General features: G+C 69.8%; 52 protein-coding genes and 8 tRNA genes (2 of these 60 running past the window's edge). 31 read left to right on the top strand and 29 right to left on the bottom strand.

What is annotated here, in order from left to right; genetic code table 11:
- The 4 genes from purD to OG595_RS19755 form a co-directional block, all read left to right on the top strand.
- Window positions 1-1,151, top strand: the 3' portion of a protein-coding gene (purD, locus tag OG595_RS19770) for a phosphoribosylamine--glycine ligase (protein WP_329273757.1). 103 nt of this gene lie to the left of the window's left edge; 1,151 of the gene's 1,254 nt are visible here — the last part of the coding sequence; the start codon falls outside the window, past its left edge; its stop codon occupies window positions 1,149-1,151.
- A gap of 412 nt (window positions 1,152-1,563) precedes the next feature.
- A complete protein-coding gene (locus tag OG595_RS19765) occupies window positions 1,564-3,438 on the top strand; it encodes a hypothetical protein (protein WP_329273756.1) in 1,875 nt (624 codons plus the stop codon).
- A gap of 209 nt (window positions 3,439-3,647) precedes the next feature.
- A complete protein-coding gene (locus tag OG595_RS19760; RefSeq protein ID WP_329273754.1) occupies window positions 3,648-5,186 on the top strand; it encodes a N,N-dimethylformamidase beta subunit family domain-containing protein in 1,539 nt (512 codons plus the stop codon).
- A gap of 97 nt (window positions 5,187-5,283) precedes the next feature.
- Window positions 5,284-6,195 carry a phosphoribosylaminoimidazolesuccinocarboxamide synthase gene (locus tag OG595_RS19755; RefSeq protein ID WP_329273752.1) on the top strand — a complete coding sequence of 304 codons (912 nt, stop codon included), beginning with the start codon at window positions 5,284-5,286 and terminating at the stop codon, window positions 6,193-6,195.
- 67 nt (window positions 6,196-6,262) lie between these two features.
- Here the strand turns inward: OG595_RS19755 and OG595_RS19750 are convergent.
- The 8 genes from OG595_RS19750 to OG595_RS19715 all read right to left on the bottom strand — a co-directional run bounded on the left by OG595_RS19750 (window position 6,263) and on the right by OG595_RS19715 (window position 10,971).
- Window positions 6,263-6,338 (bottom strand) — tRNA-Gly (locus tag OG595_RS19750).
- 53 nt (window positions 6,339-6,391) lie between these two features.
- Window positions 6,392-7,003: a response regulator transcription factor gene (locus OG595_RS19745; protein ID WP_329273751.1), complete on the bottom strand. Its 612-nt coding sequence runs from the start codon at window positions 7,001-7,003 to the stop codon at window positions 6,392-6,394.
- Window positions 7,000-8,289, bottom strand: a complete 1,290-nt coding sequence (locus tag OG595_RS19740; protein ID WP_329273750.1) for a sensor histidine kinase — start codon at window positions 8,287-8,289, stop codon at window positions 7,000-7,002. The genes OG595_RS19745 and OG595_RS19740 overlap by 4 nt, the downstream gene beginning before the upstream one ends.
- Before the next feature lie 18 nt (window positions 8,290-8,307).
- On the bottom strand, window positions 8,308-9,051 hold the full coding sequence (locus tag OG595_RS19735; RefSeq protein WP_329283043.1) for an ABC transporter permease: 744 nt from the start codon (window positions 9,049-9,051) through the stop codon (window positions 8,308-8,310).
- Window positions 9,052-9,101: 50 nt separating this feature from the next.
- Entirely contained in the window at window positions 9,102-10,091 is a 990-nt protein-coding gene (locus tag OG595_RS19730; RefSeq protein ID WP_329273748.1) for an ABC transporter ATP-binding protein, read from the bottom strand.
- A gap of 170 nt (window positions 10,092-10,261) precedes the next feature.
- Window positions 10,262-10,337: transfer RNA gene (locus tag OG595_RS19725), tRNA-Gly, on the bottom strand.
- Between the two features lie 80 nt (window positions 10,338-10,417).
- Window positions 10,418-10,489 (bottom strand) — tRNA-Gly (locus tag OG595_RS19720).
- A 164-nt stretch (window positions 10,490-10,653) separates the two neighbouring features.
- Window positions 10,654-10,971, bottom strand: a complete 318-nt coding sequence (locus OG595_RS19715) for a histone-like nucleoid-structuring protein Lsr2 (RefSeq protein WP_189150852.1) — start codon at window positions 10,969-10,971, stop codon at window positions 10,654-10,656.
- 407 nt (window positions 10,972-11,378) lie between these two features.
- On the opposite strand from OG595_RS19715, the gene purS reads away from it, so the two are divergent.
- Genes purS through purL form a run of 3 tightly spaced genes read left to right on the top strand, consistent with a single transcriptional unit; the run spans window position 11,379 to window position 14,574 of the window.
- Window positions 11,379-11,642, top strand: a complete 264-nt coding sequence (gene purS, locus OG595_RS19710; RefSeq protein WP_329273745.1) for a phosphoribosylformylglycinamidine synthase subunit PurS — start codon at window positions 11,379-11,381, stop codon at window positions 11,640-11,642.
- The gene (gene purQ / locus OG595_RS19705) at window positions 11,639-12,319 is read left to right on the top strand and encodes a phosphoribosylformylglycinamidine synthase subunit PurQ (protein ID WP_329273744.1); all 681 of its coding nucleotides are present in this window, start codon (window positions 11,639-11,641) and stop codon (window positions 12,317-12,319) included. Before purS ends, purQ begins: the two co-directional genes overlap by 4 nt.
- A complete protein-coding gene (gene purL, locus OG595_RS19700) occupies window positions 12,316-14,574 on the top strand; it encodes a phosphoribosylformylglycinamidine synthase subunit PurL (RefSeq protein ID WP_329273742.1) in 2,259 nt (752 codons plus the stop codon). Before purQ ends, purL begins: the two co-directional genes overlap by 4 nt.
- A gap of 74 nt (window positions 14,575-14,648) precedes the next feature.
- On the opposite strand, the gene OG595_RS19695 is transcribed toward purL, so the two are convergent.
- The 3 genes from OG595_RS19695 to OG595_RS19685 all read right to left on the bottom strand — a co-directional run bounded on the left by OG595_RS19695 (window position 14,649) and on the right by OG595_RS19685 (window position 15,810).
- Entirely contained in the window at window positions 14,649-15,233 is a 585-nt protein-coding gene (locus OG595_RS19695) for a Uma2 family endonuclease (RefSeq protein ID WP_329283041.1), read from the bottom strand.
- Between the two features lie 77 nt (window positions 15,234-15,310).
- Complete coding sequence (locus OG595_RS19690; RefSeq protein WP_329273740.1) at window positions 15,311-15,580, bottom strand: hypothetical protein; 270 nt, start codon at window positions 15,578-15,580, stop codon at window positions 15,311-15,313.
- Window positions 15,577-15,810, bottom strand: a complete 234-nt coding sequence (locus OG595_RS19685) for a hypothetical protein (protein ID WP_329273739.1) — start codon at window positions 15,808-15,810, stop codon at window positions 15,577-15,579. Before OG595_RS19685 ends, OG595_RS19690 begins: the two co-directional genes overlap by 4 nt.
- 212 nt (window positions 15,811-16,022) lie before the next feature.
- On the opposite strand from OG595_RS19685, the gene OG595_RS19680 reads away from it, so the two are divergent.
- From OG595_RS19680 to purM, 6 genes are all read left to right on the top strand, one after another.
- Window positions 16,023-16,919 carry a helix-turn-helix domain-containing protein gene (locus tag OG595_RS19680; protein ID WP_329273738.1) on the top strand — a complete coding sequence of 299 codons (897 nt, stop codon included), beginning with the start codon at window positions 16,023-16,025 and terminating at the stop codon, window positions 16,917-16,919.
- On the top strand, window positions 16,916-17,131 hold the full coding sequence (locus OG595_RS19675) for a DUF397 domain-containing protein (RefSeq protein WP_329273737.1): 216 nt from the start codon (window positions 16,916-16,918) through the stop codon (window positions 17,129-17,131). The genes OG595_RS19680 and OG595_RS19675 overlap by 4 nt, the downstream gene beginning before the upstream one ends.
- Before the next feature lie 7 nt (window positions 17,132-17,138).
- On the top strand, window positions 17,139-17,948 hold the full coding sequence (locus OG595_RS19670; protein WP_329273736.1) for a maleylpyruvate isomerase family mycothiol-dependent enzyme: 810 nt from the start codon (window positions 17,139-17,141) through the stop codon (window positions 17,946-17,948).
- A gap of 170 nt (window positions 17,949-18,118) precedes the next feature.
- Window positions 18,119-18,949 (top strand): META domain-containing protein, encoded by an 831-nt coding sequence (locus OG595_RS19665; RefSeq protein WP_329283039.1) that lies wholly within the window; start codon window positions 18,119-18,121, stop codon window positions 18,947-18,949.
- A gap of 94 nt (window positions 18,950-19,043) precedes the next feature.
- Window positions 19,044-20,573, top strand: a complete 1,530-nt coding sequence (purF, locus tag OG595_RS19660) for an amidophosphoribosyltransferase (protein ID WP_329273734.1) — start codon at window positions 19,044-19,046, stop codon at window positions 20,571-20,573.
- A gap of 55 nt (window positions 20,574-20,628) precedes the next feature.
- Entirely contained in the window at window positions 20,629-21,708 is a 1,080-nt protein-coding gene (purM, locus tag OG595_RS19655) for a phosphoribosylformylglycinamidine cyclo-ligase (RefSeq protein WP_329273732.1), read from the top strand.
- Between the two features lie 253 nt (window positions 21,709-21,961).
- On the opposite strand, the gene OG595_RS19650 is transcribed toward purM, so the two are convergent.
- Both OG595_RS19650 and OG595_RS19645 read right to left on the bottom strand, forming a co-directional pair.
- Window positions 21,962-22,228, bottom strand: coding sequence for a DUF3073 domain-containing protein (locus OG595_RS19650; protein WP_329273730.1), 267 nt, complete (start codon window positions 22,226-22,228; stop codon window positions 21,962-21,964).
- Window positions 22,229-22,527: 299 nt separating this feature from the next.
- Entirely contained in the window at window positions 22,528-23,637 is a 1,110-nt protein-coding gene (locus tag OG595_RS19645) for a Leu/Phe/Val dehydrogenase (RefSeq protein WP_329273728.1), read from the bottom strand.
- A gap of 242 nt (window positions 23,638-23,879) precedes the next feature.
- Between OG595_RS19645 and OG595_RS19640 the strand changes: the two genes are divergently transcribed.
- Both OG595_RS19640 and bldC read left to right on the top strand, forming a co-directional pair.
- Complete coding sequence (locus tag OG595_RS19640; protein WP_329273727.1) at window positions 23,880-24,731, top strand: hypothetical protein; 852 nt, start codon at window positions 23,880-23,882, stop codon at window positions 24,729-24,731.
- 512 nt (window positions 24,732-25,243) lie between these two features.
- The gene (gene bldC, locus OG595_RS19635; protein ID WP_033321412.1) at window positions 25,244-25,450 is read left to right on the top strand and encodes a developmental transcriptional regulator BldC; all 207 of its coding nucleotides are present in this window, start codon (window positions 25,244-25,246) and stop codon (window positions 25,448-25,450) included.
- 37 nt (window positions 25,451-25,487) lie between these two features.
- Here the strand turns inward: bldC and OG595_RS19630 are convergent, their stop codons facing one another.
- The 7 genes from OG595_RS19630 to OG595_RS19600 form a co-directional block, all read right to left on the bottom strand.
- A complete protein-coding gene (locus OG595_RS19630; RefSeq protein WP_329273726.1) occupies window positions 25,488-25,625 on the bottom strand; it encodes a hypothetical protein in 138 nt (45 codons plus the stop codon).
- A 277-nt stretch (window positions 25,626-25,902) separates the two neighbouring features.
- Window positions 25,903-26,124: a DUF6274 family protein gene (locus OG595_RS19625; RefSeq protein ID WP_329273725.1), complete on the bottom strand. Its 222-nt coding sequence runs from the start codon at window positions 26,122-26,124 to the stop codon at window positions 25,903-25,905.
- Window positions 26,125-26,257: 133 nt separating this feature from the next.
- Window positions 26,258-26,332, bottom strand: a tRNA-Asp gene (locus OG595_RS19620).
- A gap of 114 nt (window positions 26,333-26,446) precedes the next feature.
- Entirely contained in the window at window positions 26,447-30,466 is a 4,020-nt protein-coding gene (gene hrpA, locus OG595_RS19615; protein ID WP_329273724.1) for an ATP-dependent RNA helicase HrpA, read from the bottom strand.
- A 126-nt stretch (window positions 30,467-30,592) separates the two neighbouring features.
- The gene (locus OG595_RS19610; RefSeq protein WP_329273723.1) at window positions 30,593-30,928 is read right to left on the bottom strand and encodes a hypothetical protein; all 336 of its coding nucleotides are present in this window, start codon (window positions 30,926-30,928) and stop codon (window positions 30,593-30,595) included.
- Window positions 30,929-31,072: 144 nt separating this feature from the next.
- Window positions 31,073-31,146 (bottom strand) — tRNA-Phe (locus OG595_RS19605).
- Window positions 31,147-31,177: 31 nt separating this feature from the next.
- Window positions 31,178-31,252, bottom strand: a tRNA-Asp gene (locus tag OG595_RS19600).
- 267 nt (window positions 31,253-31,519) lie between these two features.
- Here OG595_RS19600 and OG595_RS19595 point away from each other — a divergent pair.
- The gene (locus OG595_RS19595) at window positions 31,520-32,527 is read left to right on the top strand and encodes a Ppx/GppA phosphatase family protein (protein ID WP_329273722.1); all 1,008 of its coding nucleotides are present in this window, start codon (window positions 31,520-31,522) and stop codon (window positions 32,525-32,527) included.
- Between the two features lie 95 nt (window positions 32,528-32,622).
- The gene (locus OG595_RS19590) at window positions 32,623-32,793 is read left to right on the top strand and encodes a CsbD family protein (protein WP_329273721.1); all 171 of its coding nucleotides are present in this window, start codon (window positions 32,623-32,625) and stop codon (window positions 32,791-32,793) included.
- On the opposite strand, the gene OG595_RS19585 is transcribed toward OG595_RS19590, so the two are convergent.
- Window positions 32,779-33,609 (bottom strand): ANTAR domain-containing protein, encoded by an 831-nt coding sequence (locus tag OG595_RS19585; RefSeq protein ID WP_329273720.1) that lies wholly within the window; start codon window positions 33,607-33,609, stop codon window positions 32,779-32,781. The two genes, OG595_RS19590 and OG595_RS19585, sit on opposite strands and share 15 nt — an antisense overlap.
- A gap of 133 nt (window positions 33,610-33,742) precedes the next feature.
- On the opposite strand from OG595_RS19585, the gene OG595_RS19580 reads away from it, so the two are divergent.
- Together OG595_RS19580 and OG595_RS19575 are read left to right on the top strand one after the other, a co-directional pair.
- On the top strand, window positions 33,743-34,132 hold the full coding sequence (locus tag OG595_RS19580) for a helix-turn-helix transcriptional regulator (protein ID WP_329273719.1): 390 nt from the start codon (window positions 33,743-33,745) through the stop codon (window positions 34,130-34,132).
- A 245-nt stretch (window positions 34,133-34,377) separates the two neighbouring features.
- Window positions 34,378-34,671: a hypothetical protein gene (locus tag OG595_RS19575; protein WP_329273718.1), complete on the top strand. Its 294-nt coding sequence runs from the start codon at window positions 34,378-34,380 to the stop codon at window positions 34,669-34,671.
- A gap of 135 nt (window positions 34,672-34,806) precedes the next feature.
- Here OG595_RS19575 and OG595_RS19570 read toward each other — a convergent pair.
- Both OG595_RS19570 and OG595_RS19565 read right to left on the bottom strand, forming a co-directional pair.
- Window positions 34,807-34,879: transfer RNA gene (locus OG595_RS19570), tRNA-Glu, on the bottom strand.
- Window positions 34,880-34,927: 48 nt separating this feature from the next.
- Window positions 34,928-36,598: a metallophosphoesterase family protein gene (locus OG595_RS19565; RefSeq protein ID WP_329273717.1), complete on the bottom strand. Its 1,671-nt coding sequence runs from the start codon at window positions 36,596-36,598 to the stop codon at window positions 34,928-34,930.
- 113 nt (window positions 36,599-36,711) lie between these two features.
- Here OG595_RS19565 and OG595_RS19560 point away from each other — a divergent pair, with 113 nt between their 5' ends.
- From OG595_RS19560 to OG595_RS19530, 7 genes are all read left to right on the top strand, one after another.
- On the top strand, window positions 36,712-37,062 hold the full coding sequence (locus OG595_RS19560) for a metallopeptidase family protein (protein WP_329283034.1): 351 nt from the start codon (window positions 36,712-36,714) through the stop codon (window positions 37,060-37,062).
- A 126-nt stretch (window positions 37,063-37,188) separates the two neighbouring features.
- Entirely contained in the window at window positions 37,189-37,749 is a 561-nt protein-coding gene (locus tag OG595_RS19555) for a hypothetical protein (protein WP_329273715.1), read from the top strand.
- A gap of 243 nt (window positions 37,750-37,992) precedes the next feature.
- On the top strand, window positions 37,993-40,311 hold the full coding sequence (locus tag OG595_RS19550) for a DEAD/DEAH box helicase (protein ID WP_329273714.1): 2,319 nt from the start codon (window positions 37,993-37,995) through the stop codon (window positions 40,309-40,311).
- A 213-nt stretch (window positions 40,312-40,524) separates the two neighbouring features.
- Window positions 40,525-42,651, top strand: coding sequence for a LamG domain-containing protein (locus OG595_RS19545; RefSeq protein ID WP_329273712.1), 2,127 nt, complete (start codon window positions 40,525-40,527; stop codon window positions 42,649-42,651).
- Between the two features lie 86 nt (window positions 42,652-42,737).
- The gene (locus OG595_RS19540) at window positions 42,738-44,273 is read left to right on the top strand and encodes an amino acid permease (RefSeq protein WP_329273710.1); all 1,536 of its coding nucleotides are present in this window, start codon (window positions 42,738-42,740) and stop codon (window positions 44,271-44,273) included.
- Window positions 44,274-44,393: 120 nt separating this feature from the next.
- A tRNA-Lys gene (locus OG595_RS19535) sits at window positions 44,394-44,466 on the top strand.
- A 290-nt stretch (window positions 44,467-44,756) separates the two neighbouring features.
- Complete coding sequence (locus OG595_RS19530; RefSeq protein ID WP_329273709.1) at window positions 44,757-46,907, top strand: hypothetical protein; 2,151 nt, start codon at window positions 44,757-44,759, stop codon at window positions 46,905-46,907.
- 141 nt (window positions 46,908-47,048) lie between these two features.
- On the opposite strand, the gene OG595_RS19525 is transcribed toward OG595_RS19530, so the two are convergent.
- Together OG595_RS19525 and OG595_RS19520 are read right to left on the bottom strand one after the other, a co-directional pair.
- Complete coding sequence (locus tag OG595_RS19525) at window positions 47,049-48,590, bottom strand: site-specific integrase (RefSeq protein WP_329273707.1); 1,542 nt, start codon at window positions 48,588-48,590, stop codon at window positions 47,049-47,051.
- Complete coding sequence (locus tag OG595_RS19520; protein ID WP_329273705.1) at window positions 48,587-49,267, bottom strand: helix-turn-helix transcriptional regulator; 681 nt, start codon at window positions 49,265-49,267, stop codon at window positions 48,587-48,589. The genes OG595_RS19525 and OG595_RS19520 overlap by 4 nt, the downstream gene beginning before the upstream one ends.
- Before the next feature lie 96 nt (window positions 49,268-49,363).
- On the opposite strand from OG595_RS19520, the gene OG595_RS19515 reads away from it, so the two are divergent.
- The 5 genes from OG595_RS19515 (at window position 49,364) to OG595_RS19495 (ending at window position 54,912) form a co-directional block, all read left to right on the top strand.
- The gene (locus tag OG595_RS19515; protein WP_329273703.1) at window positions 49,364-49,603 is read left to right on the top strand and encodes a hypothetical protein; all 240 of its coding nucleotides are present in this window, start codon (window positions 49,364-49,366) and stop codon (window positions 49,601-49,603) included.
- A gap of 371 nt (window positions 49,604-49,974) precedes the next feature.
- Window positions 49,975-51,126: a DUF3631 domain-containing protein gene (locus OG595_RS19510; protein ID WP_443073351.1), complete on the top strand. Its 1,152-nt coding sequence runs from the start codon at window positions 49,975-49,977 to the stop codon at window positions 51,124-51,126.
- Between the two features lie 371 nt (window positions 51,127-51,497).
- On the top strand, window positions 51,498-52,292 hold the full coding sequence (locus tag OG595_RS19505; RefSeq protein WP_329273701.1) for a DUF2637 domain-containing protein: 795 nt from the start codon (window positions 51,498-51,500) through the stop codon (window positions 52,290-52,292).
- Between the two features lie 347 nt (window positions 52,293-52,639).
- Complete coding sequence (locus tag OG595_RS19500; protein ID WP_319289551.1) at window positions 52,640-53,191, top strand: MobC family plasmid mobilization relaxosome protein; 552 nt, start codon at window positions 52,640-52,642, stop codon at window positions 53,189-53,191.
- A 5-nt stretch (window positions 53,192-53,196) separates the two neighbouring features.
- Window positions 53,197-54,912 (top strand): relaxase/mobilization nuclease domain-containing protein, encoded by a 1,716-nt coding sequence (locus tag OG595_RS19495; RefSeq protein WP_329273700.1) that lies wholly within the window; start codon window positions 53,197-53,199, stop codon window positions 54,910-54,912.
- 103 nt (window positions 54,913-55,015) lie between these two features.
- Here the strand turns inward: OG595_RS19495 and OG595_RS19490 are convergent, their stop codons facing one another.
- The 4 genes from OG595_RS19490 to OG595_RS19475 all read right to left on the bottom strand — a co-directional run.
- Window positions 55,016-55,594, bottom strand: coding sequence for an HAD domain-containing protein (locus tag OG595_RS19490; protein ID WP_319289553.1), 579 nt, complete (start codon window positions 55,592-55,594; stop codon window positions 55,016-55,018).
- Window positions 55,595-55,625: 31 nt separating this feature from the next.
- The gene (locus OG595_RS19485; protein WP_319289554.1) at window positions 55,626-56,324 is read right to left on the bottom strand and encodes a class I SAM-dependent methyltransferase; all 699 of its coding nucleotides are present in this window, start codon (window positions 56,322-56,324) and stop codon (window positions 55,626-55,628) included.
- The gene (locus tag OG595_RS19480) at window positions 56,325-57,236 is read right to left on the bottom strand and encodes an aminoglycoside phosphotransferase family protein (RefSeq protein WP_329273699.1); all 912 of its coding nucleotides are present in this window, start codon (window positions 57,234-57,236) and stop codon (window positions 56,325-56,327) included.
- A gap of 76 nt (window positions 57,237-57,312) precedes the next feature.
- Window positions 57,313-57,443 carry the end of a hypothetical protein gene (locus OG595_RS19475; RefSeq protein ID WP_329273698.1) on the bottom strand. Its footprint extends 619 nt past the window's final position, so the window shows 131 of its 750 coding nt (coding positions 620-750); its start codon lies beyond the right edge, outside the window; its stop codon occupies window positions 57,313-57,315.

The raw sequence follows: 57,443 nt of genomic DNA, 5'->3' as shown, positions 1-57,443 counted from the left end.
CCGGCATCGCCGAGGTCGCCGAGCTGCACCAGGTCGACCCCCTCGACGGCAAGGCCGTAGCGGCGCTGGCCCTGGAGCTGGGCGCCGACCTGGTCGTCGTAGGTCCGGAGGCGCCGCTCGTCGCCGGGGTCGCCGACGCCGTGCGCGAGGCGGGCATCCCGGTCTTCGGCCCCTCCGGGGAGGCCGCGCAGCTGGAGGGCTCCAAGGCCTTCGCGAAGGACATCATGGCGGGAGCCGGCGTCCCCACGGCCCGCTCGTACGTCTGTACGACGCCGGAGGAGGTCGACGAGGCCCTCGACGCCTTCGGTGCCCCCTACGTCGTCAAGGACGACGGACTCGCGGCCGGCAAGGGCGTGGTCGTCACCGCCGACCTCGAAGAAGCCGCCGCACACGCGAACTCCTGCGACCGTGTCGTCATCGAGGAGTTCCTCGACGGCCCCGAGGTCTCCCTCTTCGCGATCACCGACGGTGTGACGGTCCTCCCGCTCCAGCCCGCCCAGGACTTCAAGCGCGCGCTGGACGACGACGAGGGCCCGAACACGGGCGGCATGGGCGCCTACTCGCCGCTCCCCTGGGCGGAACCGAAGCTGGTCGAGGAGGTCCTCCAGACGGTCCTCCAGCCGACGGTCGACGAACTGCGCCGCCGCGGCACGCCCTTCTCCGGCCTCCTCTACGCGGGTCTCGCGATCACCTCGCGCGGCGTCCGCGTGATCGAGTTCAACGCCCGCTTCGGCGACCCGGAGACCCAGGTTGTCCTGGCCCGTCTGAAGACCCCGCTGGCGGGCATCCTGCTCGCGGCAGCGAACGGCACCCTCGCCGACCTGGAGCCGCTGCGCTGGAGCGACGACGCGGCCGTCACCGTGGTCATCGCCTCGCACAACTACCCCGGCACCCCGCGCACCGGCGACCCGATCACGGGCCTGGCCGACGTCGCCGCACAGGACGCGCCGCACGCGTACGTCCTGCACGCCGGCACGAAGCACGACGGTGACACGGTCGTGAGCGCGGGCGGCCGGGTGCTCTCCGTGACGGCGACCGGCAAGAACCTGAGCGAGGCCCGCGACCGCGCGTACACCGCCCTCGGCCGTATCCACCTGGACGGCTCCCAGCACCGCACGGACATCGCGGCGAAGGCGGCGGCAGGGGAGTAAGTACCGGCCCACCAGGGCTACTGGTACGCGAGCGGTACCGGCACACGAGCGGTACCCACACACGTCGATGAACCTCTCGGGCCCCGCAGCCGTCTAAGGATGCGGGGCCCGAGAGGTTCATCGACGCGTATGCAGACTTCTCGAACCTCTCTCGAACACCTCTCAGGCCCCTCCCGAACCCCTTCCAACTGCCACTTCGTCGTCGCTGTGTGTCATCCACCTCTCCCCAAAGCCATTCCATCGGGTGACCGATCCCCCATCCGGCTGACGAGGACCGGGCCCCCAACTATGGTGCGGCGCAAGCGTTCCGGCACTTGGCCCACCGGCATTGCGATGTCAGTGGTGGGTGCCACAGTGGGGGAGTGAGCAACGTCAGGGTGAGAGCGGAAAAGGTAGGGGGTGACATCCGGTCGTGACCGGTATGGGTGTGGAGGCGGGCGCGCAGGTCGCGCGTTCCCGGGCCCTCGCCGTGCTGCGCATCCGCAGCAGGGCCCTGGCCGTCGCCCTGCTGCCCGCGGCCGTCGCCGTCGTGCTGCTGGCCGGCGGCTCCACCGGCCACCTCGTGGGCGGCACCTGGCAACTCGCCCGCTGGATCACCGGCGCCGTCGCGCTGGTCGTGCTCCTCGCCGCGGCCGTCGTCGCCCTGGTCGTCGCCCGCGCCCGCCCGGCCATGAGCCCCACGGTCCCGATCGCCGAGGAATCGGCCCTGGACCTCTACCACCTGGTGCGCGACCTGGCCGACCGCCTGGGCGTCCCCGCCCCCTCCGCGATAGCGCTCACCCCGGACTGCGACAGCTGGCTGGAGGACCGCACCCACCCCGCCAACGCCCCGCCCCCGCCGGAGGGCCGGGACGAGATATCGGGCGTACGAGGTCTGCGTCCCGCCTTCCAGGGACAGCGCCGACGTGCGGCGGCGACGGCATCGCCCGTCCTGGTGATCGGTTCGCCCTTCCTGTGGTGGATGCGCGTCGCCGAACTGCGCGCGGTCCTCGCCCCGGTCGTCGCCGGTACGGGACCGTCGGCGCACCCGGACATCGCGGCGGCGCGGCGCTTCGTACGGGGCCTCGACGCGGCGGTGGCCGTGGCGGCGGCGCACCGGCGCGACCCCGTGTCCCGTGCGGCGCTCGCGGGCGTCGGCTGGGTGGCGAGGCTGCTGCTGCGCAGCTGCCGGGTGCACGCGTCCGAGATGGAGCGCGGGGTCGCGGCAGCCGCCGCCGAGCGCGCACAGGCCGTGGACTACGGCCTGCGGATCGTCGCGCAGGAGCAGGTGGGCCTCGCGTACGCGGGCTGGGACCGGCTGCTGACCAGGGTCGCGCTCCCCGCCTGGCGGATGGGCCGCTGGCCGGCCCGGCTGGACGCGGGCGTCGTCGCGGCGCTCACGGAACTGTCCCGGCGCGACCGGCTGGCCGAGGGCTTCACGTCCCGGCTGGGCGAACGCCCGGCCTGTGACCTCCTCGAAGAGCCCGGACTGGTCGACGAGGCGGCCTCCCTGCTGGCCGCCCGCCTCTTCCACGGGGGCCCGGCCGAGCCCGGCCCGGACTGGGCGCCGGTGGACTGGCAGGAGTACCCGGAGGAGGTCGTCGACCGTAAGTGGCGCATGGACGCGGCCCGCCTCCACCGGGTCCTGGACGCCCTGGACGCGCGGGGCGTCCACCGCACCCCGTCGCCCGCACCCCAGAACCCCGACGCCCCCACCCTGTCCCGCGTGATGAACCACCTGACGACGCCCCAGTCCCCCGCGACGGCGGAGGCAGCGGCAGCGGAGCCGGGAGGAGAGACGGGAGCGGAGCCGGGAGCGGAGACGCCGAAGGACGACTACGACAACCACGGGGACGAGTACAGGGACGGGGACGGGGACGACGAGCGGCTGGGGAGCGAGCGTGGTGAGGCTCTCGCCGCCGGGCTCAGTGCGGAGGTCGCCCGCGAGGAGGCGGCGGCGCCGGTGGGCGGACCGCAGGCCACGGCGGGGCTGACCGGCCAGGGCCCGGACACGGCACTCTGGGACGAGGGCTCGCTGCCCCTGTTCCCGTTGCAGCCCCCGCGCACGGGTCGCGAGCTGCTCGCCGATCACGTCACCGCGATGGTGTGCTGCGCGGCGATGGACACGGCGGGTGCGATGCCCGGCCTGGACTGGCTCGACGGCCCCGCGCTCCTCCTGAACGGCGAACGGGCGGCCGACCTGGGCCCGAAGGTCCTGGCCCTCATAGAGACGGGCGACCCGGCCCCTCTGGACGCCTGGCTCCGCACGACAGGCGTGCGCCCGGAGAAGCCCGTACGTCTGGTGTGACCCGAGAATTCGCCTCGTCGCCCCCACCCGCGCTCATCCCTGGGGGAGGGGGCGGGAAACCGGCCGGAACCCTCCCTTCCGTTTCTGGCCAATTCGCGACGAACGGTGACGGAGTGCGTGCGTAATGTGATGTGCTGGGACCGAACGCGCACATGGCAATCGCACGGGACATAAGACAGCAACCGGGGGAGCCAGGGAAGGACGCCGTCATGGGACCGCAGCCGATCCGCCGCTGGGAGTCCGGAGCACTCGCGCACGCCGTCACGGACCCCTTCGGTCTGGGCCCCGTCCCCTGGCTCCGAGGCAGCGAGACCTACTTCGACGACACCGGTCACGTCGTCCCCTGGTATGTGGATTCCTTAGAACCCGCCGCCACAGCCGCCTCCACCGTCCCCACACGCACGAGGGACACCGGAATCCCCGCCCCCCGCACCTCCCGCACCGCGTCCCTCACCACCGGTGGCCCCCGTGCCGCCGACGACGTGCACCGTCAGATCAAGGGGTTCGTCTCCACCGGCCCCGCCTCCCCCGGCGAGGCCGTCGACTTCCACATCACGGTCGACCCGCCGCAGGAGTTCGCCGTGGACATCTACCGCATCGGCCACTACGGCGGTGACGGCGCCGCGAAGATCACCACCAGCCCTCGCCTCTCCGGCATCGTCCAGCCCCCGCCGCTCACCGCCGACCGCACCGTCTCCTGCCACCACTGGTGGCTCTCCTGGCGGCTGCAGATCCCGTCGTACTGGAACGTCGGGGCGTACGTCGCCGTCCTCACCACCGCCGACGGCTACCGCTCCCACATCCCCTTCACGGTCCGCGACAACCACCCGGCGGACCTGCTGCTCCTCCTGCCGGACATCACCTGGCAGGCGTACAACCTCTACCCGGAGGACGGCCGCACCGGCGCGAGCCTCTACCACGCCTGGGACGAGCAGGGCCGGCTCCTCGGCGAGGCCGATGCCGCGACCACCGTCTCCTTCGACCGCCCGTACGCGGGGGCCGGCCTCCCCCTCCACGTCGGTCACGCCTACGACTTCATCCGCTTCGCCGAGCGCTACGGCTACGACGTCGCCTACGCCGACGCCCGTGACCTGCACGCCGGCCGGGTCGACCCCACCCGCTACCGGGGCCTGGTCTTCCCGGGCCACGACGAGTACTGGTCCACGGCGATGCGCCGCACCACCGAACTCGCCCGCGAGAGCGGCACGTCCCTCGTCTTCCTCTCCGCCAACACCATGTACTGGCAGGTGGAGCTCGCCCCGTCCCCGTCCGGCGTCCCGGACCGCCTCCTCACCTGCCGGAAGCGCCGCGGCCCCGGAAAATCGGCCCTGTGGCGCGAAATCGACCGCCCCGAGCAGCAGTTGATCGGCATCCAGTACGCGGGCCGGGTCCCCGAACCCACCCCCCTGATCGTCCGGAACGCCGACCACTGGATGTGGGAGGCGACCGGCGCCCACGACGGCGACGAGATCGACGGCATGGTGGCCGGGGAGGCCGACCGCTACTTCCCGCGCACCCAGCTCCCCGAGCACGACGACCGCGTCCTCCTCGCCCACTCCCCGTACGCCGACAGCGAAGGCACCCTCCGCCACCAGGAGACCTCCCTCTACCGGTCCCCGTCCGGAGCCCTGGTCTTCGCGTCCGGAACGTTCGCCTGGTCCCCGTCCCTGGACCGCCCCGGCCATGTGGACGCCCGGGTCCAGCGGGCCACCGCGAACCTCCTCGACCGCATCTGCAAACGGGACTGAGTCGCCCCTCTCGCCGCCCTCCCCCTGCCCCCGGCGAAAACAAGTGCTCCGCATACGGGAGAATCGAGCCACTTGGACATCACCACGGGGAGGAACCGTGTCCGGATTCGTAGAAAAGCCCGAGCCCCTCCAGGTTCCGGGTCTGGTGCATCTGCACACCGGCAAGGTGCGCGACCTGTACCAGAACGAGGCGGGCGACCTCGTGATGGTCGCCAGCGACCGCATGTCCGCCTTCGACTGGGTGCTGCGGACGGAGATCCCCGACAAGGGCCGCGTCCTCACCCAGCTCTCGCTCTGGTGGTTCGACCAGCTCGCCGACCTGGCCCCCAACCACGTCCTGAGCACCGAACTCCCACCGGGCGCCCCCGCCGACTGGGCGGGCCGCACCCTGATCTGCAAGTCCCTGCGCATGATGCCGGTGGAGTGCGTGGCCCGCGGCTACCTCACCGGCTCCGGCCTCACCGAGTACAACGCGTCCCGTACGGTCTGCGGCCTGGCCCTCCCCGAGGGTCTCACCGACGGCTCCGAGCTCCCCGCCCCGATCTTCACCCCGGCCACGAAGGCCGCGGTCGGCGAGCACGACGAGAACGTGTCGTACGAGGAGGTCGCCCGCCAGATCGGCGCCGAGTCCGCCGCCCAGCTCCGCCAGGCGACCCTCGCCGTGTACTCCCGCGCCCGCGACATCGCCCGTGACCGGGGCATCATCCTCGCGGACACGAAGTTCGAGTTCGGCTACGAGAGCACGGCGGCAGGCGAGACCCTCATCCTCGCCGACGAGGTCCTCACCCCGGACTCGTCCCGCTTCTGGCCGGCCGACCGGTGGGAGCCGGGCCACGCGCAGCCCTCGTTCGACAAGCAGTTCGTACGGGACTGGCTCACGTCCCCGGAATCCGGCTGGGTCCGCGCCGGCGAGCAGCCCCCGCCGCCGCTCCCGCAGCACGTCACCGACGCGACCCGCGCGAAGTACATCGAGGCGTACGAGCGCCTGACGGGCCTGAGCTGGACATAGCGCCCAGCACGGCGCCCGGCGCCGGCACACGAAGAAGACCCCGGTCCATTGGACCGGGGTCTTGATCTGGAGCGGACGACCAGGTTCGAACTGGCGACCTCAACCTTGGCAAGGTTGCGCTCTACCAACTGAGCTACGTCCGCATCGCGTCCCGGTACGTGTCGTACAAGCCGTACGTGCCGTGGCGCGAGAGCAACTATACCCAACCGCGGAGCCGCGCGAGCCGTACAGCCGAATGCCGGTTCTCCGCCCCGAGCTTCGAGACGGCCGACGACAGATAGTTGCGTACGGTCCCCTGCGACAGCGCGGCCCGTTCCGCGATCTCCGCGACCGGCGCGCCGTCGGCGGCGAGTTCGAGCACCTCGGCCTCGCGCGGGGTGAGCGGCGAGTCCCCGGCGGAGATCGCGTCGGCGGCCAACTCGGGGTCGACGTAACGGTTTCCGGCGTGCACGGTACGGATGATCTCGGCGAGCCGCTGCGCGCTGACCGTCTTGGGGACGAACCCCCGCACACCCGCCTCAAGCGCCCGCTTCAGATGTCCGGGCCTGCCGTGGCTGGTCACGATCAGCACCCGGCACTCCGGCAGTTCGGCCCGCAGCGATGTGGCGACCTTCACACCGTCCGCGCCCGGCATCTCAAGGTCGAGCACCGCGACGTCGGGCCGGTGCGCCCGGGCCATGGCCAGCGCCTCGGGCCCGGTGGCGGCCTCGGCGACGACCACGAGATCGTCCTCCAGACCGAGCAGCGCGGCCAGCGCACCCCGGATGAGGTGCTCGTCGTCGGCGAGCAGCAGCCGTACACCGCTCATGAAGTGACCCCGCTCACAACGGCCCCTGCGTCAGACCCCGCCCCCGAGCCCGCCCCCGGGCCTGTGGGCAGGGGCACGGTGGCGACCACCCGGAACCGGTCCCCGCCGGCGCCCACGATGCCCGCCTCCAGCCGTCCGTCGACGGCGGACAGCCGCTCCCGCAGCCCGACAAGTCCGGTCCCCGCACCCGCCCCGGAGCCCTCACCGGATTCCCTGCCGCCCACGACGCCGTCGTTCTCCACCGTCAGCACCACCCGCCCGTCACCAACCCGTACCCCCACTCCGCACCACCCGGCATCCCCGTGCCGCAGCACGTTGGTCGTCGCCTCCCGGACCACCCACCCGAGCGCCGACTGCACCTCGCCGGGCAGCCCGGCCGCTTCCCCGGTGACCTCGCACGAGATGCCCGCGGCGGCCAACACCCCCCGCGCGCCCAGGAGTTCCGCACCGAGGTCGGCCTCGCGGTACCCCCGTACGACATCCCGTACCTCCCGCTGCGACTCCCGTGCGATCCGCTGCACCTCGATCATCTGGTCGACGGCCTCGGGCCGTTCGCGCCGGGCGAGCTGCACGGCCAGTTCGCTCTTGAGGGCGATCACCGCCAGGTTCCGTCCCATCACGTCGTGCAGATCGCGCCCGAACCGCAGCCGCTCCTCGGCGACGGCGAGCCGGGCCCGGGTCTCGCGGGCCTCGTCGAGTTCGTACACGGCCTTGAGCAGCCAGACGGAGAAGGAGTAGGTGAGTGCGATGAATCCGGCGCCGACCAGGACGGCCAGCCCCGTGCCGAGGGCCGTTCCCACCGGGAGGCCCAGCGGGAGGGCGACGGCGACCGTGCCCGCGGCCAGCCCGGCCACCAGCCCCAGCATCCGCAGCCTGCTGCGCATGCCGAGGGTGAGGGTGCCGACGCCGAAGGAGATCGCCCCGGCGAACAGGCTGCCGGCGGCGGTCTCCATGTCCTCGCCGCCCGGCCCGCGCGTGACCAGGACGAGAGCCACGACCCCGGTCCCCGCAGTGATGGCGCCGAGTACGGCCAGCAGCCGCAACGGCTGTTCCCGGGTCCCGCGGACCCAGTCCAGCGCCCGGGACGCGGTCACCGCGCAGAGCACGGAGTGCACGCACACCAGCAGGAACAGCCAGGGCGCGAGCCGTGCCCCCGCCTGCCCGAGGATGGGCAGTCCGATCGCGGTCACCTCGACGAAGGGGAACAGATGAAACGACCAGCGCGTGTACGTCTCCACCTTCGCCGGCGTGCTCTTCCGCCCCCACCAGCTCCCGGGCCTGCGCATTTCCTGGTCCCCCGTCCCCTACCGCCGCGGTTCCCAGCGGAACCACCGTCGTACAGCAAACACCGACAGGACGGTCCAGGCCAGGCCGGTCAGTACGGCACCCAGGGCCTCGTACGCCGAGAGGTCACCGGTCCAGGCGCCGCGTACGAGGGTGATCGCGGGCGTCAGCGGGAGCAGCTCGCAGAACGAGGCGAGCCGGTCGGGCAGAAACTCCAGCGGGACGGTGATCCCGGAGCCGATGAACGAGAGAAGCATCAGCGGCAGCGAGGTGACCTGCGCGCTCTCGGTGGTCCGGCTGAAGCTGGCGGTGAGAGCGGCCAGCGCCACAGCGGTCAGCAGGCCCAACAACAGCCCGATGACGGCGAGTTGGGGTGCCGACGGCGCGTCGAGATCGAGCAGGACGGTACAGCCGAGGGTCAGCAGCAGGCACTGTACGACGCCTGTCGCGACCGCCGGGAGCGCCGACCCGGTGAGGATCTCGACGTCGCGCAGCTCGCCGGTGCGCAGCCGTTTGAGGACGAGTTCCTCGCGCCGGGCGACGAAGACGCCCACGAGGGCCGCGTACACGGCGAAGAGCAGCGAGAAGCCGACGGAGGCGGGCAGGACGAGCGTCCCGACGTTGAGTCCGGCCTCTTTCAGGTCCGCGTCCGACATGGCGGTCCGCACACTGAACGGCAGCACCAGCGGCACGAACAGGGCGGCGACGAGCGTGCCCTTGTTGCGCAGGAACAACGTCGACTCCGCCAGCGCCAGGGCCCGCATCCGCCCGGCGGGAGTCGTACGACCGATACCGGCAACCGCACTCGTACGACTCACGCGACACGCTCCTCGGCGACGACGGGACTCTCCACACCCTCCACACCCTTCACGCCTGCCGACGCCTCCCGCGCGATCCGCAGAAACGCCTCCTCCAGCGACGCCGACCGCACGTCCAGTCCCCGCAGAGTGACCCCGGCCTCCTCGGCCCAGACCAGCAACCGCGTTGCCGCGCGCTGGAGTTCATGGGTCCGCAGCAGTACGACCCGTCCGTCCTCCTCGTACCCGCTCACGCCGAGCGGGCCGAGCGGCGGCAGGTCGCCGACGAAGTACCCGGAGGGCAGTTCGAAGGAGATCCGGGACGGCTGCGAGGCGGTCACCTCGGTGGGTGTTCCGGCGGCGGCGATGCGCCCCTCGTGGAGGATGGCGAGACGGTCCGCGAGGTTCTCGGCCTCTTCCAGGTAGTGCGTGGTGAGCAGCACGGTCGTCCCGCCGGCACGCAGCTCCCGTACCAACTCCCAGGTGGCGCGGCGCCCTTCGGCGTCGAGTCCGGTCGTCGGTTCGTCGAGGAACAGCACCTCGGGGTTGCCGAGGATCGCGAGCGCGAGGTCGAGCCGCCGCCGCTCGCCTCCGGACAACTGCTTCACGCGTACGTCGGTGCGCCGCGCCAGCCCGACGAGCGCCAGCGCCTCCGCCTCGGGCCGCGCTCCGCTCGTGCACCCGGCCCACATCCGCGCGGTCTCGCCTACGGTCAGCTCGGACGGGAAGCCGCCCTCCTGGAGCATCACGCCGGTACGCGGCCGTACGAGGGCCCGCTCGGTGTACGGATCATGGCCCAGCACCCGCACGCGCCCCCCGGCCGACGGCGCCAGCCCTTCCAGCAGTTCGACGGTCGACGTCTTGCCCGCGCCGTTCGTGCCCAGCAGGGCGAAGATCTCCCCGCGGCCCACGGAGAACGACACCCCGCGCACCGCCTCGAACCCGCCCCCGTACACACGCCGCAGGTCAGTGACCTCAATCACGTGTTCGTGTTCGTTGGTTTCCATGCCTTCAGCATCCCGGCGGGAAGGAGGGGAAGGCAGTGCGTGGTGTCATCAGCGCACATGACAAATGTCAGACGCCGACGGCAGCCGAACCCGTGACAGGAACCCGTGACAGGAACGCGCGACAGGCGGACACGAAGAAGACCCCGGTCCATTGGACCGGGGTCTTGATCTGGAGCGGACGACCAGGTTCGAACTGGCGACCTCAACCTTGGCAAGGTTGCGCTCTACCAACTGAGCTACGTCCGCATTGCCTCCAGTCGGCTTTCACCGACTGGCGCGAGCACCAGCCTACCTGATCCACAAGAGTGGTCAGACCGGCGATGCAGAGCGGGTGACAGGAATTGCACACTGCGCCTTCCCCCTGGAAGGGGGATGTTCTGCTACTGAACTACACCCGCAAGCCTCCGTGAGCCGGGCCTTTCGGCCTCGCCCCTCGGCGTGCTCCGAACTCTAGCTGATCAGCAGGGGGGCAACGCAAGTCGGTTGCGCCGAGGGGCTCCTGGAGGGCGGCGGGGGTACTGCTGGGCCGCCGCGGGGCGGCTGCCGACGGGCTCCCGGAGGACTACTGGGCGGCGGTGAAGGCCTCGTACACCTTCTTGGGGATGCGCCCGCGCGTCGGTACGTCGAACTTGTTGGCGAGGGCCCAGGCCCGGACCGCCGACGGGTCGGGGGCGACCTCCGTCTGCTTGTACGCCTTGCCGGAGCGCGACCGCTTGCGGCCGGCCTCCACGTACGGCTCCAGGGCCTTACGCAGTTTCTTGGCATTCGTTTGATTCAGGTCGATCTCGTACGACTTGCCGTCGAGTCCGAAGGCGATGGTTTCCGCCGCTTCCGAGCCGTCGATGTCGTCTGAGAGTGTGACCACGACACGCTGAGCCACGAATATCGGTCCCTTCGTGCGACACCTCTGCCACGACGTGCGAAGACGTCGGGAGGCGTCGGGAGATCTCGGTTGTCCGACTGGTTGTCCGACTGTTATTGGGCAAAGTATCGGCTAATGCCTTTTCCTTTGTACAGTGCCCGGCATTGCAATGGGAAGCCCGACTAAATCTCTCCGCGTGTCTCCCCGCAATAGACATCCTGGGTGTGAACCCGGATCTTTCCCAGAATTTTTCGGGATGGCACCGCTCCGATACCGGATCGTGATGCCGATCTCCCGGGTTTCCGTAGATTCCTACGAATCTACCCGCGTAGAAATTTTGTACAGGTAGTCTGAAGCCACCTGTAGGAACCTCGCCAGCAACCTCGCCAGGGACCTTGCTCAGCACCACAACACCGGGAGTGCCAGTGGCACGCGTCGTAGTCGACGTCATGCTCAAGCCGGAGATCCTCGACCCCCAGGGCCAGGCGGTGCAGCGTGCACTGCCGCGTCTCGGTTTCGAGGGTGTCTCCGACGTACGTCAGGGAAAGCGATTCGAACTGGAAGTTGACGGACCGGTGGACGACGCCGTGCTCGCCCGCATCCATGATCTTGCGGAATCCTTCCTCGCCAACACCGTGATCGAGGACTTCACCGTGAAGGTGGAGGAGATGGTGGGGGAAGAGAAGTGACTGCTCGTATTGGAGTCGTCACCTTTCCGGGTTCCCTGGACGACCGGGACACCCAGCGCGCGATCCGCCTCGCGGGTGCCGAGCCGGTAGCCCTCTGGCACAAGGACAAGGACCTGGGGCAGGTCGACGCGGTAGTTCTGCCCGGCGGATTCTCCTACGGCGACTATCTGCGCGCGGGTGCCATCTCGCGTTTCTCGCCGGTGATGGAGTCGGTCATCGAGCAGGCGAAGTCGGGCATGCCGGTCCTCGGCATCTGCAACGGCTTCCAGATTCTCACCGAGGCACACCTCCTCCCGGGCGCGATGCTCGGCAACAACCACCTGCACTTCATCTGCCGCGACCAGAAGCTGCGGGTGGAGAACGCGGACACCGCCTGGACCGTCGACTACGACGCCGGCCAGGAGATCCACATCCCGCTGAAGAACATGGACGGCCGGTACGTCGCCGACGAGCGCACGCTCGACGAACTGGAGGCGGAGGGCCGGGTCGTCTTCCGGTACCGCGACTTCAACCCGAACGGCTCGCTCCGGGACATCGCCGGCATCACGAACGCCGCCGGGAACGTCGTGGGCCTCATGCCGCACCCGGAGCACGCCGTCGAGCCGCTCATCGGGTCGGGCCGCACCGACGGCCTCCCCTTCTTCACCTCGATCCTCAAGAAGCTGGTCAACGCATGAGCCGGACGCCTCTGGACACGGTCGAGCACGCGGCCGAGACCCCCGACGTCGAGCTGCCCTGGGCCGAACTCGGCCTGAAGAAGGACGAGTACGAGCGCGTGGTCGAGATCCTCGGCCGCCGCCCGACCGGTGCCGAGCTGGCCATGTACTCGGTCATGTGGTCCGAGCACTGCTCCTACAAGTCCTCCAAGGTCCACCTCCGCCAGTTCGGCGAGAAGGCCCCGCAGTCCGACGCCCTGCTCGTCGGCATCGGCGAGAACGCGGGCGTGGTCGACGTCGGCCAGGGTTACGCGGTCACCTTCAAGGTCGAGTCGCACAACCACCCGTCCTACGTCGAGCCCTACCAGGGCGCGGCCACGGGCGTCGGCGGCATCGTCCGCGACATCATCGCGATGGGCGCCAGGCCGGTGGCGGTCGTGGACCCGCTCCGCTTCGGCGCCGCGGACCACCCCGACACCAAGCGCGTCCTCCCGGGTGTGGTGGCCGGCATCGGCGGCTACGGCAACTGCCTGGGCCTCCCGAACATCGGCGGCGAGGTCGTCTTCGACGCCTGCTACCAGGGGAACCCGCTGGTCAACGCCGGTGCGATCGGTGTGATGCGGCACGAGGACATCCACCTGGCGAAGGCGTCGGGCACGGGCAACAAGGTCATCCTCTACGGGGCCCGTACGGGCGGCGACGGCATCGGCGGAGCTTCGATCCTCGCCTCCGAGACCTTCGACGACGCGAAGCCGTCGAAGCGCCCGGCGGTGCAGGTGGGCGACCCCTTCCAGGAGAAGCTGCTCATCGAGTGCACCCTGGAGGCGTTCAAGGAGAAGCTGGTCGTCGGCATCCAGGACCTGGGCGCGGCGGGTCTGTCCTGCGCCACGTCCGAACTGGCGTCGAACGGCTCGGGCGGCATGCGCGTCACGCTGGACGACGTACCCCTCCGCGACTCCACGCTCTCTCCCGAGGAAATCCTCATGAGCGAGTCGCAGGAGCGCATGTGCGCGGTGGTCGAGCCGGAGAAGGTCGACCGGTTCCTGGCCATCTGCGACAAGTGGGACGTCATCGCCACGGTGATCGGCGAGGTCACCGACGGCGACCGCCTTGAGATCTTCTGGCACGGCGGCAAGATCGTCGACGTCGACCCGCGTACGGTCGCGCACGACGGCCCGGTCTACGAGCGCCCCTACGCCCGCCCGGACTGGCAGGACGCCCTCCAGGCGGACGACGCCAACAAGCTTGCACGGCCGGCGACTTCGGAGGAGCTGAAGGCCCAGGTCGTCCAGCTCGTCTCCTCCCCCAACCAGGCCTCCAAGTCCTGGATCACCTCCCAGTACGACCACTTCGTGCAGGGCAACACGGTGTTGGCCCAGCCCGAGGACTCCGGGATGATCCGCATCGACGAGACGAGCGGCCTCGGTGTCGCCATCGCGACGGACGGCAACGGCCGCTTCGCCAAACTGGACCCGTACGCGGGCGCGCAGTTGGCGCTGTCGGAGGCGTACCGGAACGTGGCGACGACGGGTGCGAAGCCCCTGGCGGTGTCGGACTGCCTGAACTTCGGTTCGCCCGAAGACCCCGCGGTGATGTGGCAGTTCGCGGAGGCGGTACGTGGACTCGCCGACGCCTGCCAGCAGTTGGGCACCCCGGTGACGGGCGGCAACGTCTCCCTCTACAACCAGACCGGCGACGTCGCCATCCACCCGACGCCGGTCGTCGCGGTCCTGGGCGTCATCGACGACGTGGCGCGTCGCACCCCGGTCGCGTTCCAGGAGGAGGGCCAGCTGCTGTACCTCCTCGGGGACACGCGCGAGGAGTTCAGCGGCTCGGCGTGGTCCCAGGTCGTGCACGACCACCTGGGTGGCCTGCCGCCCAAGGTCGACCTGGAGCGGGAGCGGCTCCTGGCCGAGATCCTGATCTCCGCCTCCCGCGACGGCATGATCGACTCGGCGCACGACCTGTCCGACGGCGGCCTGATCCAGGCGGTCGTCGAGTCGGCGCTGCAGGGCGGCAAGGGCGCGCGTCTGGTCGTACCGGACGGGCTCGACGCCTTCACCCTCCTGTTCTCGGAGTCGGCGGGCCGCGCGGTGGTCGCGGTCCCGCGCTCGGAGGAACTCCGCTTCAACGACATGTGCGGGGCGCGGGGTCTGCCGGTGACGCGTATCGGCGTCGTCGACGGCGACTCCATCGAGCTCCAGGGCGAGTTCACCCTCACCCTGGCCGAACTGCGCGAAGCGCACGAGGGGACGATCCCGGCGCTGCTGGCGTAGTTGCCAAGCCGTCAAGTCGCCTTCGGCTGTACGAGGTTGAGGTCCCGTCCGGGCTCGGGCGGGACCTCTTCGGCTTACCGCACGTAGTTCTTGAGGATCTCCGTGTCGAGCTCGATGCCGATCGGGTCGGCGAGGAGCACCTTCTCGCCGAACTTCGCGTTGCGGATGTCGCGGTAGCCGCCGACCCTCCGGTCCGGGGAACTGTGCAGCGTGACGGTGCAGGAGTCCTGGTCGATCAGAAGGTACAGGGGGATGCCGGACTGGCCATACGCGGCCGGCTTCTCGTGCCGGTCCCGCCGGTCGGTGTCGGAGTCGTAGGAGGTGACCTCGACGACCATCAGAGCCCCGTCCGGGTCGGCCCACTCGCCGTGCCCCGCGAAGTGGGCCTCTGGGGTGATCACCGCATCGGGCTTCGCCCTGCCCGATCGGTACGTCTCCACCCGGAGCCCTCGGCCTTGAAAGAGATCGAGGTCGGGCCCAGTCTGCATGCAGAGCTTGGCCAGCCAGGTCACGACAGTGTCGTGGTCTCCGTCTGCCACCTTTTTGACCCCGAGCCGCCCGTTGATGAACTCCAATGTGACGGTCTCGGGAGCGGCGGAGGCGATCGTTTCGAACTCCTCCACCGACATCTGAGACGTGCGCTCGGCCATGGCCGTGATGCTGCACCCCCTTCCAGGCGAAGGCCAGTGTTGTCCGAGGTCCGGCGGTGCGGGTCGGATCTCGCCCTCGATCACACTCACGGGTGACCAGCCCCTGGTCCCACGGATTTCTGGCCCGCGCAGGCCCCGCACGCGTACGAGGTCCAGCCCGGCCCCGTCCCCTGGTCGACCGTGGGCAGCGCGACCAGTGGGGCGTTGCCGGGCTGTTGGCAGATGGCGCACAGGCGGGTCCGGTGCAGGCACTCCGAGCACATGCGGCCGGTGTTCTCGAGGGTTCCGTAGCGCAGGAACGGGGCGCGGCCGACCTTGCAGATGTCGCAGCGGGGGTCCACCTCGGCGCCGGTCACGGGTTCGGCTCCGTGTCGGTCGTGAGCGCCTGACGCTCGGTGCAGTCGGCGAGCCGCACCCAGAGGAAGTCACCCTCGGCGTCGACCTTGGGGTACCCGGAGCCAACCTGCACGACGACCCCCTCGAATCGCTCGGGCGCCTCGCGCTTGCGGGATTCGGGCGGGACGTAGGTGGTGCCGCGGACTCGGTCGCCGACGAGGAAGGGGGCGTTGGGTGGAGAAGTGGTCATGGGAATCACGGTTCCTCCGCGCCAGTGGCGACGCAATCGAACGAGGGAATCCCACGTGAAGTGGTATATGCCTGAATGTGAGGAAGTGCCTGCGAGTGGCGGGCTGGAGCTGTCACACTCTGGGCACGGGCAGTGATCTGCCGGGCACAGGGAGCCAACTGACAGGCATCGACGTACGGTTGTCCTGCTTGGCCGCGAAGGGAACGGGCACAGTGGCAGCGAAGACGGGGCCGACGATTCGGCGGATGCAGCTTGGCCAGGAGCTGCGGCGGTTGCGTGAGCAGGTCGAGAGGGACGACGGCACGGGCAAGGGGATGACCAGGGCCCAAGCGGTCAGAGGCACCAGCGTTTCCGAGTCGACGCTGCATCGGGTGGAGAAGGGGCTGACCAGCCTTCCCAAGGTTCAGGACCTCAAGGAACTGCTGGATCGGTACGGGGTCGGCGACCCGGACGACGTGGAGTTCCTGCTCGACATCCACAAGAACTCGCTGAACCGGGGCTGGTGGTCGCCGTACCGCACCTTCATGCCGTCCGGCTTCAACATCAGCCTGGGACTCGAAGGCGATGCCAAGATCCTGAGGGTCTATCAGCCCGATGTCATGTTCGGCCTGTTCCAGACGTCGGCGTATGCGCGGGCGCAGTTCGAGGCAGCCAAGCCGATCGACGAGCGTACGACCGAGTTTGTCGAGCGGAACGTCGAGATCAGGATGCGTCGCAAGGAGGCCATCACTCGAACCGACAGTCCGGTCGAAGTGCACGCGATTCTCGACGAAGCAGTGCTCAGGCGGGTGTTCGGCGGTCCGGAGGTGATGCGGGAGCAGTACACGCACCTGGTGGAACTGGCTGCGTTGGAGCATGTCACCGTGCAGATCCTGCCGCTGAGTCAGCCGGTCTACCGATGCAGCCAGAACTTCATGCTCATGGAATTCGCGGCTCCGCTGCCCACGGTGGTGAGCGTCGACGGTTTCAGCGCGGTGGGCGTCACCGACAAGGACACGGAGATCTGGGCGTACAAGCGCCGGTTCGATGCCATGCGAGCTGAAGCTGGCGGACCCAGGGAAACCCCTGAATTCCTGAAGCGAGCAACACGAGAGTTGGACGAAGTATGAGTACTCACCCCAAAGCCCTCGAAGTGGCCGACGATGACTCCTGGTTCAAGTCGTCCTACAGCGACGAAACAGGCGGCACCTGCGTAGAAGTCGCCCACCTCACCCCCGCCCCCGCCTACATAGGCATCCGCGACTCCAAGTTCCCCGAAGGCCCCGCCCTCCTCCTCCCCCCACAAGCCTTCACCGCCCTGCTCGACCACCTCCGGAGCTGATCCCCCCATGCCCCCGGCCGCCAAAAAGCCAAAGCCCCGCACCCGCACCTACGACCCCGTCAAAACCCGCACCGCGGTCCTCACCCAGTACGCCAACATCCGTACCGCGGCCCTCACCCTCACCCCCGACCAACTCGCCCTCCCCACCCGCCTGGGCGACTGGACCGTCCGTGATCTGGTCGCCCACATCGCGATGGCCGTCGGCAGCATCGGACTCGCCCTGGACCGGGACGAGCCGGCGAAGGCCGAGATCGGCGTCCTCGACTACACCTCCGTCACCGCTCCCTTCGCCGAGGCCATCGCGGCGGGCAGTCGCGACCTTGCCGAGCGGACCCCCGACATCAACGCCCTCCTCGCCCGTACCGAGGAAGGCCTGACCGAACGCCTCACGGGCGTCGCCGACACCCGCGTTCTCGCGGTCCGGGTCGGCGCCGTCACCCTCACCGACTACCTGGTCACCCGCACCGTCGAACTGATCGTCCACACCGACGACCTGAACGCCGCCGTCCCCGGGCTCGACGTCCCGTACGACAAGCAGGCGCTGGCCACCTGCACCCGCCTTCTCGCAGACGCCCTCGCGGCCAGGGCCCCCGGCGGTTCGACGGAGGTCCGTATCCCGCCGTACGCCGTGGTGCAGTGCGTCGAGGGGCCGAGGCACACCCGTGGCACGCCGCCGAACGTGGTCGAGACCGACCCGCTGACCTGGATCCGCCTGGCCACCGGCCGGGTCCAGTGGGCCGACGCCCTCGACAAGGCCCAGGTCAGCGCGAGCGGCGAACGCGCCGACCTCGGCGGGCTGCTGCCCCTCATGGCCTGAGGCCGGCCCCCGTAGGGATCCGTACGGAGAAGCCGCCGCCCTCCGTACGGAGAAACCGCGGCCTCCGCCGAAATGCGGCCGGACGGGAACCGCTCACCCACCCCTTCCGTCCCACCGGCATGAAAAAGCAGCGACTTGCGAGCGCGAGCCTCAGCCTCCTGACCTTGACCGTGCTCCCCTTCGCCGCGGCCTGTGGCAGCGAGAAGGACAGCGGCGGCAGCCAGACCGTCGGCACAGGGACGGGGACGGGGGCAGGCTCCGGAACATCGGATGTCACCGGCGTCCACTGGACCGTCGACGATCTCACCGTCGACGGGAAGAAGAGTGCGGCCCCCGCGAGCGCCTGGCTGGAGATCGACAAGAACGGCAAGGTCAGCGGCAACCTCGGGTGCAACGGCTTCGGGGCGGATGCCACCGTCGACGGCGACGGGATCTCCTTCGCACAGTTCCTGTCGACCGACATGGCCTGTGGGAACGACCCGATGACCTTCGAGAGCAACCTCACCAAGGCCCTCAAGGACGGCACCCTCACCGCCAAGGCCACCGAAGCCGCCGCCAAGAACCCCAAGCAGCTCACTCTCACCACGAAGACCGGTGACACCATCCACCTCACCGAAGAGAAGGCCGCCCCTCTCTCCGGCACCAAGTGGACGATCACGACACTCGGTGCCACCAGCGACAGCGACGGCAACGGTGACAGTCAGGCCGTCGCCCCCCTGCCCTCCGCCGCCGAGGCCTATCTCGTCTTCGACCAGAAGAAGGGGACCGTCAGCGGCAAGGTTGGTTGCAACAACGTTTCTGCTGAGGCCACGGTCAGCGACGGCGATATCACTTTCGGCAGCCCGGCGACCACCCGAAGGATGTGCGACGGCTCACTCATGGAGGTCGAGAAGGAGCTGCTGAAGATCTTCGACGGAAAGACGGCGTACAAGATCGATCACCGCAACCTCTCTCTGACCAGCGTAAACGGGACCACCGTCAGCGCGAACGCCGCCGACTGAGTCGCTACCGCAGGCCACGGCCCCACAGTGCCCGCACGTCACAGTCGCGTTCCCTAATTCGGACCAGTGGTCGATCTCGCCTACACTCGGTGCCGTGCCACGTGGTGACGGTCGACTCAGTCATGATCTGCTCCCCGGCGAGAAAGGCCCCCAGGACGCTTGCGGCGTCTTCGGGGTCTGGGCCCCCGGCGAAGAGGTCGCCAAGCTCACTTACTTCGGGCTCTACGCCCTACAGCATCGAGGCCAGGAATCCGCGGGAATCGCGGTCAGCAACGGCTCCAAGATCCTCGTCTTCAAGGACATGGGCCTTGTCTCCCAGGTCTTCGACGAGACCTCGCTCGGCGCGCTCAAGGGTCATATCGCGGTCGGTCACGCCCGCTACTCGACCACTGGCGCCTCCACCTGGGAGAACGCCCAGCCCACCTTCCGCGCGACCGGCCACGGCTCCATCGCCCTCGGCCACAACGGCAACCTCGTCAACACGGCGCAGCTCGCCGAGATGGTCGCCGACCTGCCCAAGCAGCACGACGGCCGCACTCCGCGCGTCGCCGCGACCAACGACACCGATCTGCTGACGGCCCTCCTGGCCGCCCAGACCGACGACGACGGCAAGCCGCTGACCATCGAGGACGCCTCCGCGCGGATCCTTCCGCAGGTCAAGGGCGCCTTCTCCCTCGTCTTCATGGACGAGCACACGCTGTACGCCGCCCGCGACCCACAGGGCATCCGCCCCCTGGTCCTGGGCCGGCTGGAGCGCGGCTGGGTCGTCGCCTCCGAGTCCGCAGCCCTCGACATCTGCGGCGCCGCCTATGTGCGCGAGATCGAGCCGGGCGAGTTCGTCGCCATCGACGAGAACGGTCTGCGTACATCGCGATTCGCGGAAGCGAAGCCCAAGGGCTGCGTCTTCGAGTACGTCTACCTCGCCCGCCCGGACACCGACATCGCCGGCCGGAACGTGTACCTCTCGCGCGTCGAGATGGGCCGGAAACTCGCCAAGGAAGCCCCGGTCGAGGCCGACCTGGTGATAGCGACCCCGGAATCCGGCACCCCGGCCGCCATCGGGTACGCCGAGGCCTCCGGCATCCCCTTCGGAGCCGGACTGGTCAAGAACGCCTATGTCGGACGTACGTTCATCCAGCCCTCCCAGACGATCCGCCAGCTGGGTATCCGGCTGAAGCTGAACCCGCTGAAGGAAGTCATCAAGGGCAAGCGTCTGGTCGTCGTCGACGACTCGATCGTGCGCGGCAACACCCAGCGGGCGCTCGTGCGCATGCTGCGGGAGGCCGGCGCGGCGGAGGTCCACATCCGGATCTCCTCGCCCCCCGTCAAGTGGCCCTGCTTCTTCGGCATCGACTTCGCCACCCGCGCCGAACTCATCGCCAACGGCATGACGATCGACGAGATCGGCACCTCGCTCGGCGCCGACTCCCTCTCGTACATCTCCCTCGACGGCATGATCGAGGCGACCACCATCGCCAAGCCGAACCTGTGCCGCGCCTGCTTCGACGGTGAGTACCCGATGGAGCTTCCGGACCCCGAACTGCTCGGCAAGCAGCTCCTGGAGACCGAGCTGGCCGCAGGGCCCGCCGCCACGGCCGCGGCCGACGCGATCCGTCGCCCGTAGGCCCTGCTCCCGCAGCCCTGCTCCTGCCTCACACCAACCTGAAAGATCCCAGGCAATGTCTGCGACCAACTCTGCTTCCGGCGCTTCCTACGCGGCCGCCGGCGTCGACATCGAAGCGGGCGACCGCGCCGTCGAGCTGATGAAGGAGTGGGTGAAGAAGACGCAGCGCCCCGAGGTCCTCGGCGGCCTCGGCGGCTTCGCCGGCCTCTTCGACGCCTCAGCCCTGAAGCGCTTCGAGCGCCCGCTGCTCGCCTCCGCGACCGACGGCGTCGGCACGAAGGTCGACATCGCCCGGCAACTCGGCGTGTACGACACCATCGGCCACGACCTGGTCGCCATGGTGATGGACGACATCGTGGTCTGCGGCGCCGAACCGCTGTTCATGACCGACTACATCTGCGTCGGCAAGGTCCACCCCGAGCGTGTCGCCGCGATCGTCAAGGGCATCGCCGAGGGCTGCGTACTGGCCGGATGCGCTCTGGTCGGCGGCGAGACGGCCGAACACCCGGGTCTGCTCGGTCCGGACGACTTCGACGTCGCCGGCGCCGGTACGGGCGTCGTGGAGGCCGACCGGCTGCTCGGCGCGGATCGCATCCGTACGGGTGACGCGGTGATCGCCATGGCGGCCTCCGGGCTTCACTCGAACGGGTACTCGCTGGTCCGGCATGTGCTGCTGAAGCAGGGCGGACTGTCCCTGGACGCGCACATCGACGACTTCGGGCACACCCTCGGCGAGGAGCTCCTGGTCCCCACCAAGATCTACTCCCTGGACTGCCTGGCCCTCACCCGGACCACCGACGTCCACGCCTACTCCCACATCACCGGCGGCGGCCTGGCCGCCAACCTGGCCCGTGTGATCCCGGACACCCTCCACGCGATCGTCGACCGCTCCACCTGGACCCCGGCCCCGGTGTTCGACCTCGTCGGGAAGACGGGTTCCGTCGAACGCCTGGAGCTGGAGAAGACCCTGAACATGGGCGTCGGCATGATCGCGATCGTCCCCGAGGACTCGGCGGACGTGGCCCTCGCCACCCTGGCGGACCGGGGCGTCGAGGCCTGGGTGGCCGGCGAGATCACCGACCGCGACACCCACACGACAGGCGCGGAGCTGGTCGGCGACTACGCCCGCGGCTAGATCACCGATGCGCCCAAGGCGGCCGGCGCAGCCGCCGCCGAGGGGCGCGGGGAACGGCGCGACCAGCCACAACGCACCCGCACCCGCCAAGCAACAGGACCCCCGAGCTCATAGGCGCCCCCGCCCAACCCGAGCGGAGCGGCAACGCACAAAACCCGGTCCGGCGCTGTGAACGCCCGGACCGGGTGAGGTGCAGCTGATGCCCTACAGGAAAAGTGCAACCTGTTCAGCGCGCCGCAGCAGACTCAAGACGTCAAGCCCCACGGCGTTGTTGCGACGAAGCGGGACCTGAGGACTGATCGTCCTCGTCCTCATCGTCGTCGTTGTACCGATCCGCGTACTGGGCGTACGGGTCGTCTTCTTCCTCGTCGTCGTCCTCGAACGGCTCGCCATTCGGCGGCTGGCTCGAAGTCGAAGCGCCCAGCTCATTGGCCAGGCGCGAGAGGTCAGTCCCGCCGCTGCTGTACTTCAGCTGGCGGGCGACCTTCGTCTGCTTGGCCTTTGCCCGGCCGCGCCCCATGGCTCGACCCCCTCGGATACGGGGCTCGGTGGCCCCAGAGTCTTGACACCCGTTCATGTTCTGGAACGGGCTCTCCGTGGAGAGACCGGTCCGTAGGGCTTCCACGGTACCTGAGCCCACGCCCATACGGTACGTCGCCCGCAGGACGTGCCTGTGCCCAGAACCCGCGGGGTGCCCTGTCCCCGCTGGTCAACCGCGATTTTAACCACTTCTTGGCGGCCGACCCGCCGACGGGGGTGAGAGTTCTCTCCAACACCCCGCCGACAGGTACCTCGGAGCCGGTCGTGGACCACGTCGGACTACCGGCTCCGACGGGCCTCCGCCATGCGCTGTTCGGCGATCCGGTCGGCCGCCGCGGCCGGCGGAATGCCGTCCGACTTCGCACGTGCGAATATGGCCAGCGTGGTGTCGTAGATCTTCGCGGCCTTCGCCCTGCACCGCTCGAAGTCGAACCCGTGCAGCTCGTCGGCCACCTGGATCACGCCACCGGCGTTCACGACGTAGTCGGGCGCGTAGAGGATCCCGCGGTCCGCGAGGTCCTTCTCGACGCCCGGGTGCGAGAGCTGGTTGTTGGCCGCCCCGCACACCACCTCGGCGGTCAGCACGGGCACGGTGGCATCGTTCAGGGCTCCACCGAGGGCGCAGGGCGCGTAGACGGCGAGCCCGTCGACGCGGATCAGCTCGTCCGTGTCGGCGACGGCCAGGACGTTCCGGTGCCGCTCGGTGATCCGCCGTACGGCATCGGCGCGTACGTCCGTGACGAAGACCTCGGCGCCTTCCGCCACCAGGTGCTCCACGAGGTGGTGCCCGACCTTGCCGACGCCCGCGATGCCGATCCGCCTGGCGCGCAGCGACGGATCGCCCCAGAGGTGCTGGGCGCTCGCCCGCATGCCCTGGTAGACGCCGAATGCGGTCAGGACGGACGAGTCGCCGGCGCCGCCGTTCTCCGGGGACCGTCCGGTCGTCCAGCGGCACTCGCGCGCGACCACGTCCATGTCGGCCACATACGTGCCGACGTCGCACGCGGTGACGTACCGTCCGCCGAGCGAGGCCACGAACCGGCCGTACGCGAGCAGGAGTTCCTCGCTCTTGATGCCGCCGTGGTCGCGGTCGGCCGGGTCGCCGATGATCACGGCCTTGCCGCCGCCGTGGTCGAGACCGGCCATGGCGTTCTTGTACGACATCCCGCGCGCGAGGTTCAGCGCGTCCGTGACGGCCTCCGCCTCGCTCGCGTACGGGTAGAAGCGCGTACCGCCGAGCGCGGGGCCCAGGGCGGTGGAGTGGATGGCGATCACGGCCTTGAGGCCGGTGGCCCGGTCCTGGCAGAGCACGACTTGCTCATGACCCCCCTGATCCGAGTGGAACAGGGTGTGCAGTACATCAGCAGGCGCGCCGGTTACGTCGGTCACTGTGGTGACTCCAGGGAAGTAGCGGCGGGTGGGGCCGGGGCCCGTACGGGTGGCGGGCCTCCGTGGGCATGAGAGTAAAGCTCCTCCCCGGCCCGCGTACGCCAACCGTCCCCGCAGTGCCGAGGATCACCCGCCGGTGGCGCGGGACCGTACGGGGGTTTGCATAATTTTCCCGTGCTGCTGTGTGCTGGTTCCGCCGGCTGTGAGGGTTTTCGCGGTCGTTCAGGGGGGAGGGAGCAGGCGTGCCCAAGGTGTCCGCGGTGATCGTCCCGTACGCGTCCTACTTGCGTGTCTACGAGCCGCTGGCGGCCTTCCCGGAGCCGGAGCGCAGCCACTGGGCGCGCTACGCCCGACGGCCCGACCGGCCCTCGTACCAGGACGAACTGCGGCGCTCCCTGGCCGACTTGCTGCCCACCCCGCCGGTCGCCGTGCCGGTGCAGGAGAGCGCCGACGCGTTCGTGACCGAGGTCGGGGGCGTGCTGTGCGTCTGCCCCTGGCGCACCAGGCTGCGCGGCTGGCAGGCGCTGGGCGCGCTCGCGGCGGAACTGCCCGTGCCGGTCCTGGACGCCGTTCTGCCGCCCGTCGTACGCCACCAGGCCACCCAGGACTACGAGCGCTGGCTGACCCGCAACCCGGACGCCCGCCCCTGGATCCGCACGGCGACCTGGCAGGTGCCGCTGAACTGGTTCGTGCTCGTGACCGACGAGGAGCGCGAGTACGACAAGGGCTCGGGGGCCGACGGGGGCGCGGCGCCCGTGCTGCGCTACCGGACGCCCATGGTGGAGGCTCGGCGGCGCGTGGCGCGCGGGCTGCGGACCCTGCGGGACACCCTCGACGAGGGGCCGCTGATCGACGGGCTGATGGACGTCGGGCGCTGGCTGGAGGAGTTCCACCCGCGGTCACTGGTCGAACTGGACTACGGCGGGCTCGTGCATGTGCTGTCGGCCGGTGACCTGGCCGGCGACCACTCGGCGGCGGACGTGGCCGCGGGGATCGACGCGCTGCGCGACGGGGACGGCGAGGCGGCGGGGGAGGCCTACGGGCGGCTCGTGGAGCGGTGGCGGGCGGTGCGGGACCTGCGGTCCGCCAACTGACAGTTCGTCAAAAGAAGACTCCCTGGAACGTGAGTTCCATTTGTGTGGGACGCTCTTGGGGCTGCCGTGGGACGTAGGTCCCGATCCGGGCGTTTGTGTCAAGCGTGACGGACCGCACGTACAGGTGGCTTGCGTCCCTTGCCCCTCCTCGTGCCAAAATAGGACAAGGAGTCCGGGGGAGGCTCTATCTGCCCAGCTATGGGCAGAATCTCTGCATTGCACGCTATGGGGGGTCTCGTGACTCCTGATCGCCACTGTGACTGATCGTCACAGTGGCGTGACTGTCCGCTATGGCATGGTCCATTGGCTTCCGTCGCCGATGGACGCCTGGGAGGGCAATTCCATCGGTTTGGCCTACGCGGTTGGACAGATGGTGTAGTTGTAGTGCCGAGGACAAGCCGTTCGTCCTATAACCGACTCGACCCGCATCCGCCATTTCGGGCAACGCGGGTCAAGGTGCAGAATTTAGAGGAATGAACCGAGAAGGTTCGGTTCTCCCGAGGAGGCCGCTCATGACCGCTCGCACCCCTGATGCCGAGCCGCTGCTGACCCCGGCTGAGGTCGCCACCATGTTCCGTGTTGACCCCAAGACGGTGACGCGGTGGGCGAAGGCCGGCAAGCTCACATCCATCCGCACGCTCGGCGGACACCGCCGTTACCGCGAGGCCGAGGTCCGCGCCCTGCTTGCGGGCATTCCGCAGCAGCGCACCGAGGCCTGACCAACTGAATAGGCGGGCAAATCGGCAGGTCCCCCAACTATCGGCCGAGATGTCCGGCAGGCAACACCAGAACGACCAGCACCATCAGAGTCACCTGCTTCATCACCAACAGCTTCAAACGACGCGGGTCCTGCCCCAACAGGCCCCACACCCAAGGCAGTTCCACCAGTTCCACAGCTTCACGGGTACGTCGTAGAGATCGCGCTGGACTCCGCCGGGTCCAGCGCGATCTTTTTTGTGCCTGACGTCAGGGGTGGCACGGGGTGCTGTGGGTGGCCTTGTTGGAGTCTGGGGAGGGGTGTCGGATCCGCTGTGGGAGCCTGCTGAGGCTGGTGCAATTGCACATATTAAATTGACCAGTTGTAGGAGACCGGTAAGAACCCACATTTTGAAAACTCATGTGGTGACACCCGTCACACCGCACGCGACTTGTTGACGATGTGCCACAAGTGCTAAAGGGGGCTGCTGTTGGCACTCGGTGTCTCGTCGTCCTCGTCCTCGTCCTCGACCTCTGCGTCGGTGTCTCCGTCGGCCTCGGCGCAGCGCTCCATGGCGAGCCTCTGTAACCGGTGGCAGATCGGACAGTGTCGCGTCAGATGCGGGTACCCGCTGGCGGCCGACAGATGTGCCCGAAGCAGAGCACGCGTCTCATGCCGTCGCACGGTCGCCGCCATACGCCACCTCCGGAAGGGGACAGGGCGTCGAAGGCCCTGCTCTCTGGGTACCGGGGGAAGGTGACTCCGTCAATACGGCGACAACGCGAGAGGGCCCGAGTCGTGAGACTCGGGCCCTCTCCTGCTTTCACTGCGGTCCTGACGGGATTTGAACCCGCGGCCTCCACCTTGACAGGGTGGCGAGCACTCCAAACTGCTCCACAGGACCAGGTTTCGCGGCACTTGATGTTGCGCTGTGCTGCGAAAAGAGACTGTACAGGAGGGTGGGCCCAGGGGCGAACTCACCCACCGTACCGGCCTCGTTACGGCGCCGACGGCCGATTCACGGGGCCTGCGCGTCGATCGCCTTCACGATCCGCTTGTCCGACACCGGGTACGCCGTGCCCAGCGCGTGGGCGAAGTAGCTGACGCGGAGCTCCTCGATCATCCAGCGGATGTCCGTGACCGCCGACGGTACCGGCCGGCCCTGCGGCAACTGCTCAAGGAGCCACGCGTACTCGTCCTGCATCTCGTGCACCTTCTCCATGCGGGAGGTGTCCCGCTGGACGTTGGTGGGCATCTGCTGAAGGCGCCGGTCCGCGGCGACGAGGTAGCGCATCAGGTCGGGCAGCCGCCGCAGGCCGGTCGCCGTCACGAACCCGGGCCGTACGAGGGCGTCCAGCTGCTTGCGTACGTCCGTCAGGTTCGGGAGGAGCACGGCGCTGCGTACGCCCTTCAGACGGCGCTCACAGGCCTGCCAGGCGGCCAGCACCTGCTGCACCTGGTTGACCGTACGGATCGTCGTGTCGACGATCTCGGCGCGCACCTTCTCGTACAGCTTCCGGTACGACTCCTCGTCCCATGCGGGGCCGCCGAAATCGGCGATCAGCTTGTCGGCCGCGGCCATCGCGCAGTCGTCGAACAGGGCCTGGATCGAACCGTGCGGATTCGCCGACAGCGCGAGCTTCTGAACATTCGTCAACTTCTCGGACGCGAACTTCGCAGGATTGACCGGGATGTTGCGCAGAACGAGCCGCCGGGTGCCCTTCCACATCGCCTGCCGCTGCTCCGCCTCGGTGTCGAAGAGACGTACGGAGACGGTGTCGCCGTCGTCGACCAGCGCCGGGTACGCCTTGACCGGCTGGCCGGCTCTGCGCGTCTCGAAGAGCGGCGTGAGGGTGCCGATCGACCAGTCCGTCAGGCCGGTGCGTTCCAGGGACTCGCCGCCGGCGCGCTCCGCGGTGGCCGCGGCGGCCTGGGAGATGGCCTGGCGGGCCTTCGGCTTGAGCCGGAGACGCAGGACCTCAAGGTCCTTGTCCTCGGCCAGCTTGCGGCGCCGCTCGTCGACGATCCGGAAGGTGACGCGGAGATGGTCGGGGATCCGGTCCAGGTCGAAGTCGTCGGCGGTGAAGGGGACTCCGACCATGCGCTTCAACTCGCGGGCCATGGTGACGGTCAACGGCTCCTGGAGGGGCACCGCGGTGGCCAGGAAACGCTGGGCGAAGTTGGGCGCCGGGACGTAGTTGCGGCGGATCGGCTTCGGGAGGGAGCGGATGAGTTCCGTCACCAGCTCCTCGCGCAGCCCCGGGATCTGCCAGTCGAAGTTCTCGTCGGTGACCTGGTTCAGCACCTGGAGCGGGATGTGGACGGTCACACCGTCGGCGTCCGCGCCCGGCTCGAACTGGTACGTCACCCGGAACTTGAGCGGTCCCTGGTGCCAGGCGTCCGGATAGTCGTCCTTGCTGACGTCACCGGCGCGCTCGTTGATGAGCATCGCCCGCTCGAAGTCGAGGAGTTCGGGCTCCTCTTGCCGTTTGTGCTTCCACCAGGAGTCGAAGTGCGCCCCGGAGACCACGTGTTCGGGGACGCGCTCGTCGTAGAAGTCGAAGAGCGTCTCGTCGTCGACGAGGATGTCCCGGCGGCGGGCCCGGTGCTCCAACTCCTCGACCTCGGTGAGGAGTCGGCGGTTGTCGGCGAAGAACTTGTGGTGCGTCCGCCAGTCGCCCTCGACCAGCGCGTTCCGGATGAACAGCTCACGGGACACCTCCGCGTCGATGCGCCCGTAGTTCACCTTCCGCTGGGCGACGATCGGTACGCCGTACAGCGTCACCTTCTCGTACGCCATCACCGCGGCCTGGTCCTTCTCCCAGTGCGGCTCGCTGTACGTGCGCTTGAGGAGGTGCTCGGCGAGGGGCTCGACCCACTCGGGTTCGATGCGCGCGTTGACGCGGGCCCACAGCCGCGAGGTCTCCACCAGCTCCGCCGACATCACGAAGCGCGGGGGCTTCTTGAACAGGGCGGAGCCGGGGAAGATCGCGAACTTGGCGTTGCGGGCACCGACGTACTCGTTCTTGCCGGAGGTGTTGCGGTTGCTGTCACCGGTCGAGGTGGAGCCTCCGGTACCCGCCGCCGTGGTTTTCGTCGGCACGTCCTTCATGCCGATGTGGGAGAGGAGGCCGGCCAGGAGGGAGACGTGGACGCTCTGCTCGGGGGCGTCGTCCTCGTTGGGGTGGATGCCCATCTGGCGTGCCACGGTACGGAGTTGGGTGTAGATGTCCTGCCACTCGCGGATGCGCAGGAAGTTCAGGTACTCCTGCTTGCACATCCGCCGGAACGAGGACGAGCCGCGTTCCTTCTGCTGCTCACGGACATACCGCCAGAGGTTGAGCAGGGCGAGGAAGTCCGACGTCTCGTCCTTGAAGCGGGCGTGCTGCTGGTCGGCCTGCGTCTGCTTCTCGGCGGGGCGTTCGCGCGGGTCCTGGATGGAGAGCGCGGCGGCGATCACCATGACCTCGCGGACACAGCCGTTCTTGTCGGCCTCCAGGACCATCCGGGCCAGCCGGGGGTCGACGGGCAGCTGCGCGAGCTTGCGGCCGGTGTCCGTGAGCCGTTTGCGGGGGTCCTTCTCGGCGGGGTCGAGCGCGTTGAGCTCCTGGAGGAGCTGGACGCCGTCGCGGATGTTGCGGTGGTCCGGCGGGTCGATGAAGGGGAACTTCTCGATGTCGCCGAGCCCGGCCGCGGTCATCTGGAGGATGACGGAGGCGAGGTTCGTCCGCAGGATCTCGGCGTCCGTGAACTCCGCTCGCGACTCGAAGTCGTCCTCGCTGTAGAGCCGGATGCAGATTCCGTCCGACGTACGGCCGCAGCGGCCCTTGCGCTGGTTGGCGCTGGCCTGGGAGATCGCCTCGATGGGCAGCCGCTGGACCTTCGTGCGGTGGCTGTAGCGGGAGATACGGGCGAACCCGGGGTCGATGACGTACTTGATGCCCGGCACGGTGAGCGAGGTCTCGGCGACGTTGGTCGCCAGAACGATCCTGCGCCCTGTGTGCTGCTGGAACACCCGGTGCTGCTCGGCGTGCGAGAGGCGGGCGTACAGGGGCAGGACCTCGGTGAACCGGTAGTTCTTCTTGCCGAGCGCGTCCGCCGTGTCGCGGATCTCGCGCTCGCCGGAGAGGAAGACGAGGATGTCGCCCTTGCCCTCGCCCTGGAGCTCGTCGACCGCGTCGCAGATCGCGGTGATCTGGTCGCGGTCGGAGTCCTCGCTGTCCTCTTCCAGAAGCGGCCGGTAGCGGACCTCGACGGGGTACGTACGGCCGGAGACCTCCACGATGGGGGCGTCGCCGAAGTGCCGGGAGAAGCGCTCGGGGTCGATGGTCGCCGAGGTGATGACGACCTTCAGGTCGGGCCGCTGGGGCAGCAGCTGCGCCAGGTACCCGAGCAGGAAGTCGATGTTGAGGGACCGCTCGTGGGCCTCGTCGATGATGATCGTGTCGTAGGCGCGCAGCTCGCGGTCGGTCTGGATCTCGGCGAGCAGGATGCCGTCCGTCATCAGCTTGATGACCGTCGCGTCCTGGTTCACCTGGTCGGTGAACCGGACCTTCCAGCCGACGGCCTCACCGAGGGGCGTGTCCAGCTCGTCCGCGATCCGCTCGGCGACGGTACGGGCGGCGATACGGCGGGGCTGGGTGTGCCCGATCATGCCGCGGACGCCCCGGCCGAGTTCGACGCAGATCTTGGGGATCTGGGTGGTCTTCCCGGACCCGGTCTCACCGGCGACGATGACGACCTGGTGATCGCGGATGGCGGCGGCGATCTCGTCCTTCTTCTGACTGACGGGAAGCTGCTCGGGATAGCTGACGGCCGGCACGCGGCTGCGGCGCTCGGCCATCCTCAGCTCGGCCTTCGCGACCTCCGCCTCGATCTCGGCGAGGACGGCGGAACGGGCCTCCGGCTTGCGGATCCTGCGCGCACCTTCGAGCCTGCGCCCGAGCCGGTGCGCGTCGCGCAGGGACAGCTCGGTCAGGCGGGGGGCGAGGTCACCGAGAGCGGGAGCGCCGGGGGCGGAGGCGGGGTGCGTAGACATACGCCGTCCAGGATCTCACCTCGGCCAAATTACTGGCGAACCCTTTTGTCTCGGGGCCCGGCTTCGGCCCGGTCGTCCTTGCCCCCAGCCCCCAGGTCTCAGCCCCCGGGTCTCAGCCCTCAGGTCTCAGTCGTCGGACGGGGTGGACGGCGCCGGTACCGGGGCTGTCGGGGCCGTCTCGGGCTTCGGGCGTCCGCTGGTGTCGCCCAGGGCGATCGACCTCGCGGTGTTGGAGACCGCCTTGATGCTCAGGTAGGCGGTCGTCATCGTGCTGACGGCTGTGAAGGCCGAGGTCAGGATGCCGACGGTCACTGCCGAGTCGCCGTGCAGACGCCACACACCGAAGATCGCCACTCCGGCTATGGCGACGTTGCTGAGGACCACCGCCAGGAGCCCGAACAGGGCACGGCTCCTTTCCAGCTCGTCATGATCCCGCCGCGCTCTTGACTCGCCCCGAACCATCGTCCCCGCCCCTGCCGCGTACGCTCCGCCGACCCGCCAGAACGTAGCGCCGCACGCATGCCCTGCCAAGCGTGGGCATGACGGATGGGCACGACGCGTGGGCACGACGAAGGCCCCGTCCGACTGGACGGGGCCTTCGTGTTGTGGCTGGGGCCGGGGTCGAACCGGCGACCTATCGCTTTTCAGGCGATCGCTCGTACCAACTGAGCTACCCAGCCACGAGGTTTCACGTGAAACATGTAACCTCAGCGGTCCTGACGGGATTTGAACCCGCGGCCTCCACCTTGACAGGGTGGCGAGCACTCCAAACTGCTCCACAGGACCTTGCTGTTGTGCGCGAAGTAAGTCTCGCACACCGTGTCGCGTGCTCCCAACGGGGTTTCCCGCCTGTTCGCTTTCGCCGATCTGGTGGTTCTGGATGACCGGTTGAGGCTGGCCGACGGGCCGATGTCGCTGGAAAAGCGTATCAGACCAGGAGGGATGGTCCGCGCACGCGACAGCGCAGGTCGAGGGCCGTGCCGTCCGGTTCGCGGGCGCCTCCGTGGTCGATCCGGGGGAGTGGAGGGGGCGGCGAAGGGTACTCCGGGTCGCATGCGAATGAGCGTGCTGGACGTGGGCTCGAACACGGTTCGGCTGGTGGTCGCGGACACCCAGAACGGTGTTCCCCTGCCGGCGCACACGGAGAAGTGGAAGCTGCGGCTCGCCGAAAAGGTGGAACCCGGCGGAGTGATCCCCGGGGAGTCCGTGCAGCAGCTCGTGAAGGCGGTCGCGGCGGCAGACCGGACCGCCCGGCGGTGGGGTGCGGGAGGGCCGCTCGCCTTCGCGACGGCGGTCGTGCGGGCCGCGCCGAACCGGCTCGACGTGCTGCGGACCGTACGCAACGAGACCGGCGTACGGCTGTGCACGCTGCCGGGGGAGGTCGAGGCCGAGCTCACCTTTCTCGGTGCCCGGCGGTGGATGGGCTGGCGGGCCGGGGCTCTCGTGCTGTTCGACATCGGCGGCGGCTCGCTGGAGGTGGCCTTCGGGCGGGGCAGGCTGCCCGACTTCGCGGCGTCACTGCCGCTCGGCGCGGGCCGACTGACCCGGGAGTTCCTCGGTGGCCAGGACCCGCCGTCCGAGGAGGACCTGAGGGCGTTGCGCCGCCGGGTGCGCCATCAGCTGCGGGACGTGGCCGCACGGCTCAGGTGGGAGGGGCCCCACATGGCGGTGGCGACCTCGCGGACCTTCCAGCAGCTGGCCCGGCTGTGCGGTGCCGCACCCGGTCGCCAGGGCGTGTTCGTGGCACGGCAACTGCGCCGGGGAGATCTCCGTGCCTGTCTGCCCCTGCTCGCAGCCCTGCCCGCGGCCGAGCGGGCGATGCTTCCCGGTGTCTCCGCGCCGCGGGCCCTGCAGAGTTTGGCCGGAGCGGTGGTGGGACACACGGCGATGAAGCTGACGGGCATCGAGACGCTCACCATCTGCCCGTGGGCCATCCGCGAAGGAGTGCTGCTGCGGTGCGTCGAGGACGGCGGGTCGTGGTGGGCGGAGATCACCCAGGAACGGGACGAAGCAGCGCCCGCGGGGCCGACCCCGCTGCGGATCGCGACGCCGGAGACCTGAGTCATCGGCGCCTCGGCGGGCGAGCCGCCCGGACGTGTCCCGACCCAGGAGCAGGACGGGCCGCGAAGAGCCGCGAAGAGCCAGGAGGAGGAGCCATGGTGGACAAGGGCCGTACCGACAAGATCAAGGGCAAGGTCAAGGAACTGGCCGGCAAGGCCACGAGCGACCGCGAGCAGGAGCAGGAAGGCAAGCTGGAACAGGCTCGCGGCGAGGCCAAGAAGAAGAGGGACCAGCAAGAAAAGGGGAAAGGCTCAGGAACGCGCTGAGCGGGCCGCGCGCTCGGACGGACGGTTCGCGGCTGAGCTTCTCCGGTCTTGCGGCGGACCGTCGTCAGGGGTGCGGGCCAGGGGTGACGGGTCGTCCGGCAGGGCCCGGAGAGCGGAGACCGTCTCGGCGATCCGGAGTCGGAACAGCTCGGGGAGCGCGTCCCCCGTGACGGAGTCGACGAGGTTGTCGGCCACCTCGTGCAGCTTGGTGTTGGTGTTCTGGGAGACCGCGACCAGCACGTTCCAGGCTTCCTCGGTGCTCAGCCCGAAGGACGCCATGAGGATGCCCCGCGCGATGTCGATGGCGGGCCGCGTCTGCATGGCCCGCCGGAGCTGTACGACTTCGATCCGCAGGTCCTCGTCGGATTCACCCGTGCCGTGGGACTCACCCGTGACCGCGGATTGGCCCGTGACGCCGGGTTCGCCCGTGACGGCGGTCTCGTCGGCGTCGCCCGTGCCGGCGAACAGTGGCAGCGTGCCGGTGATCGAGAAGAGCCGGAGCATCGCGGGGCCCGCCGACCGAATCGTGATGATCTTGCCCTCGTCGAGGGCGCGCCTGCGGACACAGAGCAGGACGTTGAGTCCGGAGCAGTCGCAGAAGTCGACGCCGCTCAGATCGAGCTCGATGCCGCGCTCCGAACGGGCGAGGGCCTGGCGCAGACCGTTGTGCAGTGCCCGCTCCGTGACGAGGTCGATCGCGCCGGACACGACGACGAGCGTCGCGTAGCCCTCGGGACGCGTCTCGATCCCGAGCAGGTGTGCCCGGGAGGCTTCGTCCGCCACTGTGAGCTGCGTGGTGACTGTACGTTCCGACATCGCGGCCACTCCGTAGGCATCGGGCAGTACGTGGCCCTTCAAGTTTCGGTCCGCGGCACCTCGTACGTCAAGCTATACATGAAACCAAGTTCAGGCTTTTGAATACGTGAATCAAAGAGCCTATCCTGGCCCCATGCGCGGAGTACCCGAGTCCCATACCGGTTGGACGTTCCTCACCAATCACTCCCGTGTCCTGGCTGCGATCGCGGAGAATCCCACCATCCGCATCCGTGACATGGCCGCACGCTGCCGGCTCACCGAGCGCGCCGTCCAGAAGATCGTCGCGGATCTGGAGGCGGCCGGTTATCTCACCCACACCCGTCAGGGGCGCTCCAACGCGTACCGGATCGAGGACGGGACCATCCTTCGGCATCCCGCCGACGAGGGGCTGAGCGTGGCGGAGCTGCTGGCCCTCCTCTCGCGCCACGACGACGCCCACGCCGATGGCGGGCGTGAGCTGCAGTCGACGGCTCCGCACCCGGGAAGCCCCGAAGACGACCAGCGACCGCATGAAGGGAGCTGAGGAAGCGCTCCCTGAACTGCCCTCCCGGAACTGCGCCGCTCGAACTGCGCTGCCTGAACTGTGCTCCGGGGGCGGCCGTGGAGCTCGTCCCCTGCCCTCGGCCGGATGGGTGCGGACGCGTCCTTCGGGCACTTCGCCCTCGGGGCGGCGTCGGGGCGGCGGTCCTGTGGCTGCTGGAGCAGTAGTGGGCGCAGGGCTGGGTACTCGCAGTGGCGACCGCAGCCCGCCGACGAAGGGACAGCGCCGTGAGCGACTACCGCACCAACACCTCCGGGGACGACGGGGAGGGTGCGCAGGAACAGGATTCCCGGCCGAACCCCGTCCCGAGGGACATGCCCGACCAGCAGACGGGCGCCGACGAGGACCCGTGGGAAGTGGACGACCCCTCGACGGCCAAGGGGGCGGACGGGCGTCCCGATCAGGAGGTCCCTGATCCGGAGGTCCCCGACACGGACGAGGCCGGCACCGGCAAACGGGGGGCGCCGCACTCCGGCAGCGAGCGCCCTGAGCAACCCGTCCCCGACGAGTCGCCCGCCTGACCGAACACCGCCGATCTGGTGGTGAGTTCAGGCTCGTCAAGGGCGAACTGGGCTCGTCGATACGGCCGTAACGTCCCCGAACGCACGAAATGGCGGCCACCCCTGAATCGGGATGCCGCCAACCGTACTTACCTGTGCCCCCAACGGGATTCGAACCCGTGCTACCGCCTTGAAAGGGCAGCGTCCTAGGCCGCTAGACGATGGGGGCGAGGACGTGAGAAGCATAGGTGATCCCGGGGAGGTTCGCCAAAACGGTTTACGGGCTCCGAACGGGGGACGGCGAGGGTGAAGTCGGGGGCGAAGACAGGGGCGAAGCCGGGGATGAGGCCGAGGGCGAGGTCGAGGACGAAGGGGAAGGTGAGGGAACCGGTGTGGCGCCCGGCTGGTTCTCCTTCGGCAGATGACGGCTCACCTCGGCCGTGGTCAGCCCGAGGCCACCCAGTTTGATCTCGTCCCAGGCCTGTAGGCGATGCGTGTCGCGGTCCAGGTAGAGGACGGAGGCCTCGATCTGGTCGGGGTTCCGCTTCTCCAGGGCGCGCAGTCCGCTGCCGCCCGTCGAGCCCTCGATGCGCAGCCGGGTGCCCTTCTCCATGACCTCCATCTCCGCGTGGTGGATGTGCCCAGCCAGGACCAGCGGGACCACACCGTCCGTGCGCCGGGCCGCGTCCGGCTCGTGGACCATCGCGATGTCGACCGGGGTGCCCAGGGTCCGCTGGTCACGGATGGCCGAGGCCAGCCGGTCGCCCGCCAGTTCCTGGTCCCGGCCGCCGTCCTGCTCGCCCGCCGAGCGGTCCGGGGTGAACGCCGGGTCGCCGATGCCCGCGAAGCGCAGTCCGCCGACGGTGACCGCGCGGCCGTCGTCCAGGACGTGCACGTTCTTCATGCGTTGCAGATAGCGCTGGGTGAGCTGTGAGTCGTGGTTGCCGCGCACCCAGACGTAGGGCGCTCCCAGGTCCCTGATCGGGTCCAGGAAGCCGTTCTCGGCGGCCGTGCCGTGGTCCATGGTGTCGCCGGTGTCGACGATCACGTTGATGTCGTACTGCTCCACCAGCGACGCGATGATCTTCCAGCTGACCGGGTTGAGATGGATGTCGGAGACGTGCAGGACCCGGATCGTGGCCGGGTCGGGCTGGTAGGTCGGGAGCGTGGACGTGACGTCGTACAGCTTCGTCACATTGGTCACCAGACGCGCCAGCTCCTTCTGGTAGACGTCGAACTCGCTGACGATGCTGCGCGCGTTGCCGACCAGGGAGGGGGCCGAGGACAGCAGTCCGGAGAACTTCGGTTCCAGGACCGACTTGGGGTTCCAGGTCGCGTACGCCGTCGCTCCCGACGCCATCAGGAGGGCGAGGGCGAGGCCGCCGGCCGCGAGGGCCCGGCGCGGGCGGCGGTAGACCGCGAGGCCGAGCGCGGTGGCCCCGGACACGACGGCCACGCAGGAGCGGACGGCCAGGTCGAGGGTGCCGTGGCCGACGTCCTGGGCCACCTCGTCCTGGAGGCCGGAGAGGCGCTCGGGGTGGTCGACGAGGGCCTGGGCGCGGACCGGGTCCAGCTGGTCGACGTTCACGTCGAGGCGGACCGGCGCGGTGTGGCTGTTCAGCTCCAGGGCGCCCAGCGGGGAGACGTTGATCTTCGTGCCGCCGGTGAGCGACGGGCGCAGGGTCATCGTGGTGTTCATCGGTCCGACCGGCGCGCGTACGTCGCCGACGATCAGCAGGCCCAGCCAGGCACCCAGAAGGACCACCGCGACCAGGCCCAGAGTGCGGGCCCAGGGGTGCGGCGGATGGACCAGCTCGGCGGCCGGATGCGCGCGGCGGGCGCGATAGGAGCCGGCGAGGGCGGTCAGGGGGCGGGTGAGGCGACCGGTGGTGCTGCGGGTGGTGCGGGTGCTTTGGGAGTGCGGGGTGTTGGCGGGTACGCGTGCCATTGGTCCCGTATGCCCACAGCGGGACGCGGCTAAGCGGGGTGACACAGAGCATGGCTTTCCGCAGAACGCGGGTCCGTGACCCCGTACGGGCGGTCCTGCCGGACAATGGGCGTGTGCTGGAGATGACGCGCGAGGAGTTCGAGGAACTGGTCGCCGAGTCCCTCGACCGGATTCCGCCGGAGCTGACGAGGCTGATGGACAACGTCGCGGTGTTCGTCGAGGACGAGCCCCCGGCGGACGATCCCGAGCTGCTCGGGCTGTACGAGGGGACGCCGCTGACCGATCGCGGGGAGTGGTACGCGGGGGTGCTGCCCGACCGGATCACGATCTACCGGGGGCCGACCCTGCGGATGTGCGAGACGCGGGACGACGTGGTCGCGGAGACCGAGGTGACCGTCGTGCATGAGATCGCTCACCATTTCGGGATCGACGACGAGCGGCTGCACGCGCTCGGGTACGGCTGACCGGCCATGGAGCCACGGTTGCCGCGGGGCCGGGCGCGCGGAGGCTGTTGAGGGGCGCGTGTCTTCTTGTGGGCGACGGGAGTTGAGCACATTGACTCCTCGACTCCCCACCGGAGGTGGCTGCCCGTGCGCCCCTTGCATGTACCTGTCCGACTGGCCGCCACGGTTGTGGCCGTCGCCGCTGCCGCCGGCTGTATGAGCGTGGGCGACGGCGACGCCGGCCAGGTCAAGCCCTCCCACTCCGCCGGCCAGAAGGGCGCGAAGGCCCCCGACGGGGGGTCCGCGGTGACCGGCGGTGGCGGTTCCGGGTGGGCCGGCGGGTCCGTGAGCGACGCCAAGTCCGGGCGCGGGAAGGGCAAGGGGGGCGCGAAGGGGGCCAGCGGGGCGCCCGTCTCCCCGGGTGCCTCTCCGTCCGCCGGGCAGAGCGCTCCCGCGTCGGAGCCCGCCAAACCGGGCGGCGGCAGCGCGGGGCCCGTCGATCCCGGTGCGCCCACGCCGACGAAGCCGCAGCCCACGCCGACGAAGAGCGCCGAGCCGGAGCCGGAGCCGCCGGCCGAGTCACCCACGCCCCCGCCACCCTCGCCGGAGCCGACGGTCGCGGAGCCGTCCTCTTCGGTGCAGCCGCAGCAGGCCCAGCCGCAGCTGGGGACGCGGGAGCCGGCGCCGGAGGCCGGGGTGCCTGTCTAGACCCGTCCTGATCGAGCGGCCGGAAGGGTGGTGACCTGCGATGACGGGACTCAATTTGCCCAAAGGGGAGGTGGGTGCGTATGGTAGTAGATCGTTTGATCCCATTGCCTGGCGCCGAAGAGATGCGCCGCGTGTGGCGCGTACTCTCCCTTGCCGTGGCTGACCGCATTGAGGCGGTCGAATTGCGAAATCACGGAGTTGACGGGCGCGTGCCGACGAGACTCCGGAAGGTTTCGCATTCGCATGTCCATTTCCAGTACTGATCACATCGTCGTGCCCGAGAACGAGAACGCCGAGGCAGTCAGCCTCGACCTCGACCTCGCGGAGACGGCCGCCGACACCGACGCCGCCGACATCGACGCCGCCGACGCCGCAGACATCGAGTCCGGCGAGCCGGAGATCACCTTCACCGACCTCGGTCTCCCCGAGGGCGTCGTGCGCAAGCTCACGCAGAACGGTGTGACCAGCCCCTTCCCGATCCAGGCCGCGACCATCCCGGACGCCCTGGCCGGCAAGGACATCCTCGGCCGTGGCCGCACCGGCTCCGGCAAGACCCTCTCCTTCGGTCTGCCGCTGCTGACGAAGCTGTCCGGCGGCCACACCGACAAGAAGAAGCCCCGCGGCATCATCCTCACGCCGACCCGTGAGCTCGCGATGCAGGTCGCGGACGCCCTCCAGCCGTACGGCGACGTCCTCGGCCTGAAGATGAAGGTCGTCTGCGGCGGTACGTCGATGAGCAACCAGATGTACGCCCTGGAGCGCGGCGTCGACGTCCTCGTCGCCACCCCGGGCCGGCTGCGCGACATCATCAACCGCGGCGCCTGCTCCCTCGCCAACGTCGAGGTCGCCGTTCTCGACGAGGCCGACCAGATGTCCGACCTGGGCTTCCTGCCCGAGGTCACCGAGCTGCTCGACCAGATCCCGGGCGGCGGCCAGCGCATGCTGTTCTCGGCCACCATGGAGAACGAGATCTCCACGCTGGTCAAGCGCTACCTGACCAACCCGGTCACGCACGAGGTCGACAGCGCCCAGGGCAACGTCACGACGATGTCCCACCACATCCTCATCGTGAAGCCCAAGGACAAGGCGCCGGTCACGGCCGCCATCGCCTCCCGCAAGGGCCGCACGATCATCTTCGTCCGCACCCAGCTGGGCGCCGACCGCATCGCCGAGCAGCTCTGCGAGTCCGGCGTGAAGGCCGACGCGCTGCACGGCGGCATGACCCAGGGCGCGCGTACCCGCGTACTCGAGGACTTCAAGAAGGGCTACGTCAACGCCCTGGTCGCCACCGACGTCGCCGCCCGCGGCATCCACGTCGACGGCATCGACCTGGTCCTGAACGTGGACCCGGCCGGCGACCACAAGGACTACCTGCACCGCTCCGGCCGTACGGCCCGCGCGGGCCGCTCCGGCACGGTCGTGTCGCTGTCCCTGCCGCACCAGCGCCGTCAGATCTTCCGCCTGATGGAGGACGCGGGCGTCGACGCCTCGCGCCACATCATCCAGGGCGGCGCGGCCTTCGAGCCGGAGGTCGCCGAGATCACCGGCGCCCGCTCGATGACCGAGGTCCAGGCCGAGTCCGCGGGCAACTCCGCGCAGCAGGCCGAGCGTGAGGTCTCGCAGCTCACCAAGGAGCTGGAGCGCGCCACGCGCCGTGCCGCCGAACTCCGCGAGGAGGCCGACAGGCTGACCGCGCGTGCCGCGCGCGAGCGGGGCGAGGACCCGGAGGCAGCCGTGGCCGCGGTGGCCGAGGCCGCTGCCGCCGCCGTCGTCGCGGAGGCCGCCGCCGAGGCGACTGCCGCCGCGGAGGCACAGGTGCGCGAGGAGCGTCCGCGTCGTGACGAGCGGGGCAACTACGAGCGCCGCGACCGCCGCGACGACCGTCCGTCGGGTGGCTTCAACCGTGACAACGACCGTGGTGGCCGTTCCTTCGAGCGTCGTGACGACCGTCCGTCGGGTGGTTCCGGTGGCGGCTTCCGCCGTGACGACCGTCGTGACGGCGGTGACCGTGGTGGCTTCCGTCGCGACGACCGTCCGTCGGGTGGCTTCAACCGTGACAACGACCGTGGTGGCCGTTCCTTCGAGCGTCGTGACGACCGTCCGTCGGGTGGTTCCGGCGGCGGCTTCCGCCGTGACGACCGTCGTGACGGCGGTGACCGTGGTGGCTTCCGTCGCGACGACCGTCCGTCGGGTGGCTTCAACCGTGACAACGACCGTGGTGGCCGTTCCTTCGAGCGTCGCGACGACCGCCCCTCGGGTGGTTCCGGCGGCGGCTTCCGCCGCGACAACGACCGTCCCTCGGGCGGCTTCAACCGCGACAACGACCGTGGCGGCTTCCGCCGCGACGACCGTCCGGCCACCGGTCACCGGGGCAGCGACCGCCCCTTCAACCGTGACCGCCAGGGCGACCGTCCCACCGGCGGCGGCTTCCGCGCCGGCGGCCACGAGCGCCCCCAGGGCCGCCGCGACGACCACCGCGGCACCGGCACGGGTTCGGGTTCCGGCACCGGTTCGTCCTTCGGCCGCCGCGACGAGAAGCCGCGCTGGAAGCGCAACGGCTGATCGCCGGTCGATCGCAGGTCGGTCACTGACTGATCGCTGACTGATCACTGAAGGGCCCGTACGACTCCGGTCGTACGGGCCCTTCGGCGTCGCCGCGCCCTGCTCCACGCCGGAAAACCCCAACTCGCCTGTCAGCAGCGGCTGTTACGCTCCGGCGCGGAATCAATGATCCGGTGATGAGCCGGATCCAGGGGGAGGAAATCGTTGAGTCCGTTGAATCCGTTGAATGCGTCGAATCCATGGGATCGTCATGCCTTCGCACGCTGCGGGGTCGCCGCGGCGCTCGCGGCGTCGGCCGTCGTCGCCGTGCCATGGGCGGCCTCAGCCGCGGAGAACCGCCCACCGTCCCAGCCCGCGCTGTCCGAACTGACCACCGAGGACAAGCCGTGCGTCGGCGGTACGGAACGGCCGTACGTCAGGACGCGGCCGACGCTCGGGGCGGTACTCCGCGACCCGGACGGGGGCTCGGTGAGCGCCGAGTTCGAGGTGTCCTGGACGGACGGCTCGGGCGTACGGCAGGTGCGGAGTACCGTCCAGACGACCGCCAAGTACACCGGTTCGCCGTTCAGCTGGACCGTGCCGACCGACGTGCCGGCGTTCACCGGGGTGAGCTGGCGGGTGCGGGCGAGCGACGGCACGCTGTGGGGGCCGTGGAGCTCCGACGGCGGCAGCGGTCCGTGCGAGTTCGTGTACGACACCGAGGCGCCCGCGAAGCCCTCGGTGTCCTCGCCCGAGTACCCGGACGACACCGGGCAGTGGCACGACGGGGTGGGCGTGTACGGCACGTTCACCGTCGACTCCACGTCGGACGACACGGTGTCGTACCGCTACGGCTTCCTCGGCGAGCCGCAGCGCACGGCCGTACCGGACGAGCCCGGCGGGCCGGTGGAGCTGCGCTGGCTGCCGCAGTCGGAGGGCGTGAAGGGGCTGGACGTCCAGGCCGTCGACCGGGCGGGCAACGCGAGCGCGCCCGCCACCTACCGGTTCCGGGTGAGTGGGGGCCGTACGCCCGTCGCCGCCTGGACGCTCGCCGACGCGGCCGGGGCGGACGAGGCCTCGGCGGAGGCGGGCGGCAGGACCGCGACGGCGGGTGACGGGGTCGAGTTCGGCGCGGCAGGTCCCTCTCGGACCTCGGTGACGGGGGCTGTCGCCCTCGACGGGTCGGACTCCGCGTATCTGACGAGCGGCGCACCGGCTGTCGACACCGGCGGGGCGTTCGCCGTGAGCGCCTGGGTGCGGCCGGACGCCGTCGGCACGGACATGAGGGCGGTCAGCCAGACCGGCGGCGGGACGGCCGGGTTCGGGCTCGGGACGGCGGACGGGGCCTGGTCGTTCTCGGTGGGCGGCTCGGTCGTACGGGGTGGTGTGCCCGAGGCCGGTGACTGGGCGCATCTCACCGGGGTGTACGACCCGGTCGCCGGTACGGCCCGGCTGTACGTGAACGGGCGGGCGGCCGGCACGGCCGAGAACGTCACCGGTGCCGATGCGTCCGGGAACCTCCAGATCGGCCGCACACTCGCCGGCGAGAACGCGAGCGCGAGCGCGAGCGGGAGCGGGAACTGGCGCGGTGCGCTGGCCGGCGTACGGGTGTGGGACCGGATCGTCGTCGCCGCCGAGGCCGCCGGGGCGGCGAAGCGGGCCACCGTGAGCGAGGGGTACTGGCCGCTGGACGAGGCGGTCGGCGGCGGCAGCCCGGAGCGGGACGGCGGCCGGCCACTGACGCTCGGCGGGGACGCGGCGATCTACCGCGACGACGCCCCCTGCGACTGGCTCGACCCGGACTGCCTGCCTGCCCAGTCCCCTCTCTTCGGTGCCGGGCACCTGCTGCTGGACGGCGATGGCGACTTCGCCGCGACGGACGGCCGGGGCATCGCCACCGGGGACAGCTTCTCGGTCGCCGCGCACGTGCGGATCGACGCGGCGGCACAGGACCGGCCGATGACGGTCCTGTCTGTCCGGGGCGCGGACAACTCCCTTGCCGAGGTGCGCTATTCGGGGGCCTCGCAGAACTGGGAGGTGGCTCTGACGGACGCCGACGGGGAACCGGTCACCCTCACCGCGGGCGGCGCGTGGGCCTCCCCGGACGATGTCCATCACCTGGCACTCGTGTACGACGACGAGTCCGACGAGATCCTGCTCCACGCCGACGGGCAACTGTCGGCGAGGCAGTCGTACCGGCCCGGCTGGACGACGACGGGTGACCTGCAGATCGGCCGGTCGCAGGGCGCGGACGGCTGGGGCGGCTACCTGGCCGGAGCGGTCGACGAGGTGCACGTCTACGCGGGCGTGCTCGGCGCGACCCAGGTGGCCCAGCTGGCGAGCGGCGCGACGGACGTCTGACCGCGTGGCCAGGACAGATATGTTTTCGGCCAAATTGGTTCGCCTGTGACGCATGTCATACCCCCAGCGAGGGCATTGCTGGGGGCATGACAGATGACGTCAGAGTGAGTGGGCTGTCGGACGAGGAACGACTTGCCCAGCTCGGTTACACGCAGGTCCTCGCCCGCCGTATGTCGGCGTTCTCCAACTACGCGGTGTCCTTCACGATCATCTCGGTCCTGTCGGGCTGCCTGACCCTCTACCTGTTCGGCATGAACACCGGCGGCCCGGCCGTGATCACGTGGGGCTGGGTCGCCGTGGGGCTCATGACCCTCTTCGTCGGGCTGTCGATGGCCGAGATCTGTTCGGCCTACCCGACCTCCGCAGGCCTCTACTTCTGGGCGCACCGGCTCGCTCCCCCGCGTACGGCCGCCGCCTGGGCCTGGTTCACGGGATGGTTCAACGTGCTCGGGCAGGTCGCGGTGACCGCCGGCATCGACTTCGGAGCGGCCTCCTTCCTGGGCGCCTACCTGAACCTCCAGTTCGACTTCGAGGTCACCCCGGGCAGCACGATCCTGCTCTTCGCGGGCATCCTCGTCCTGCACGGACTCCTCAACACCTTCGGCGTACGCATCGTGGGCCTGCTGAACAGCGTCAGCGTGTGGTGGCACGTGGTGGGTGTGGCCGTCATCGTCGGCGCGCTGACGTTCGTACCGGACAAGCACCAGTCGGCGTCCTTCGTGTTCACGGAGTTCGTGAACAACACGGGCTGGGGGAGCAGCGTGTACGTCGTCGCCCTCGGCCTGCTGATGGCGCAGTACACCTTCACCGGGTACGACGCCTCCGCCCACATGACCGAGGAGACCCACGACGCCTCCACGGCGGGCCCGAAGGGCATCGTCCAGTCCATCTGGACCTCGTGGATAGCGGGCTTCGTCCTGCTCCTGGGCTTCACCTTCGCCATCCAGTCGTACGAGGGTGCCCTGGGGTCCCCGACCGGCGTACCGCCCGCCCAGATCCTGCTCGACGCGGTGGGCGCGACCGCCGGCAAGCTGCTCCTGCTCATCGTCATCGGCGCCCAGTTGTTCTGCGGCATGGCATCGGTCACGGCCAACTCCCGCATGATCTACGCCTTCTCCCGCGACGGCGCCCTCCCCTACTCCCACCTCTGGCACACGGTCAGCCCACGCACCCGTACCCCCGTCGCCGCGGTCTGGCTGGCGGCGTTCGGAGCACTGATCCTGGGCCTGCCCTACCTGATCAACGTGACGGCGTACGCGGCCGTGACGTCGATCGCGGTCATCGGCCTCTACATCGCCTACGTCATCCCGACGCTGCTGCGGCTGCGCAAGGGCGAGGCGTTCGAACGGGGGCCGTGGCACCTGGGCCGGTGGTCGCGGGCCATCGGGGTCGTGTCTGTGATCTGGGTCGCCGTGATCACGGTCCTCTTCATGCTGCCCCAGGTCGCACCGGTCACCTGGGAGACCTTCAACTACGCCCCGATCGCCGTCCTGGCGGTGCTGGGGTTCGCGGCGCTGTGGTGGGTCGCTTCGGCGCGGCACTGGTTCCTCAACCCCGAGCACGAGCGGACCCTGGCCCGGGAGGCGGCCCGCAAGGGGGCACCCGAACCGGTCGATCCATAGCGAGGAGGCCCATTTCCTCCAGTGCCCACCGTCCTGTTCGTGGAGTGACCCGGCCGTGTCTCCGATACCCGATCGGAGTCGTGGCCGGGTCCGGCTATGCTCGGGGGAGCAACATCGCGGGGACCCTTAGCTCAATTGGCAGAGCAGTGGACTTTTAATCCATTGGTTGTGGGTTCGAGTCCCACAGGGTCTACGGATGCGGGGGAGGGGAAACCCCTTCTGGCCTGCACAGCAGCGCTCGGGTCGGCTTCGGTCGGGTCGGGCGCTGCGGCGTTTTCGGGTCCGTGCGTGAGCGATGCGTGAGCGGATGTGCCCGTGGCCTGTGGGTCGGCTACGACTGAGCCCCTACCGAACGGCAGTGGCAACAGGCATGTGGGTCGAAGCCGTCGGTCCTGCCCGCGTCAAACCTGCTGAAATTGGATGTTGAGCGCTTGAAGCGACCGGCTGGACCCGATGTCGGACCTGGATGGCACGATTCCCGGCATGGAACTCGTACACCCGCTCGACGGCCTGGACGACCATCCCTGGTCATCCTTCTCTCACGCCTACGGCAGCGCGGAAGATCTCCCCGATCTCCTGAGGGCCCTGGCCGGCACCGACGAGGGTGCGGGGGACGAAGCGTTGTCGGAGTTGTACGGATGCGTGCTGCACCAGGGGACCGTCTACGCCGCCAGCGCGGAGGCGGTTCCGTTCCTGGCCAGGATCGCCGCGGTCGGCCACCGGACGGCAGATGTGCTGATGCTGCTCGGGGGAATGGCCGAGAGCGATGACGAGCACGGCGTGGTACCGGGCACGGTCCGGGCGGCCGTGGTTGCGCAACTCCCGCTGATCCTGCCTCTGTTGGCTGCCACCGAGCGGGAGACCCGCCGGACCGCAGCCTGGGCGGCGTCCCACACCCGCGCGACCGCACGCGTGCTTCCCGCCCTCCGTACGCGTTGGAACGAGGAGCCGGAGCCCTCGGTGCGCGCGGAGGTGTTGGCAGGGATTTCCCGGCTCGACCCGTCGGCCGGCGCGGCGGGAGCCGCCACTGTCCTGGACCCGTCCCAGCCTGCCGAGCTACGCATGGCTGCCGTCTTCGCCTGCCTCGACGCGGATGGGTCCTGGACCGAGTCCCACCACACGACCATGCTGTCCCTTCTGCCCGCCGACGCACTTGGGTCCGACCTCGCTTTCGAACGCAACGAACCTCTGGCAGCCGTAGTGGAGAAGCTGTTGAGCCGAGGCCGGGACGCTGACAGGGAGGCGGCGTTCGCGCTCCTCGACGCCACCCTGCGCGATGGCCGGGCCGATGTGCGGGCCGAGGCTCTGTGGGCGGCCGACCGTGCCTGCATGCTCTCTCGCAGCGCACCGCAGCGGCTGCTGGCAGGTCTGCGCGCGGCGGCTGTCGACGAGAACGCCGTGGTCGCCGTGTCATCCCTCCTGGGCCGTCTGGGCACCGCCGCCGCATCGGCCGCAGAGGTACTGGTTCCGCTCGCCGGCCGGAACCCGGAGCAGGACGACGACCATGCGGACCGGGCGCTGGCCGCGCTCGTGCTGGTCGCGCCCGCTCAGGCCGCACCGCTGCTGTCCGCCGGGCTCGGGCGACGCCCGCGGGCGCTCGATGCGGCTGCCGGGTTCCGGAGGCCGACGGACAGCGTTTTCCCGTACGACGGTGAGCTCCTCGACGCGCTCAGGCACCGCCTCTCCCAGCCCGAGGCCCTGAGCGGCAACGAACCAGGGCAGCTGACGAGCCTTCTGGCAGGTTGGGGCGCCCGGGCCGGGGCGGCGCTGGCCGAACTGCACATGGTGCTCCCGCACTTCCCGGTCCAGGCAGCCCGGGCCATCGTCGCCATCGCCTCCGACGGAACTCCCGGCGAACGTACCCAGGTGGTCACGTCGTTGCGGACCGAGGCGGAAAACGGATCACTCCCCGCGGCGAAGGCCCTGTACGAACTCGTCGGCGAGCACACGCTCCTGGCGGACTGCCTCGATCGGGAGTTTCGCCACGGTGGCCGTCGGCTCACGGAAGCCGCGGCGACGGCCGGCACGCTCGGCCCCCGGGCGGCAGCCCTGGCGTCCGCCCTGCACGAGGCGCTCGGCGGCCCGGACGGCGACACCACCACGCCCGCGCTGGACGCGGACGTGGCCCTCGCCGAAGCGCTGTGGCGCATCACGGGGGACGCCGCCACAGCGGTCGCTGCCCTGGACTCGGTCTTCGCCCGCGCCGCACACAACTCCTGGTCCCAGTGGTCCCTCATACGGGCCGCCCGAACGACGGCACTCCTCGGGGCGGCGGGGCGGCCGCTCACCTCTCGCCTGGAAGCCCTTCTCGACCACCCGACCCAGACACCGGCCGCGGTGCTGGCCCTCACCAGCGTGGCGGAACCCGACTCACTCGACCGCACCACACTCGCCGCGGCCGTCCTGCGTTCAGCCGAACAGGAAGCCGATCCTTCGGGGGCCTGCGACGCCCTGGAAGCCCTCGGTGTCCGAGCTCTGACCGCCGACCACCTGTATCGGCTGACCACCCTCGCCGACGGCGACGCCCGGGTCATCCGCTCGGGAGTAGTAGACCGCATCATCCGCGAGGACGAAGCCTTCCGAAGCCGCGCCCGGGCGCTCCTCACCACATTCACGACTCCCGCCGTCCCCTGACGTCCAGGCGCCACAGATCGCTGCAACGTCGCCCGAGTATGGTCCGCACTTCCCGAACCGAGACCGTGCGCCGTAGCGGGCCGAATGGGTCAACTACTGGACTCTTGCCGTGCTTCCGCAACAACTGCGACCAACGCCCCTTCACCCCGCGGTGGTCGAGCCGGTTGAATCAGTAGTTGCCGGACGAGACCTGGGGATCAGCTTTGCCGCCTTCTCCGCGATCTCGCGGTCCAGCTCCGGCAGCAGGCTCGTGTACGTGTCCGAGGTCAGCGTGATGGTGGAGTGCCGCAGCGTCTCTTTCACCGTGTGGATGTCGCCGCCACCTCCGTGCGTGAGCGTCGCGGTGACGTGGCGTAGGTCCCGCAGGGTGATGGGCGGTAGGTCGGTCGTGGCGAGGATGCGGCGGAAGGTCTCGGAGACGGTTCCCGGGTGCAGCCAGGAGCCGTCCTCCTTGGTGAAGACCTTGCCCGTGTCCTGCCAGGCGTCGCCCCACTGCACGCGCTCCTTCTCCTGGCGGGCCTTGTGGTCGCGCAGTTCGGAGATGGTCGTGCTGTCGAGCGCGATCGTGTTCGCGCTGCCGTCCGTCTTCGGCTCCGACTCGTAGATGTCCCAGCCGTCCACCACGATCTCCTTGGCGGGAGTGATGAGGCCGACGTCGAGGTCGATCTCGTGCCAGTCCTGGCCGACCGCCTCGCCGCGCCGGAGGCCACGGGTGCCCATGAGGTGGAGTATCGCGTAAAGCCGGTCGCCCTCGGCTGCGTCGAGGAAGGCGCCGAACTGCTGGGGCGTCCACACCATGACCGGGCCGGGGATCTGACCGGTCTCTCGCCACCGCCGGACGCGTTCATCGGTCCACAGGAGGGGCTTCGGGCGCCTGCCGGACTCCAACTCGACGTGGGACGCCGGGTTGAAGGTGATCAACTGCTGGGCGATCGCGGAGTTCAGGGCCGCGCGCAGGGTGCGGCGGATCGCCTGACGGGTGGCCGGGCCGGTGATCTTCCGGAACGGCTTCATCTCTGCCAGTTTGGCTCGTTCGGGCGCGAGCCGCTTCCGCTCCGCTCCCACAGGGCGACCGGGCGTGCTCGGCTTGCAACGGGCGATCTGCTCGCGGCGGGCCTCGTTCTCGGCTGAGATCACCTCGTTGTCGTCGGCTATCGCGTCGAACATCTCCACCAGGTGGCCGACGTTGAGCCGGTCGAGGCGTACGTGGCCGATGCGCGGCTTCAAGTGGACGCGGATGTGGGAGGCGTAGGCGTTGAGCGTGGTCTTGCGGCGCTTCTTCGCGGCGAACCACTGGTCCAGCCACTCGCCGACGGTGAGGTTGCCACGGAGGGCCAGGCCCGCCCTCAGACGGCGTCGGGTCTCCTCGATGGCTGGGAGCGGGGCCTTCTCGACCGCGACCTTCTCCAGCATGTCGACGAGGCGCCGGAGGCTGTCGGGGTCGTCCTTCTCTGCCAGCGCCAGCAGGGAACGGATGTGGTCGAGGTCCGTCTGCGCGGCCTTGAGGGACTCGTAGCCGGCGCGGCTGAAGGAGCGGCGGGCGCCGTCTTCGGTCGGCGGGAGTTCCTGGCGTATCGAGTACGAGCCGTGCTTGCGGCTGGAGAGTTTGGGGCAGTTCTTGCCGAGCGGCTTGCCGGTCTCGGGGTCACGGCAGTAGCAGCGGCGGTGGGTGGAGCCCTTCAAAGACGTTCCTCCGGGGTGGTGTTGGGGCTGGGTTCGGGTGGGTCGACGTCGCCCAGGGCGGGTGGCAGGTGGGGTGGGGTGGCGCCTTCGTCGCGGATGTCGCGGCGGAGGTGGCGGAGGTTGTACTTGGCGGAGACGGCCTCGTCGGCGTACTTGGTCCGCCTGCGCTCGGCTTCTTCCTGCTGGGCGCGGTTGGTCGCCGTCTTGACTGCGAACCGCGCCCGTTCTTCCTCTTCGAGGGCGGCCAGTGCGGTGCGTACGAGGCTGGCGTGCGCTTCGAAGTCGGGGACCAGCCCCGCGTCGTACAGGGGCATGTCCTCGTCGCCGGTGAAGCGCCGCAGGGCGTCCCAGGTGGGCACGAGGCTCTGGAAGGGGAGTTCCTGGGTCCGGTCGACGTAGCCGACCGGGAAGATCAGGCAGACCGGGTACGTCTCCAGGGCGGCGGCCAGGACCATGACGTCCACCAGAGGAAGGCTGGCCCGGCGGCCGGACTCCATGTTGGCGATGACGTTGCGAGGGATGGGACGCCCGAGCTGCTCGCACTGGTCCGCCAAGTCCTGTGCGCTCCACCCCATCTCCTTTCTTCTCCGCCGGACTTCGCCGGCGACGTTGGCCTGGACTCGGTCCGCCCACTCCGGGATGTCGTCCTCATCAGCATCCACACTGCGTTGTGTCATGGAGGCACATTAGCTTGGCCATCCTGGTAGGTAGACGCCTGGAGCCGGACGTGACGGTCACGTTCGCCGAGGGCTGTACCGAAAGGGGCGCGCTGTATGCGCGAAGACGCGACGGCCGGGCGGATGACGGGCGCGAAAGGGATGAGTCGGGAAGAGCTGCTTGCCCTCCCTGTGTCGGTTGACCTGGAAACAGGCAACCGTGCTCTGGGGCTCGGGCGGAGCAAGGGGTACGAGCTGGCTAAGCGGGGCGAGTACCCGTGCAAGGTGCTGAAGCTCGGCAACGCCTACCGGGTCGTGACCGCGGATCTGCACGATCTGCTGGGCCTGGCGGCGTGATGGGGCGGCAGAGTAGCAAACCCTTCTGCGCTGAGCTGACACAGAAGCGCTGGACTGTTGCCGGGTGTGGACGTACCGTCCGTGTTCCCTCGCGATGGCCTGGTGCCCGCGAAAAGGGGGCGGGTCTCCGGCGATGCAACGCCGGAGACCCCAGCAACCCCGACCGGCCCTGGAAGAACCAACCCGGCGGCAAGGGTGCACAAGCCCGCCACCGCCAGACGAGGAGCTGCCCCGTGGAACATGCGGGAGCCGAGCCCTATTCCGACTCCGACAAGCCCTCGTGGCCGCCCGTCTCCGTCCCCGGCCGACTCGGCCACCACGCCAGTGAAGACCCGACGTCCGCCAACGACGTTGCGCCTGACGCCACTTCGGTGGATCAGCACACCGAGGAGGCGGCGCCGGATCCGGAGCCGACCTCTGGCTCGGCGTTGCTGGACGAACTGCGTGCGCGGATAGCCAAGTTCGTGATCCTGCCCTCGCCGGAGGCGCTGGACGCGGTCACGCTGTGGGCGGCGGCGACACATCTGCAGCCCGCATGGCAGCACGCGCCCCGTCTGGCGGTGGTGGGGCCGGCGAAACGGTGCGGCAAGTCACGGCTGCTGGACGTGCTGACCGAGACGGTCCACGAGCCGATGCTCACCATCAACACCACCCCGGCTGCGGTCTTCCGGTCGATCACCGAGGAGCCGCCCACGCTCCTGGTGGATGAGGCGGACACCATCTTCGGCACGCCGAAGCAGGCGGAGAAGAACGAGGAGATGCGCGGCCTGCTCAACGCCGGCCACCAGCGCAATCGGTACGTCACCCGGGTCGTCGGCAACGACCACACCCCGCACCGGTTCGCCACCTTCGCCATGGCCGCGCTCGCGGGCATCGGTGACCTGCCCGACACGATCATGGACCGGTCGATCGTGGTCCGCATGCGCCGTCGCGCCCAGGGGGAGCACGTCAAGCCCTTCCGCTCCCGCCGCGACATCCCCGGTCTCCATGAGCTGCGGGACCGCATCGCCGCATGGGCCCGGCCGTTGCTGGACGAGGCGGCGGAGGTGGAACCGGTCCTGCCGGTGGAGGACCGGGCCGCCGACACCTGGGAACCCTTGGTCATCATCGCTGACCTCGCTGCCGGGTCCTGGCCGCGCCGGGCCCGTACGGCGTGTGCGCGGATGGTGGCCGCGGAGGTTGAGGCGGAGGAGGAGCGGCCCGGCGGAGCCCGGATTCTCGCCGACGTCCGCAGGGTCTTCGCCGCCCAGCGCGAGGTGGACAGCCTCTCCACGGACGAGCTGCTGTACCACCTGCGCCAGGATGTCGAGGCGCCGTGGGCGGAGTGGGGGCGCAACGGGCTGGATGCCCGCGAACTGGCGAGGATGCTGAGCCCGTACGTCATCAAGCCCGGCAACGTCCGTCTCGTCGACGGGACCCAGCGCAAGGGCTACATGCGCAACAAGTTCCTCGACGCGTGGCGGCGCTACTGCCCCGCCGTCCACCCGGTGGACGCCGAGCCCGGCTCCCCCGCCTCGGGCTGAGCCCCGCACCCCCCGGGTGGCCGTCCCTGCCGTCCCTGCCGTGATCTCGCAGGTCAAACGGCATGCAGACAAGACGGCAACCGGGGCCAAGACGGCAACGCGATCATGATGAGCGCGCTGTCTGGCCGGGACCACGTCCCGATCCGTCTTGTGCCGTCCCGTGCGTCCCCGCCGTATCGCCGCAGGCCAAGGCGTCAGCCGCCGGGACGGCACCACACCACTACGCCGTCCCGGCCGAACAGGTCGGAGAACGCCTCCGGCATCGGCCGGGACGGCAGACCGAACCCCATGCCGTACCTGCCCTGACCTGCGCCTGCAACGGCCAAGACGGCAAGGACGGACCACACCGCCAACGCCCAGGAGAACCCCGCTTGACCAAGCTCTCCACCTCCAGCCGCCAGGACAACCGCCTCGACGAGGGACGGCCGATGCTGACCAAGCAGGCTGCCGAGCAATTCACGCTCATCGCAGCGGGCGTGGTCATCGTGGTCCTCACGGCCGGCGGGTTCTGGCTCTCGTACGCGCATCTCGCCGAGGTCGCCGGACAACACGGCCTCAAGAGCTCCCCGGCCCGCCAGTGGGCCTGGCCGGCGACCCTGGACGCGTTCATCGTCGCGGGCGAACTGCTCATGCTCCGCGCGGGCCTGCGCCGGGTGACCGACAAGGGGGCGATCGCTCTCACGGCCACCGGATCGGTCGGCTCCATCGCGCTCAACGTGGCCGGTGTCAGCGGCACGGGTGGCACCGGCGCCGTGCCCCTGCTCGACTACGTGGTCGCCGCGGTTCCCCCGACCGCTGCGCTGCTGGCCTTCGGCGTCCTGATGCGGCAGATCCACCAGCTCGTCGATCAACCCGCAGGCCATGCGGACACCCCTTCCGTACAGCCCACCGACATGGTGGCGACCACGTTCGCCGGGCCGCCGGAACCACCGCTCCGGGTTTCGGAGAGCAAGCCGCGCGGTGGCCGTCCTGCAAGCGCCACGGTTGAGGAACTTGTGGAGATCGGCCGGATCGCTATCGCTGAGCACGGCACGCTCAGCCGGTCCCTTCTCCGGAAGGCCGTCAAAGACAGGGAATTGACGATCGGCAGTGAGAGGCAGACCGAGGTGATGGAGATCCTCCGGCCCGAAATCGAAGCTGCTGGAACAGGTCCGGACAGCAACTGACCGGAATCCCGACGGGGTCGCCGGAACCGTTTCCGGTCACCCCGGCCAGTCGGCCACCGCCCCACCCGTCTTCCGTTTATCCACACCTGTGGATGGGGTGCCGATCACCAACACCCTGCCGACCCCTCCCCGGCGCCCCACCTGCCCTTGCGACCACTTCCGGAGAACAACTCGTGGCATACCACCCGAACCACCCCGACCGCACTCCCGAGGATCCCCTGCCTCAGGTGAAGTCCCCTACGCTGCTGGGGCGTTTGCGGCAGGCGTTCGGATGGGCTGCCCCTGGCGGAGCCAGTAGTACCCCGAGTCCGACTCATGGCCGGTCTTCGGGGGTCTCCGCCCCGGGGGTGGCGGAGACGGTCCGGCGCCAGGGGGCGCCGGACCAGGGGGTCGGGGCCGAGGGCGGCTCCGACCTGGACACGCTTCACTCCGTCCAGCAAGCCGTCCTGCGCCCCGCCGACACCGCAGCTGCTGCGGCCGGCGAGCCTGCCGTGCAGAGCGTGCAGCCCACGATCCGTCGCTTCACCGGCACCAAGCGGGTCGTGCGCGTCGGCCCGCTGCGTTTCACCGGCGATGAGCACACCCAGCTCCAGGAGGCATCCGCCGAGCACGGGTACAAGGGCGACTCCGGCTTCGCCGCCGACATCGTCCTCGCCTTCGTCACCGGCCGGTTCACCGCCAACCTGCCCCTGTCCGAGGACCGCCGCCGCACCCACATGTTCCGCGCCCAGGTCCTGCGCCAGCTCAACCGGATCGGCGTCAACGTCAACCAGATCGCCCGCGCCCTCAACAGCGACCACACCCCACCCGACATACGTCAGCGTCTGGACGAACTCCACGACCTGCTGGAGCTGATCGCCGAGGCCCTGCGCGAGCCCGCCGACCCGAGCGAGGTCTGAACAACATGATTGCCGCCATCAAGCCAGCCGGGGCCAACACCCGGGGCCTGCTCGCGTACCTCTACGGCCGCGGAACCCACGACGAGCACTTCGACCCGCACATCGTGGCGGGTTTCGCGATGCTCGGCATGCCCGACCCCGGCCGCGACGAGAACGCCACCCTCACCCAACTCGGCCACTACCTCGACGAGCCGGTCTCCTTGCGCAACGGCGAGTTCGGCAAGCCGGTCACCGACCACGTCTGGCACTGCCCTGTCCGCGCTGCCCCCGAGGACCGCCACCTCTCCGATGCCGAGTGGGGCGAGATCGCCCAGCGCATCGTCCAGGCCGCCGGCATTGCCCCGGCCGGTGACGACCTGGGCTGCCGCTGGATCGCGGTACGCCACGCCGACGACCACATCCACATCCTCGCCACCACCGTCCGCGAAGACGGACGGCGTCCCAAGCTCCACGACAGCGGCCTCCGCGTCGGCGACGCCTGCCGCGAGATCGAGAAGGACTACGGGCTGCGCCGCTTGAAGAAGGGTGATCGCACCGGCGAGCGCCGCCCCACCCAGGCCGAGATGCACAAGGCCAAACGGCTCGGTTGGGAGCAGACCAGCCCTGCGTGGCTCGAAGACCGCATCCGCGCTGCCATCCCTCACACCAAGACCGCCGAGGAGCTACTGGCCTATCTCGAAGCCGACGGCATCCTGATCAAGGCCAGGCGCGGCCCGTCGGGAGATCTTCTCGGCTACGCCGCCGGTCGCCCCGGTGACCTCAACAGCAAGGGTGAACAGATCTTCCACCCGGGCAAGAGGATCGCCCCCGACCTCACCCTGCCCAGGCTTCAGGCCCGCCTGGAAAACACCGTGCCGGAGGAGTACCCCACCGCCCGCCGCAACCGCCCCAGCACCCCCTGGCAGCAAGCCACCGATGCCCTCGACACCCTCCACGCCGACCTCGCCGACGACTCCCACGCGCAGGCCCACATCGCTGGCCTCGGCGAGCTGATCGAGGCCACCGCCCAGCAGGCTCCCGACAACCTGCGCCCAGAACTCCAAGCCGCCTCAAGGGCGTTCGCCCGAGCCCAGCGGTCCCAGGTCCGGGCGGAAGACCGTGCCGCCCACGCCCTGCGCAGCGCGGCACGTGACATCGTCCACACCGCCACCGGCCCCGACGGCAGCGCGCTGGCTGCCTTGATCGCAGCTCTGGTCTGGGCCGCGATTGTCGCTGGGCGCTGGCACGAGGCGAAAAGCCACGCTCAGCAGACCGACGCCGCCCGCCAGGCCGTCCAGCACCTTCAGACAGCCGCCGACTATGCGCTTGTTCCTGTGCTCGCCGAACTTGCAGCCCGTCCTCCCTGGGAGGACGGGCGTCGCGTTCTGGTCAGCGATGTGCGAGTAGCTGTCCCAGACCATGCTGAGCGGATCCTTGCCGACCTGGACTGGCCGGCGCTCGCCGCCGTCCTCGCCGATGCCGAAGCCCGCGGCCATCAACCCCATCAGCTTCTCAAGGAGGCGGCTGCTCAGCGCGAATTGGACACTGCCCGTCAACCCGCCCGAGTGCTCGTCACCCGCATCCAGCACACCGGCCGAAACCCGGTACCCAACCGTCGTGCCGAGGCCGCTCGCCGACGCTCGACCGTTGCGGGCTCGACGCCTGCCCAGCAGGGCCGTGGGCCCCAGCCCTCACCGGTGGCGGCGACAACTGCTGAACAGAGGCATCGACAGAGCCGCTAGGCGGGAAGCATTTCGTCTGCCTGGCTGGCCCTGCCAAGCTGGAACAGTGCCCTCACCTTTCGGGGTGGCGAGGTCACCAGCGCTTCCTGTGACCCTGTCTCCGCTATGCGGCTTCGGCTTCACGTGGAACGGCTGAGGCATCGGCCCGTGCACCGGGCAACAGTGCCGCCCACGCCAGGACCTCGACCAGGTGCTCGGCAAGCAGCCCGACGTGGGGATCAGGCTGGACGAGCGTGGTCGCCCGGCCGCGGGCGGTGCGCTCTACGGCCCATTCGTGGTCGGGGTTGGTGAAGTCGTCGTCGATCCAGATGACGGGCGCGTCGCCGAGCCAGGTGTGGACGTGGTCGCGTTTCCACAGGTACCCGTTGGGGTGGCTGGTGGTGATCTGAGGGCGTGGTAGGTCGACGTACGGCAGGGTCGGGAGGCCGAGGAGCGGTCCGATCAGAGTGGTGGCGTCGTGGCGCCAGCTGGTGCACCAGACGGGGGTGACCAGGCCAGTCCGGATCACCTGCATGAGCAAGGGGCCATGCGCGGGGTTGAGCCAGATGGTGACCGGGTTGTCAGCGCTCCGGTCAGCAGGCACGACATCGTGCCGGTTGTGGCTTGCCGGACTGGCACCGTCAGCGTCCGGGAAGGGTATGAGGACGCCGTCGACGTCGAGGAGCAGGTAGGGCGGGCGCATCGGTTTCTCCCAGGGGAGCCGGGGTGGGGGGTCAGAGCTTGCGCGCGGTGATGAGGAGAGTGGTCGGCCAGCGGCCACCGTGGCGCGCGTCGTGGAACTCCTCGGCCGAGGTGAGCCAGAGCCCGGCGCGGTCGAGGTGTTTCTCCCAGCGGTTGGTGTCGAAGTCCCAGCGGGCGATGGGTAGTCGGCTGCGGTCGGGGAGGGTGACGAAGTCGCGGCGGGGCCGGTCGTCGGTGGCGGGCCGTAGGCCGCCGCGCTGGGGGTGGGGGACCGAGAAGACGAGAGTGCGCCCGGGTTTGAGGTGCTGGGCGATGGCCGGGAGCAGCAGCTCCGGGGCGACGAGACCGATGGCGCCGAAGACTGAGTAGATGGCGTCGAACTGCTCGTCTGTGGCTTGCAGGTAGTGCAGGGCGTGGCCTGCGACGAAGGTGAGGTTGTTCAGTCGGCCGTAGTGGGAGCGGGCTCGGCGGACCTGGAGGCCGACGAGGTCGACGCCGGTGACGTGGGCGCCGTAGCGTGTGGCGAGGTGGGCGGCGTTGTGGCCGGAGCCGCAGCCGAGTTCGAGCAGTCGCTTGTGGCGCAGGTCCGGGCCGAGGATTTCGGCGCCGGGCCCGCTGCCGGGCCGGGTTGTCCATTCCATCCGGGCGGGCACGGCCAGCGGCTCGGCGGGAGCAGCCGTGGTGCGTTGCAACGCGTGGACGTACCAGGGGGACGCCTGGGCGGCGAGCACCTAGACCTCCAGGAGGTGGAGGACGTCGGTGAGGTGGCGGCGTACGGCCTTGATGTAGGCGGGGTCGGTGGCTGGGTCGTTGATCCAGCGGATGGACTGCTCCATGAACCACTCGACGGCCCACATGCGGTGCCAGCCCAGTGCCCACTTCTCGGCGGGCAGTCCGCCGCGTTCGGCGAGGGCATCGGGGGTGCCGCCTTCGGTGACGTAGGTGTCCAGGAAAACGCGCAGGCGTACGGGGTCGGGGGCGTCGAGGGTGCCGTGCCAGCTGGCGAGGTCGAGCAGGCCGGGGCCGGTGAAGGCGCGGGCGAAGTCCAGCAGTCGCCAGCCGTGCCGACCGATGTGGAGGCTGGTGGGGTGGAACTCGGAGTGCACCCAGCCGAAAGGAGCCACGGTGGCACCGGCCGAGCGCGCTTCAGCTGCCTGGGCGATCTGGTCGAGCGCGTCTTCGACGTCGGCCGCGTCCTGCCACCGGTCGGCCTTGCGGAGTCGGCCGAGGTGCTCCAAGGCTCGGCTCGGCAGGGTGCGCAGCCGTTCCTGATCCAGGACGGGCAGGGCGGAGGCGGTGCGGGTGCCGTGCAGGACGACGGCCGCGGCTGCGCCGTCGAGGTCGTCGGCCTCGCGAATCGGAGCGCCGAGGTCTTCCAGCAGCATCCCGAGCCAGCCGTCCAGCACTGCGGAGGCGCGAACGGCGGGCACCGGGACACCGAGGGTGTGGGCCAGCCGGAGGGCCTGGTCCTCGCCGTCGAACGGCCTCTTGGCGTACTTGAAGATGGCGGTGGCGCCGTCGGGGAAGGTCAGACGCTCGACGCCGGACATGGACCACACGCGCACCTCCTCGCGAACGGCGCTGGTCCGGCTGGCCAGGGTGAGCAGGTTGTCGAGGAGTTCGGTGCTGGGGTTCGCGGTCACGTGGGGACTCCAGGGGGTTGGTGGCGTCCGGGGCGGGCGAGAGGTGCCGGCCCGCCCCGGAGCCAGGGCGGTGGTGCTACGCGGCCGGGGCCACGCGGTGGGCGTAGACCTGCTCGATCCAGCTGGCCTTGAAGGCGGCGAGGTCGTCGCGGAAGGCGGTCATCGAGGCACCGTAGGGCGCCACGACGCCACCGCTCTGGTCCGGCA

The organism is Streptomyces sp. NBC_01451 (assembly GCF_036227485.1).
Taxonomy (GTDB): Bacteria; Actinomycetota; Actinomycetes; order Streptomycetales; family Streptomycetaceae; genus Streptomyces.
Note: the sequence above shows the minus strand (reverse complement) of the source record. Positions and strands in the feature narration are given on the sequence as shown.

Coding starts and splice junctions, on each gene's coding strand:
- OG595_RS19760 (WP_329273754.1), top strand. CDS start 3,648: ATGGGACCGCAGCCGATCCGCCGCTGGGAGTCCGGAGCACTCGCGCAC.
- OG595_RS19745 (WP_329273751.1), bottom strand. CDS start 7,003: ATGAGCGGTGTACGGCTGCTGCTCGCCGACGACGAGCACCTCATCCGG.
- OG595_RS19740 (WP_329273750.1), bottom strand. CDS start 8,289: ATGCGCAGGCCCGGGAGCTGGTGGGGGCGGAAGAGCACGCCGGCGAAG.
- OG595_RS19735 (WP_329283043.1), bottom strand. CDS start 9,051: ATGCGGGCCCTGGCGCTGGCGGAGTCGACGTTGTTCCTGCGCAACAAG.
- OG595_RS19730 (WP_329273748.1), bottom strand. CDS start 10,091: ATGGAAACCAACGAACACGAACACGTGATTGAGGTCACTGACCTGCGG.
- purL (WP_329273742.1), top strand. CDS start 12,316: ATGAGCCGGACGCCTCTGGACACGGTCGAGCACGCGGCCGAGACCCCC.
- OG595_RS19685 (WP_329273739.1), bottom strand. CDS start 15,810: ATGACCACTTCTCCACCCAACGCCCCCTTCCTCGTCGGCGACCGAGTC.
- OG595_RS19675 (WP_329273737.1), top strand. CDS start 16,916: ATGAGTACTCACCCCAAAGCCCTCGAAGTGGCCGACGATGACTCCTGG.
- OG595_RS19670 (WP_329273736.1), top strand. CDS start 17,139: ATGCCCCCGGCCGCCAAAAAGCCAAAGCCCCGCACCCGCACCTACGAC.
- purM (WP_329273732.1), top strand. CDS start 20,629: ATGTCTGCGACCAACTCTGCTTCCGGCGCTTCCTACGCGGCCGCCGGC.
- OG595_RS19650 (WP_329273730.1), bottom strand. CDS start 22,228: ATGGGGCGCGGCCGGGCAAAGGCCAAGCAGACGAAGGTCGCCCGCCAG.
- bldC (WP_033321412.1), top strand. CDS start 25,244: ATGACCGCTCGCACCCCTGATGCCGAGCCGCTGCTGACCCCGGCTGAG.
- OG595_RS19625 (WP_329273725.1), bottom strand. CDS start 26,124: ATGGCGGCGACCGTGCGACGGCATGAGACGCGTGCTCTGCTTCGGGCA.
- hrpA (WP_329273724.1), bottom strand. CDS start 30,466: ATGTCTACGCACCCCGCCTCCGCCCCCGGCGCTCCCGCTCTCGGTGAC.
- OG595_RS19610 (WP_329273723.1), bottom strand. CDS start 30,928: ATGGTTCGGGGCGAGTCAAGAGCGCGGCGGGATCATGACGAGCTGGAA.
- OG595_RS19595 (WP_329273722.1), top strand. CDS start 31,520: ATGCGAATGAGCGTGCTGGACGTGGGCTCGAACACGGTTCGGCTGGTG.
- OG595_RS19590 (WP_329273721.1), top strand. CDS start 32,623: ATGGTGGACAAGGGCCGTACCGACAAGATCAAGGGCAAGGTCAAGGAA.
- OG595_RS19585 (WP_329273720.1), bottom strand. CDS start 33,609: ATGTCGGAACGTACAGTCACCACGCAGCTCACAGTGGCGGACGAAGCC.
- OG595_RS19580 (WP_329273719.1), top strand. CDS start 33,743: ATGCGCGGAGTACCCGAGTCCCATACCGGTTGGACGTTCCTCACCAAT.
- OG595_RS19565 (WP_329273717.1), bottom strand. CDS start 36,598: ATGGCACGCGTACCCGCCAACACCCCGCACTCCCAAAGCACCCGCACC.
- OG595_RS19550 (WP_329273714.1), top strand. CDS start 37,993: ATGTCCATTTCCAGTACTGATCACATCGTCGTGCCCGAGAACGAGAAC.
- OG595_RS19540 (WP_329273710.1), top strand. CDS start 42,738: ATGACAGATGACGTCAGAGTGAGTGGGCTGTCGGACGAGGAACGACTT.
- OG595_RS19530 (WP_329273709.1), top strand. CDS start 44,757: ATGGAACTCGTACACCCGCTCGACGGCCTGGACGACCATCCCTGGTCA.
- OG595_RS19520 (WP_329273705.1), bottom strand. CDS start 49,267: ATGACACAACGCAGTGTGGATGCTGATGAGGACGACATCCCGGAGTGG.
- OG595_RS19515 (WP_329273703.1), top strand. CDS start 49,364: ATGCGCGAAGACGCGACGGCCGGGCGGATGACGGGCGCGAAAGGGATG.
- OG595_RS19495 (WP_329273700.1), top strand. CDS start 53,197: ATGATTGCCGCCATCAAGCCAGCCGGGGCCAACACCCGGGGCCTGCTC.
- OG595_RS19490 (WP_319289553.1), bottom strand. CDS start 55,594: ATGCGCCCGCCCTACCTGCTCCTCGACGTCGACGGCGTCCTCATACCC.